The sequence below is a fragment of the Pseudomonas savastanoi genome, from assembly GCF_020917325.1.
In the GTDB taxonomy this organism is placed as follows: Bacteria; Pseudomonadota; Gammaproteobacteria; order Pseudomonadales; family Pseudomonadaceae; genus Aquipseudomonas; species Aquipseudomonas amygdali.
This window is the reverse complement of sequence record NZ_CP076652.1, coordinates 3,762,672-3,820,342: the sequence shown is the minus strand read 5'-3', so window position 1 is coordinate 3,820,342 and position 57,671 is coordinate 3,762,672. Positions and strand designations below refer to the sequence as shown.

Below are 57,671 nucleotides of genomic sequence, written 5' to 3'. Positions count from 1 at the left end.
GCGGAGCGTTGGAACGATGGTCAGTGGTGTCTGAGTCGGTTTTAGCCAAACTGCCCTGAAGCGCTTTTTTTTGACCGCGATGGCACTGACGACGCAGAGTGCGACGTTAGTGACGGCTGAGTCCTGGCGCTGATCCGGGGGTAGCCTGGCAGGACGCCAGGCTAGCCGCACCGGACCATGGATGGTCCGTTGCGGCGACCCCCGAATCAGTGTCAGGGCGAAGGAACCCGACGAAGTCGGGCCGGAAACAGGAGCGAGGGGGTTTACCTACTTTGGCCCCATCAAAGTAGGTCGCCGAGGGGCGAAAAGGTGACCTGAGCCGAACCTCAATCCACCTGAAATAACAGAACCGCGGTGTGACGCAGAGCGTCACGAACTGCATTCCTACGCGGAGCGTTGGAACGATGGTCAGTGGTGTCTGAGTCGGTTTTAGCCAAACTGCCCTGAAGCGCTTTTTTTTTACCGCGATGGCACTGACGACGCAGAGTGCGACGTTAGTGACGGCTGAGTCCTGGCGCTGATCCGGGGGTAGCCTGGCAGGACGCCAGGCTAGCCGCACCGGACCATGGATGGTCCGTTGCGGCGACCCCCGAATCAGTGTCAGGGCGAAGGAACCCGACGAAGTCGGGCCGGAAACAGGAGCGAGGGGATTTGCCTACTTTGGCCCCATCAAAGTAGGTCGCCGAGGGGCGAAAAGGTGACCTGAGTCGAACCTCAATCCACCTCAAGCCGCAGAACCGCCGTGTGACGCAGAGCGTCACGAACTGCATTCCCACGCGGAGCGTGAGGAACGAGAGGTGCCTCTGCCAAACGTGTAGTGACCCAAGTGCGCATGGGCCCGCAACGCTGTATTGACCGACGCCCGTTTTCGAACCTGCGGTACCCAGCCATTAATACCGGGGGCGTTGCAGGAACGGTCATTGAGACTCAGGTGACTGAGCCCGAACCTGATCGGCCGCCTCACCCAACAACCGCTCGATCTGCGCATGCTCCCAGCCACTGAGCAAACTGACCGGGTCGGTACGCAGCCAGCTTTCGAACGAGCCTTCCCGACCTAGCGGGCAGCAACATGCACGACAGCGAGTCGGGCTGCCATCGGTTATTTCCAGCGTCAGCAGCCAGCCATCGATGTCGACCTGTTGCAGCCCGGAGCCGGAGGGTGCACCGACAAGCTTCAGCGACCGTGTGCCCATCGCAGCATCCCGCATTTGCTGATACACCTCACGAGTCGTCAGAGCTTTCACAGGCTTCACCCAATTCCATTTTGCTGAGTAAAGCACGATTCCTGAATCATGCAGGATGAGATAACGGTCAGCTCAACGGTCTTTCAAGATGTCGACGCCGCGCCGAACAGGCTTTCGATCTCGGGCCGGGTCTGATTGATGGCGCCCAACTGACGGATCAACTCGGCCTGCCTGCTGCCACGTATGCCTGCGGTGGTCATGACTGCGTCGCGCACGTAGGTATAGACACCGCTGACGCCAAACGGAGTGATGTAACGCACGTGCTCGCTGATGCCTTGAGTGATGGCCTTGAAGTGCTCGCTGGCGTAATAGGTTCGACGGGCCCAGGCCGATTCGAACACCAGTTCCATCATGATGATGTTCAGGCGTGATTCCTCGACCTTGTGATCAACATCAGGCGCAGGCGGTGCCGGCTGGGCGTTGTCGTAGGGCTGCGCGAGGTGCAGGCGCAGTTTGAGTACGGCATCGGCAGCGGCCATTTCACTGGCGAGCTTTTCAATGGCCTTGCGGGCGGCGGGCAGGTCATCGCTGGCGAGATGGAAATGCAGGTGCATTTTGTCCAGCGTGGCTGTTTCATTGGGGATCGGATCGGGCAGTCGGTCCACCAGTGTGCTGGAGCCATCCGGCACGTCGTAAGCAATGGTTTGCTCAAACATGTTCTGCTCGTCGGAGAACAGCAGAGCGCTGGCATCCTTGAATTGTTGCTGACTTTCGGCGGATAGAAAGCCGATCTCCACACCGCCATCCAGCACGTAGCCCGGCAGTGGCGTGACGCCTTCGATCAGCGGCCACAAATGACCATCCTTTTCACGCGTCAAGTGATGCTGCACATACCAGCCAAGGCCCTCAAGCCTCGCGCACAGAGGGCCGTGAACATCGCGCCAGTAGGTGGCGAACAGGTCATGGGGAACGCCGTTCCTGCGCAACACCGTGGTATACGAATTTATAACGATGTTTTCATCGCGAGCGCCGTAGTTACCGGAAAATTCTGAGGTATGCATGAGTGCTCTCTGTCCTGAAGATGTTTCTCTCAGGCGCTTCGTCCGCGAGGTTAGTTCAAGGCAAATTACCGGCGGACACATTGGCTCGAAGCGATGCACGGCGAGACGAACAGATGCCCCCGGTAGGCGCCTGCCAGAGTACGTGCCGACACCACCGACCACATCAGTGCCAGCAGCGCGACGAGCCCGGTACCAAACACGTCGAAAAAGCTCAGGTGCAGGGTAGCGCCGAGTTTGAGCGTCGCCAGCGCATACACGCCGAGCGGGAAGGTAAATGCCCACCAGCCCAGATTGAATTCGATACCCTGCTTGAAGTAACGCGCGGTGATCAATACCGCCAGCGCCATCCACCACAGCCCCAGCCCCCAGAACAGCGTACCGACCATCACACCGATTCCAGCCACCACCGTGCCGAGCGACGCCAGGCCGTGGGCGGCAAAGATGGCCGGGGCCTCGTTGCCCATCACCAGCATGCCCAATGCGCCTGTGCCGATAGGGCCGAGTGCCAGCCAGCTCGACGCCGCCATGCTTTCATGAGGCAGTTTGTGCAATGCCAGACGCAACAGCAGAATCACCAGAATGCTCAATGCCACCGGTACCGAGTAGGCCCACAACACGTAGCTGGTGATCAGCACGGTGAACTGCGAATCAGCGGCTGCGAGGTGCGGGGTCAGCAGTCCGCCGCAGGCTGCTGCAACTTCTGCTGCCACCACGGGCAACAGCCAGACAGCGGTCATCTTCTCGATACTGTGTTCCTGACGGGTAAACATCATGAACGGAATCAGCACGCCACACGCCAGGGCCATTGCTACATCCAGCCACCACAATGCTTCGGCCAGCGGCACGATGGCAGTACCCCAGCGCGCCGGACCATACACCAGCAGGCCGCTGATGACAGTTGCCAGCCCCATGGGAATGGTGCCGAAGAACATCGATACGGTGGAGTGCCCGAACACCTGACGCGCCTCGTCGAAAAACAGCAGCCAGCGGCTGGCATACATGACGCTGAAGAGGGCGAACAGGCCTATGTTCAGGAACCATAACGCTTCACCCAGCGGGCGCAATGCAGCAATGTCCCCCGGCAGTTGCGCCAGCGCCAGTGACAAAATTCCGGTGCCCATGGTCACTGCGAACCAGTTGGGGGTGAACTGTCGAACGGCCTCCAGCGGGCTCGTCAGCGCTGCGAGAGGCGCGTTGCCCTTGTTGATAATAGCGAACCTGCTCATGGCCGTATCCTGCTGCTGAATGGGGAACAGGTTTCAGTCTACGCAGTCACAGAAAATCTTATAAACGGGTAATCTATCTTCTTGTTACCTGATTTTCAGGTAGGTTTGCCCGGCTACGGAGTTCAGTCTTGAGACTCAACCTGCGTCAATTACAGATTTTTTGCGCAATCACCCGCTGTGGCAGTACCACCAGCGCGGGTCATGCCTTGTCTTTGTCCCAGTCGGCTACCAGTGCGGCATTGAACGAGCTGGAAAGTGCGCTGGGCACCCGGCTGTTCGACCGGGTGGGCAAGCGGCTGGTCCTCAACGATAACGGCCAGACATTGCTGCCACGTGCCATGAAGATGCTGGAAAACGCCCAGCAGATCGAAGACAGCTTTCTATTGCCGGGCGCGACCTTGAATGCTCGCCTGCGAATCGGCAGTAGCAGCACCATTGGCAATTACGTCGTGCCGCAGATAGTCGGCGCACTGCGCAGTTCGACGCCTCTGCTGCGAGTCGATGTGGACATCGGCAACAGCACACTGATTGCTCGCAAGGTCGCGCAGTTTGAAATCGATATGGGCCTCATCGAGGCACCGTGCCATCTGCCAGAGCTGATCGCTGAGCCGTGGCTGGTCGATGAAATGGTCATTGTTGCCGGCAGCGCTCATCCGTTGGCGCGGCAACAGCAGGTTTCACTGGGGGAGCTGCAAAACGCTGAATGGCTGTTGCGTGAGCAGGGTTCGGGGACCCGGGAGGAGGTCGAGCACTTGTTGCTCAGGCATTTGCACGATCTGCAGGACATGCGCCAGGTAGGCAGTTCGGAAGCGATAATGCGCACCCTTGCTCAAGGCATTGGCATCAGTTGTCTGTCCCGGCGTATCGTCGCCGATCTGCTGCTGAGCGGGCAGTTGCGCACACTCGCCAGCCCCGCTGCCGCCGCTCAATCGTCGGTTCTTCATGACACTCACCGCGACAAGTTCGTCTCACCGAGCCTGGAGCGGTTCAGGGAGGCCTGTCGGCAGTCTGCCGATCAGGCAGGCACGTTGCGCCATGGTTTGAGCCACAACGCCAGCCCGAGCAGCAGCAAAGCGCCGTAAACACAGCTCAGGCCCAATTGCAGCCAGGTGTCGTGAAGCGGGTGCAGGAGCAGGGCGGCGAAGATCATCAGCAGGCTGGCCAGCAGCCAGTGACTGCGCCACGGCAAAACGCCGAGCAACGCCTGACGGCGCATCAGCAGCACGCCTGTGACCAGCGCGCCGCCCAGCGCCGCGATGGCGATACCGGTCAGTCCGAAGACAAAGGGCAGCGTCGCCAGCAGCAGCGCGTTACACAGACTGCCGATCAACTCGCAGTTGAGCGGCAGGCGAGTGTCACCGGCGGCGTAGGCGTAGCGCGCCAGCAAGGCGTTCCAGGCACCAAACATCAGCGGCACGGCAAACCAGGCCAGCAGCTCCGGTAGCGGACCCTCATGGCTCTGATTGGGCAGCAACAGGGTCACCAGCGCACCGGCCGCACCGATCAGCCCGGCTACGGCCGGCAGGGTCAGTAATGTGGCGCTGCCCAGCCCGCGTCTGAGTAGCGACAAACGCTGCTCGCCCGCGCTGCCGCTCATCAGCCCGAGCAGTACCTGGTTCAGGCTCATCAATGCAATAAGCGGCAGGTTGATCAGTTTACGCGCCAGATTGACCCAGGTTACCGCGCCTTCACCGAGCAACGACGCGACCATTCGCTCGAGCAAGGCAAGGCCCTGGCTGGCCAGGTTGCTGCTCAGCAGTGGACCGATGCGTTGCAGCAGTTCGCGCATGGCACCGGCTTCCGATTGCCACTGCCAGGGTCGCCATCCCGAACGATACAAGGCAGGCAACAACACGCCCGGCATCAGCACGCTGCCCAGTACGCACGCGCTGGCCAGCCCGGTCGACGTTGCGGCGTGGCTGAACGTGGCGAGGTAGATGACCGGCGGCAGGTTGAACAGCAGCGAGCCGAGCCCGGCCAGTACGAAGCGCGAACGGGCCTGCAAAGGTACGCAGAACAGCGCGTGAAGCATGAAGCCGGGTGCGCACCAGGCCAGCCAGCGCAGGCCGCTGGCTGCCTGTGCATAGCCGTCGGCGTCCAGCCCCGGACCGATAAGACGCACCAGAAACCCGGCACCGATCGCCAGCACTGCGCTCAATGCCACCCCGGTCAATAACAAACGCGGTGCCATGCCGCCCAGCCAGCGTTGTTGCCGGTCAGCCGGACGTTGCTGATAAAGGGGCAGGGCGGCAGCGCTGAGCAGCCCCGCGGCCAGTGACATGCGCAGCGCTTCGGGCAAAAACATCGAGACCAGAAAGGCATCGCTCTGACTGCCGGCACCCCAGGCTGCTACCAACAGCCATTCACGGGCAAAACCGGCTGCCAGGCCGGTGAGGGTGGCCAGTGTCAGCCAAAGTGTCGAGCCCAGCATCGCGCGCCCTGCCGATCAGTGAAACAGGGTGAACAGGCCTTTGCCGCCCACCTTGTAGTTGAGGCCGCGGGCGCGTTCACCCTTGACCTCGGCATTCGGCCCGCTGACGATCGCATAGGGCGCGACAGGTTTGGACACCACGCTGTTGCCGCCCACTACCGCGCCTTCGCCGATGTCTGCACCGAACGAGAGCAACGCGCGGCTGCAGATCCATGCGTAGTCACCGATAAACACCGGTCCGCCGACCGCCCAGAACTCGGGCTCGGCGAGGTCGTGCCCACCCGCGATAATCAGTACGTGTGAAGCGATGGTGACGTGATCGCCAATCACCAGCCCGCCACGGGCGTCAAGCTGGCAATGCCAGCCCACGGTGGTGTCGTTGCCGATGCGCAGGCTGTCGACACCCAGCACCTCGGTATTGCGCCACACAGTCGAACCCTTGCCGATTTTCGCACCGCCGATGCGTAACCACAGCAGACGCAAGGTATGGCTGGGGATCTTGCAGATCAGGATGTTGTAAGCCTGTTCCCAGGTCCGCAACATGCGGTCACGCAGGGTCGGCCAGTTGATTCCGTACAAAGGAATCAGCGCACCCAGGGTTTCGCTGGACAGCAGTTTGTAGAAGCGCCGCGCCAGCGGGTTTTCGATTCTTGGTTCGATATTCAAGTAGCAGATGAACGACAGGGTTCGATCCTTGATACGTGTTTCGAAGCACACTTCGTTGTCCAGCATCCACTGGTAGGCGGCTTCCAGCTCTTCGAGCGGCACCGCCATCTTGCGCGCGTAGTCGGGCAGTGCCTCTCTGAGATTATGAGAATGCATCATGCGGTGTTTCATGAGGAGGCTCCCGGCTCGGGTGAGGCGTCAGGGTGTTGAGGAGTCGTTTCGGCCCTGGCACGCAGGCGTCTGGTTTCGTGCAGGCTGATGCCGACAAATAGCCAGAACAAGGCAACCAGCACGCTGGTGAAACTGAAGTAGTGGTCAAACAGGCCGCTGAACAGTGCGGATAGAACACCCGTGGTGCAGCCCAGCGCAATGGCGTTTTCCCGAGTCAGCACTACCCGGTCGCTGCCTGGGCGAACTTCTTTCCACCAACTGATGGTCACGGCGATAAACAGCAACATGCCTGGCAGGCCGATCTTGTAGATGAAGTTCAGCCACAGGTTGGAAATGCCGAACTTTGTATAGCCCAGTACCGGTGGGTCGACCTTGAAGCCGATACCGAACGGGAAGGTGGCGACTGCGTCGGGAAAATTACTGTATTCCAGGAAGCGAATCGCGGTACTGGCGTCGTCGGAGGTGAACAACCCCATCAGTCGGTCCTGCAGCGGCGGGTAGAACGCCAGCAGGAAAATACCGGCGACCAGCCCGCCCATCAACAGCCGTCCCAGATGCGGAATGCGTCGCCTGGCCATCAACAGCATCACGGCGATCAGGCTCAGCAGCGCGCCGCGTGAGCCGGTCAGCAACAGACCGATGGCACCCAGTGCCGCCACCGTAAGGCCCAGCCTGCGCGCCGAGCCGGTGCGCGTCATGCCGAAGCAGAACGCCAGCGGCAGCAACATGGCCAGAGCACCGCCCGCCACGTTGGGGTGCATCCACGGCGAGCCCATGCGGCTGGCAAGCGAAAGCAGGCTCTCGCTCAAGATGTCTGCACCGCTGTAGCCCAGGCTACCGAGGATCGGGATGATGGCAGTTGCCGAGCCTTTGGTCACATACACCGTGATCGATAGCAATAACAGCAGCAAAGTCCCGCCGAGCAGCGCCATGACCGCCTTTTCCAGGGTCTTGAGGTCGGTCAGCAAGCGCGGTACCAGAAACAGGATAGACAGGTTGAACAGCCAGCGAACCCAGTTGATCGGGCCGTTGCCGTCGGCGACCACGGTCAACTGGCCGACCAGAAACGGGAACGCACTGAACAGCATCAATGCCACCAGCAGTTTTTCGGTGCTCAGCATTTTGGGCACCGTGTTGCGTTCCTGAAAGACTGCGTGCAGCAGGTAGCTGGCCCAGGTCAGCATGATCAGCGCTTCGGACACCGTAGTACGAACGCCAATCTGAATTGTAGAGTAGGGCAGGAAGGTCCCGATCAGGCAGAACAGCACGAGCCCGCGTACCGGGCGGCGAATGATGGTGGCCGCCGCCGCCAGACCGATTGCTGCCGCCACGACGAATTGTGCAGGCAGCATGCAGATCATCACACCGAATATCAGGCTGAACATCAGCCCCAGGGGTAAGGCCAGTGGCATCAGCGCAATTCCTCCAGCGTCGCGTGTACGCGTTCGCAAAAGGCTTTCAACTGATAGCGCTCTGTCCATTCCCTGGCAACTGCGGGATCTTCTTCGGGCGCATGCGACAACGTGCCCATCAGCCTGATCAGGTTGCCACTGTCGACAGGTGAAAAGCGCGGGCTGTCGGGTGGGGCGATTTCATCCAGCGAAGAGCCTGTGGCCACGGCAACCGGCGTGCCTGTGTTCAGTGCTTCGATCACCGGTAGCCCGAAGCCTTCGCTTCTGGACGGCTGCCAGAGTCGCTCGGCATTTTGGTAGACAGCATGCAGTTCGGCATCGCTGAGGCCGCTGAGCACGTGCAGGCCCGGTAACTGGCGCTGGGCTTCGGTCAGCGGATCGTCGCCACCGACCAGTACCAGTTCCGGGGTGTCGACAAATTGCATGCGTGCGGTCTGCCAGGCATCCACGAACCACTTGATGTTCTTGCGCGGTTCGCGTGTGCCCACGCACAGCCAGTAACGCAGGGGCAGTCGCAGTTGGCTGATATCAGCAGGTTCACCCTTGAAACCTTCTACCAGCAACGGCACCACGCGCAGCTTGCCTTTGACCCTGGGAAACAGGCGCGCGACTTCGTTGGCAGTGAATTGCGACGGCACCCAGATCTGGTCGGCCACTTTCAGCGACCAGGCAATCGACAGGTAGTCGGTCAGCCGGTAGATCCTGGCTTTCAGTCGCGAGCCGTGGCTGTTGTGTTCAGTGATCTGAAACAGATCGTGCAGTTGTAACACGTAGCGCATGTCAGCCGGTTTGCGCCCCAGCGGCAGGCCCATGTTGATGTTGGCGAAGTAGATCTGCACCCCGGCATCACGCAGGGCACCCGGCAGGAAAATGCCTTCGAAGCGCAAGCGATCCGGCAGGCGATGCACCGAGTCCAGCGGTGCGGCCCAGCGTGGGGTGTGCATCAAGCGGCGTACCGGATGATCGTAGGGTGCTACGCCGAACAGCTGCAATTGCACGTCCGGATGCTCACGAAACGCCTGTTCCAGCGCGAAATTCTGGCGACCGATGCCGCTGATGGGGTAACCGGCTGCCGCGCGGTAGTCGAGTCCTATACGCATGAGCGCGATCCTTGCTTGGGGAGCGAAAAGCGGGTGTAGATCACTTCCAGCTGGGCGGCCGAAACGGACCAGTCGTGCCGGGCACGCACATAAACGCGGCCGGCTTCGCCAATCTGGTCGAGCCGTAATGGTTTATCGGTGTATTCAACGATCAGCGTTGCCAGCCCGGACGCGTCTTCGCTGCCCAGGTAATGTTCGCCATTAGTGACCGACAACCCGGAAACGCCTTGCGCGGTGGTGACCACCGGCAGGCCGGCGGCCATGGCTTCCAGCGTCTTGAGCTTGGAGCCGCCGCCCTGGCGCAGGGGCGCGAAGAACATTGAGGCACTGGCCTGCAAGACGCGCAGGTCAGGTACGAAACCCAGCCATTCGATACGCGGGTCAGGCCAGCGTTCACGCCAGGCTTCAGGCAAACCGAAGCCGCCGATGGCAAAACGCACATCGGGTGCCTGAGCCCAGACCAGTGGCATGATTTCGTCCAGTGCCCACTCGATGGCATCTATATTGGGGCCGTATTCGTAGTTGCCGATGAACAGCAGGCGATGGCTGTTACGGTCCGCATGAACGCTGGCGTAGTAAGCGCAGTCGACACTGTTGACGACATAGGACGTGGCCCTGCCGCTCAAACGCGAAAGTACTTTGGCGTCGTCTTCGGTGACCGCGATCAACTCGCCGGTCTGGCGAAATACCCGGGTTTCCCAGCGCCGGTAGCGCCAGCGGTCGTACACGGCGAAGGCATTGGCCCAGCGTGGCAGACGGTCGTAACTGGCGGCGCCAAGGTCTGATTCAACATTATGTTCGGTCAGCACGAACGGTTTGCCCGAGCGCTTGAGTAGGCGTTCGAATGGCTGAAAGAAATAGGTGTGCTGCAACTGGATGATGTCCCAGTCCTCTTCAAGCAATTGCTCGAAGACTTTTTCCAGTTTCGGGGCGTAGCCGTTGACGCTGGCGAGCATCGGCGCAGGTGCAAACGCCACGGCCAGCAACGTGCGCAGGCTTAACAGCGGGCGTCGATCGATCACGATCAAGCGCTCCAGCCAGGGTTCCAGTGCCGAACGAGCGCTATCGTCCAGCGCGTTCTTGGACTGCACCAGCAGGGTGATGCGATGGCCGCGCGCTGCCAGATTGCGCAGCAAATGGTATTCCCGGGTTTTGCCGCCGCTGGTGGTAGGCCAGGGCAGGTAAGGGAGCGTCCATAGAATTCGCATACTCAGGGCTTCCATTCCAGAATTTGCAGAGTCGGCTTCAGCAGTAGGGTGACGCCCTGGCTGGCGGACAATGGGGTGCGGCTGCCACTCAGTGGGTCATGCACGACCGCGTCGGTGATGTTCGGGAAGTTCAACGAGGTGCCGGTCGCACTCCAGAACATCAGCAGATGAGTGCCATCTTCACGGGTCCACGGCACTGCGTACAGATCGTCCGGTACACGGCTCACTGCCGGCGGTTCGGCGGGTTGCAGTCGCGGGCCGGTGATCTTCAGAAAATTCTGCAGTGCGGTGTAGACCGGTTTGGGGCTGGCTTGCAGGTCAAGCAGGCCGTAACCCTGATCGCGGGCCGAGGCGCGCTCATCCAGATCGCTGAGATTGAACAGGAAGATGCGCTGGAAATCCATCGCACTCATCAGCGCCAGACGCCGCAGGGTATAGTCGGCCTGGCCTGAAGTGCCAATCAGATGTTGCATCTCGACCGGACCTGCATAGCTTGACCAGCCCCATTCAGTGGCCCACACCTGCTTGACGCCATTGCTGTGCAGCAACTGGTTCATGGCATTGGCGCGCACCAGAAAATCGCGGTCCGGTAGTGAATCGCCTTCGGGGTACTCGGAATATGGGTGGTATGCCGCCACGATATTCTGCTGGCCCAGGCCATTATCGAGCAGCGTCTGTAGCATGTAGCCAGAGGTACTGTGCATCTGACTGTAATAGGCCATGCCCGCAGTGACGATGGTCTTGTCCGGCAGGGCGGCGCGAATCGCGTTGGCAGTGGTGGTCAGCAGGCGTCCATAGGCGGTAGGGTCCTCCTTGGGCAGCCAGACAATGTTCGGCTCGTTCCAGACCTGCCAGTTGTTGACCTGCGGATAGCGCTGGGCCAGGGCGGTCATGCGTGCGGCAAATACGTTGAAATCCGTGGGCGGATACTGATCGCGGCTTTTCGCACCGGCCGACGCACTGCTGGCGAAAGGCGCCGAGCCCACCAGATAAGCCACCGTGTTGTAGTTGTGCGCCTTGATTGCAGCCATGGCGGCATCCAGCTCGGTCAGTGCGTAGTGATCCTTTTGCGGCTCGATCACCGGCCAGTGAATGGTCAGGCGCACCCAGTTGAGGCCCAGTTCGTCCAGGCGGCTCATCTGTTGTTGATAGATGTCAGGCGCAAAATACTGAAACTGCACATTGACGCCCAAAAAGTCCGCCCAGACCACCTCGCGAGGTGCCTTGAGGACCGTTGCCGCGTGGGCCGCGCCGCACATTGCTGCGCTGAGCAGTGCGCTCGCGACGATTTGCCGGAATCTGGATGGACGCTGCATGTCACTTCTCCTCGCACGCCTGGCGGAATACATCCCGAAAACGCTCTGCGGTGTGGCTCCAGACTCTGGCCTTGCCCATGTGCGAGGCATTTTCGGCCCATTGTTTGACCAGCTCCGGATCCGCGCAAGCTTGCGTCAGAGCCTTTGCCAGTCCGTCCACATCGCCTTGCGGATAGATCATGCCGTTGCCGTGCGAGACTTCTTCGGCAAACGAGCGTGCATCAGAAGTAATCACGCCCCTGCCACACGCCACCGCCCATGACAACGCGCCGCTGGTGCCGCGCAGCTTGCCGAGAATCTTCAGTTTGCTCGATTCGCGATAAGGCAGAACCATCACGTGATGAGCCTGGATTACCTGCGGGATCTGCTCGGCAGGCAGGTCCAGTTGCCAGTCGATCAGATCGACAAGGCCTAGCTGGCGGATGCGCAGGCGCAGTTGCTCCAGGTAGCTGCCGGACGGGCCGAAGGCCATTTCCGGCTCGCTGCCGCCTGCCAGGGTCAGGCGTACGGTCGACCGCAACGCAGGCTGTGCGGTGAAAACGCTGGCCAGCGCATCAAGCAGGTCTTCGATTCCCTTGCCGCGATAAATGAAGCCGAAATACAGCAGACGCAAGGGCTTCAAGGGTGGCAACGGGGCGGGAGCGATGGCGACGTTGCCGTGACTGATCACCGCCATCTGTGCGGTTTTCAGCCCCATGCGCTGACGCAGGCTCTGGCTGCCCGCCTGGGTCAGTGTCACCAGGCGGGTCATGTGCTGCGCCAATTGCCGTTCTTCACGCAGGCACAGCGGGTCGGCCAGCACCGTCGCCATTTCCGGCAGCGGTGAGCGCATGCCGCTGACAATCGATAAGGGCCAGGGCAGTTTCTCGCGCCGCCACACCAGTCGCTCGGGATCGTGCACTGTCGCGGTCAACGGCAGCTTCGGGAAGCGTCGACGCAAGGCTCGCAGGGCCTGAAACTCCGCCAGCCGTCCGCCGCCCAGTTCGGCATGGACCAGATCGATCTCGCTCCAGTCGGTTTCGGCAACACGCTGTTCTGCGGCACGTGGATCGTTGCCGACACCCAGCAGCGGTGTGCTGACCTGCAGGCCGATGCCTTCAAGCGCATGCCGCAGGTGCCCGGCATAATCGGCGATGCCGTTCTGCTCGGGTGGCAGCGGCGCTAGCAGGGCAATGCGCATCAGCCTCGGCTCCCGATCCGCTTGAGGAAGTTCAATACCTGCTCCGGCACCTCGAAACGACGGCGGTTGATAATGATGCCGTCGACTTTCTTGAATGCGGTATTGAGGTTATTCAAGGTGTCCTCAAGCATCGGCACGGTGGTGTCTTCGGCACGCACCACCAGCACGATCAGGTCAGCCTTGCGCAGCAGCACAAAGGCATCCTGATTGGCGGAAAGTGCCGAGGCGTTGATCAGCACGATTTCACCAGGACTGGCCGGGCCGCGGCCTTCGGTGCGGACCCGATGACCCTGCTCGGTCAGCAATGTGCTCAGCCGCTCGATCACGAACGACACGCCTGCGCCGAACTTGACCGAGGTGAAGCCGATGGTCAGGCCGCGCTCATCTACCTGATCGAGCGGCAAAATACCGTATACCCGGTGCAAATTGGAGGTGAAGGCTGCACTGCGCTCCTGAGCGCGCTCCAGGTCGGGCAGACTGGTCCAGACCGGGACGCCAAAGTTGCTCTCGATCTTGTCGCCGTCGTGGATGCGCTGGTCCAGCAGGTAGAAGAAGTACAGCGCCACGGCACCGACCACAATACTCAGCGGGAATGCCAGAAACAGCATCAGCAGGCTTTTCGGGAACACCCGGCTGGGGTTGAAGGTGGCGTCTTCGATGGTCGCGATATTGCTGATCTGGCTGTTGTCCAGCTCACGGTCAATACGCGATTTTTCCAGGCTGTCCTTGTACAGCGCATAGCTTTTCTCGGCCGCATCCAGTTCGTTCTGCAGGCGCGAAAGCTCCGGCTCCAGATTCAGTGCCTGCTGGCGGTCGCTTTCCAGCTGCGCGATCTGCGCATTTTGCTGAACGAGCTGGGTTTGCAGGCGCGCGTAGCTGGTCTGCTGATCGGCGTACACGTTCTGCATGCGGTTGTAGATGGGGTTGGGAGTGATGCTTTCAGAGCGCTGGACGGTGGCTTCCTGTTCCTTGAGCAGCTTCTTGAGGTTGTTGACCTCCTCATTGATCGCCCGGATTGGCGGCGCCTCTTCCTTGAACGAGCGGAGCATTTCCTGACGCTCCACTTCCTTGCCATTGATGCGGTTCTGCAAGTCCTGGCGATTGGGGTTCAACGCCAGTTCGCGACCTGCCGAGACTGTCTTGGGCTGCTCTGCCAACTGCTTTTTCAGCAGGTCCAGGCCGGCCTTGGTAGACGCAATGGAACGGGTTGTGTTGTTGCGCTCGGTACGCAGGTCGTTGAGCCCCTGCGAGGTATCCGCCAGGCGCTGGGAAATGCTCACTGCGCTCAACTGGTTCAGGTAATTCTGGATTTGCTTCTTGTACTCGATGATGTTCGCGCCGGTCGTTTTCACTTCCGATTCATAGAACGCGTACAGGCTGACCCGGCCCAGTGTCTTTGTGCGTTGCAACTGGTACTCGGTGATCCAGGTCCTGAGCACGGTCTGGGCGATGTCCGGGTCGTTCCAGGTAAATCTCAGCTCCATCACCGACGAGCCCGGTTCGTGGCTGACCTTGAAGTTTTTCTCCAGATCCTCGGCCAGGCGTTCGGCCTGCGAGCGATGCTCCACCAGACCGATAAATTGCAGAACGTTGCGTACGCCGTTGACGACTGCCCCGACGACTGCCTTGAGGCCGTTTTTCACCGACGCCAGAACGCCGGTTTCAGGCGGCACCATAGACAGCTCGGCGAGGTATTTTTCGGACACGGCACGCATGATCGGCCGCCCGCTGAGCATGCGCTCTTCGTCGAGCAGCGGATCACGCAGGCCGCTCGGTATAACGATAGCCTGACGGTCGGACAGCTCGATAGGCACAGTGCTGCTGTCACGGCCGGGCTTGACCAGCAGCAAAGCTGTGGACTCGTAGCGGTTGGGGAGCAGAAACGCGCCCAGAAGGATGATGACGAAGGTCGCCACCACGGTGATCCTGACTTCGCGCTTGAAAATGAACAGCAGGCGCAGCAGGTCGCGGAATGAGCGGATGTTGATCATGTCTGTTTCCCTGACAATTAATTGTTGTTGCGCAGCTCGTAGTTCATGCCCAGGCCGATCGACTTCGCGAAGGGAATCAGCTGGTTGAAATACAGGGATACGCCGTCAACCTTGTTGCCGACCGATGATTTGGGAACGAACACGATGTCGCCACGTTTGAGCAGCACCGGCGCTGTAGGGCCACCCGCACCGCCCGCCCAGAGAAACTTGCTGTAATCAAAGAAATAGGTCTTGTAGAGCCCGTTTTCTTCCTGACGCAGCAGCGCGACCTGACCGGCATCGGCATCCAGCGCCACACCGCCCGCGCCGACAATCGCCTGATCGAGATTGGTAGCAACGTTGACCGGCAACGTTACCGAGTTACGTACGGCGCCGCCGACAAACACGGTGTTGCCCGGTGACTGGGAAATGTTGATGGTCAGTGCCGTTTCGCGGTAGACATTCTGCAGCTTGCTTTCCAGCAGGTCATTCAACTGCTGGAGTGTCAGGCCCGCTGCTTTGACCGTGCCGATGTAAGGGTAGGAAAAGGTGCCGTCGTTGAGCACCTGAAACAGCGTCAGCTCGTAGATAGAGTTGGCGGTAAACGCCGAAATCGACGGAGCTTCGCCACTGTTGCGCACGATTCGCAAGGTATCGCCAGGACGGATTCTTTCCGGCGGCAGCGGTTTGCCCGCCAGTGCGCGACCTGCCGCCTGACCGGCTTCAATTTGCGCGCGGTCATCCGGCAAGCCCACCCTGGACGGGGTGTTGCATGCACTCAACAGCAATAAGCTTGCGATCAGCATCATGCTTTTCATTGGTCCTGAACTCCTGTCGAGCACAAATACGGCTCCCTTGCGGGTAATAAATTCATGTTGGCGGGTACTGCCTGTTCCGGTTGCTATCAATTGAAAACCGAGTGAATCAAGCGGCGTCTGCCGCTCGTGAATCAGCTCTTCACCGTCTTGTCGGGCACGCGTCCGTAAATGTCGGTAAAGCGCACGATGTCGTCTTCCCCCAGGTATTCACCGCTCTGCACCTCGATCATCACCAGGTCGATGACGCCCGGGTTGACCAGCCGGTGCGTGAACCCCGGTTTGATGAACGTCGACTCGTTGGTATCGAGCATGAATTCACGCTCGCCATTGGTGACGGTTGCCATGCCGCTGACCACGATCCAGTGTTCGCTGCGGTGATGGTGCATCTGCAACGAGAGTGACGCTTGCGGGCGAACGACAATGCGCTTGATCTTGAAACGCTTGCCTTCTTCGAGCACCGTGTAGGTGCCCCACGGGCGGGTGACGGTACGGTGCAGACGGTAGGCGTCATGGCCCTGGCGCTTGAGCTCCTGAGCGATGATCTTGACGTCCTGACTGCGGCGTCCGTCTGCGATCAGCAAGGCGTCGGGGGTGTCGATGATGATCAGGTTGTCGAGGCCGATAGCGCCCACCAGGCGTTTGGGCGAGTCGATGTAGCAATTGCTGACGTCATGCAGCACAGCTTCGCCATTGCAGTAATTGCCTTGAGCATCGACCGGAGACAGTTCACGCACCGCCTGCCAGGAACCGATATCACTCCAGCCGAGCTGGCAGGGCACCACGGCAACTTTTTCGGAACGCTCCATCAGTGCGTAGTCGATGGAAATGTCCGGGGTCAGAGCAAACGATTCGCTGTCCAGTTCGACCTGCAGTTCACGATTGCCTTCCTTGCGCGGGCTCGATTCCAGGCAGTTGCTGACCGCGTTCAGCACATTAGGCGCGTGGGTGCGCAGCTCGCGCAGCACGGCATCGGCACGCATGCAGAACATCCCGGCGTTCCAGAAATGCAGACCACCGTCCACATAGCCCTGGGCGGTAACTGCATTGGGTTTTTCGACAAAACGGGCGACCTGACAGGCGTCGGCACTGAGTGCCGGGCCTTTTTCGATGTAGCCAAAACCGGTTTCCGCTGCGGTCGGGACGATGCCGAAGGTCACCAGCCAGCCCTCGGAGGCCAGCTTCTGCGCGGCAGTCACTGCTCTGGAGAATTCCTCGACATTGGTAATCAGGTGATCGGCAGGCAATACCAGTAACTGCGCGTCATCGCCATACAGCTGGCTGACATGCAGCGCAGCGGCGGCGACCGCGGCTGCGGTGTTGCGCCCGAAGGGCTCGAGGATGAAATCCAGACGCGCATTGCCTTTGTTCAACTGGCGGTAGTCGTCCACTGTGCGGAAGTACACCTCCCGGTTGGTAACCGTCAGCAGGCGGTCGACTCCGGGCAGGCCGACCGCACGCAGGAAGGTCTTCTGCAGCAGGCTCTGGCCGTCGGGAAGGCGCATGAACGGCTTGGGCATGGCTTCTCGCGAGACTGGCCACAGGCGGGTGCCGGAGCCACCGGCGATGATGCAGGGAATGAGCGTACTCATCAGTAAGCCTCGCGAGTGAATAGCACTGCAGGCACAGTGCGCATAAGGATGTACAGGTCGAACCAGACAGACCAGTTTTCGATGTACTCGAGATCGAACTCGACGCGTTTTTCGATTTTTTCCACGGTGTCGGTTTCACCACGATAGCCGTTAATCTGCGCCAGCCCGGTGATCCCCGGTTTGACGCGGTGGCGCGACGTGTATTCTTTCACCGCCTGCTCGAACAAAATCCCTGCAGCCTTGGTGGCCGTTGCATGCGGGCGTGGCCCGACCATTGACATGCTGCCTGCCGCTACGTTGAACAGCTGTGGCAGTTCATCCAGGCTGGTCTTGCGAATGAAGCGCCCGACCCGCGTGATTCTGGCATCGCCACGGGTGGTCTGGCGCTCGGCTGTTGCATCGGCCTGGTGCTGATGCATGGAGCGGAACTTGAATACTTCGATCAGGCGATTGTTGTAGCCGTAGCGCTTCTGGCGGAAAAACACCGGGCCTGGGGAGTCGAGCTTGATCGCCAGTGCGACCAGCAGCATTACCGGTGACAACACCAGCAATGCGAGCGACGACAGAACGATATCTTCGGCGCGTTTGATGAATGGAGACCAGCCACTGAGCGGCAGATCCGATGCATTGAACATCGGCAGCCGGGCCACTTCGGTAATGCGGTTGTGGGTATGCCGGAAGGCAATCATGTCCGGCACCAGCAACACGTTGACCGGTAGTCTGCGCAGTTCGCGAATGATGTAATCCATGCGGTTTTCCGCCGTCCAGGGCAGGGCGACCAGCACTTGGGTCACTTTCTCTTCGCGAATCAGCCGTTCCAGGTCGCTGGTATTGCCCAGCAGGGGCAGGTTGGCCACGGTTTTGGGCATGCGACCGATCCGGTCGTCGATAAAACCTGTGACACCCGAACGGATGTCCTGATGTTCCAGCAGGTACTCGGCCAGGCGCAGGCCATTTTCCGTCGCGCCCAGAATCACGGCATGTTGCAGGAACACCCCCTTGCGCATCTGACGCTTGAACAGCATCAACAGCAGCAGACGAATGATGCCGAACAGCGCCAGGCTGGTCAGGTACCAGATCAGCGATTCTTCAGGGGAGAGATAGCCGAACAGCCCCATTGCCTGTTGCATGAACAGCAATAGCCCGAAGGCTGCGGTCCAGGCAACCGCCAGCGCGCCCATGCGCAGATCGTTGCTGAACAACGCTTCGGAATAGACGCCCATGGCCTGAAACACCAACACGCCGACAAAGCCGAAAAACAGCAGCATGGTCATATAACCCTGTTGTGTTTCCGGGCCGTCATGCTTGATAAGCAGCATGATTGCAAGGCCGGGCAGAATGCAGGCAATGCCATGGGCCAGGCGAATACCGAAAAGAAAGTATTCGACCAGACTGGTGCGGGTGAGCGAAAGACTGTCGACCGGCTGCAACCTCATAGAACTCCCTTACTCCCTGTATGCGTCTGGATCCTGCTGATCCTGGGCGTTTTGCGATGACGCGTTTGCAGCTTCAAATAGGCATCTGTTCACAGATAGTGTCCAAGCGTAGCCAGTTACGTGTCGGGGTCATGACGAATCCGGACTGTCTTTTGTGAATATCACTTTATATATGTCGTCCTGTTCCGAATTTTATTTAAGACTTTTCAACCATTTGTAGATGAAACTTCCCTCAAGTGAGGGGCCTGCTGTCAGTAAAGCTCATGAAACAAATAGCGTCAGTACAAAAGTGTGCCAACTCTGATGCAATCGTTGCTCCAGAGCTTCTGCTTCCGGGTTTTGCCCAGTATTGGCGGGGGTTGATCTGTTCTTGATGACGTGAAAAAAATTTCTGTGACGGGTGGGCCTTTTTGACATGTGCGGGGTCACAGTCATGCGTCGTGCGAAATGTATGCGGGCGCTGATTACAGAAAGAGCGTCGCTCGCAGGCTTCAATTCGTAGGGTTCGTCAGAGGAGGTGTCATGACACAACGCAGGGCAATGCTCATTCTTCACGGTAAACAGGCGCTCAACGAAGACGTACGTGATGCCGTTGCAGACAAGCGCAAGCAGGGCTGGGAGCTGGACGTGAGGCTCACCTGGGAAGCTGGCGATGCCCAACGCCTGGTTGGCGAAGCGCTGGCCGCCGGGCATCGGCATATCGTGGCGGGCGGTGGGGACGGTACCTTGCGAGATATCGCCGAGGCCCTGGCGCTGGCTGAAACACAAGCCAGCCTGACTATTTTGCCGCTGGGCACTGCCAACGATTTTGCCCGCGCAGCCGGGGTGCCTCTTGAGGTCTCCAAGGCTCTGCAACTGATGGACGTAGCACCGCGTGCCGTTGATCTGGGTGAAGTTGGTGGCAAGCTGTTCCTCAACATGGCTACCGGCGGTTTTGGCAGTCAGGTAACCGCCAACACATCCGAAGACCTGAAAAAGGTATTGGGCGGCGCGGCCTATCTGTTTACCGGTCTGACAAGGTTCAGCGAGCTGCATGCTGCCCACGGCGAACTCACCGGGCCGGATTTCCACTGGCGTGGAGACCTGCTGGCGCTGGGTATCGGCAATGGCCGGCAGGCAGGCGGTGGACACGAGCTGTGCCCGACCGCACTGGCCGATGACGGTCTGCTCGACATCAGTATCCTGCCAGCGCCTCAGGAAGTGGTCGGCACGCTGAGGAGTCTGCTGGAAGGCGGGCTGGGCATCGACAACATGTTCATTCGCGCGCGTTTGCCCTGGGTAGAGCTCAAGTCGGCTCAGGGTCTGGACATCAACCTAGATGGTGAGCCGTTGTCTGGCGAGGACCTGCGCTTCGAAGCGCGGCCGGGCGCGCTTCAGGTGCATTTGCCGGCGGATTCTCCGGTGCTGAGCCGTGCACCGATGCTCAATCGTCCAGACTGATAATCCGCTCGCGAACGCAAAACAGTACCAGCCCGGCGACGTCGAATATCTGTAGCCGCTTCATGACCTGGGAGCGGTGGGTCTCGATGGTCTTGATGCTCAGTCCCAGGCCGACGGCAATCTCACGCGTGGACTTGCCGCGCACGATCAGACGCAGGATTTCCAGCTGGCGAGCGGTCAGGTGATACCGCTCCTTGGCCGCCTGGGCCCTGTCCGAGCGTGTTCCGCGCAGGGCGCGCTCGATAACGGTATGAGCGATGGCCGGGCTCAGATAGCGTTCATTGTTGCGCAGCGCTTCCAGTGCCTGTTCCAGTTCGGTCGCGGTGGTGTCCTTGAGCAGATAGCCGCGAGCCCCGATGTCGAGCGCACGCATGATCATGTCCGGATCGGTGTGCATCGACAGGATCAAGACCTTGCAATGTGGCTGTACTTTAAATAGTTGCTCGAGCGCCTCAAGGCCGTCGACGCTCTTCATCCAGATATCGAGCAGGATGATATCGGGCTTGAGTCGCTGCGCCAGGCTCGACAACTGCGCGCCGTCCGCCCCTTCACCGAGAATGGCATAGCCCGGCATGTCTGCAACCAGCGCTCGCACGCCGGCTCTGATCAGGGAGTGGTCGTCGACCAGTAACAGATTGCAGGTCATTGTGGCTTCTTGTGTAGATGGGACCGCCGAGGCGTGCGTTCAGTCCCTGGTCAACCTTTAAGACGATTTGAAAGCAGTGAAGACAATGGACGGAAAACGCTGACGTGACAACATCACTTCACTGACATTGCGGTGTAATGCCCGACAGTCGAGCGTTATCGTTGGGTTGCATCCTTCGTCAGTGCCGATTGCGAGGAGGCGCTGGCCAGTTTTTCCAACAGCTCCAGCTGTTCGTTGTTGTCCATCGTCAACTCACCCGTTTGCGGATCGAGAAGCTCGACCTGCCAGGACATGAGCATCAGGCAGTTTTTAACGGTCAGCAGGGTTTCCTGTGAGAGTTCGTTGGCCTGGCCACCGCTTTTCAATAATTGACACAGCTGACGTGAAAACTCGGCAATGCACGGCACAGGCGCGGCTTCCGCCTCCTGGGCCAGAGTGCGCAGGGTGGTCAGAAGGCAGCCGGTGGCGTCCTCGTCGTTGGGGATCAACTCCAGGTGCGAAAGACATTCTTCCGACTTGTACAGAAGTGCCTGAGAGGTGCTCAGGAACTGGTCGTGCTTATGCTGCCAATCGTTGTTGCTCAGCATCCTTTGTCTCCACTGATCATGGATAGCGAACTTCCGCCCGCGGCGAATGGCTGACAGTTAATGTCGATTTCAAACAAAAGTATGTAGGGCATTTCTGAATGTTGCCAGCGCCGCTTGATTACAAGGTTTGAAAAGCGGACACGAACCTGACGCCATTCTTGTATTGAGAATGGCGTCACAATAGTGGCAATTAGATGTCGATCATATCAGGTTATCCCCGATTGACTTTTTGTGCTTCTTTGATTTTTACCTTGAGCGACTGGGTATGTTCAGGCTTTTCCAGGACGCGCCCATCGTCGTATTTGTCTGGCTGGAAAGCGACACCAGTAAACCATGATGGTAAAGTGACATCAATGCTGAGGATAGCCTTTCATCGCTATTAAGGTCCGGCTGGTTTCAGCCGATACAGGCTCAACAGACTCATCGTGACCATTGCTTCAGGAGCTAATAATGGCAGGCATTCTCGACACAGTAGATCAGCGCACACAACTGGTGGGCGAGAATCGCCTGGAAATCCTCATGTTTCGCCTTGCCGGTCGGCAATTGTTTGCGATCAACGTGTTCAAGGTCCAGGAAGTATTGCAGCTACCCAAGCTGACCCTCATGCCGCAACGCCACTCGTTCGTCTGCGGCGTGGTCAACCTGCGTGGCCAGACCCTGCCGGTGATCGATCTTTCCCAGGCCATCGGTATGCGGCCGCTGGTGCCGGGGCCTGGCAGCACGATCATCGTCACCGAGTACAATCGCTCGGTTCAGGCCTTCCTGGTCGGTGGTGTGGACCGCATCGTCAACATGAACTGGGATGCGATCATGCCGCCGCCGGCCAGCGCCGGTCGTCAGCATTACCTGACGGCCATCAGCAAGGTCGATGACCAGCTGGTAGAAATTATCGACGTCGAAAAAGTACTTGCCGAGATCGTGCCGTACAACGCCAAGGTGTCCCGCGAAAAGCTCGAAGACCCGGTACTGGAAAATGCCCGTGGTCGTGAAGTGTTGCTGGTCGACGACTCCAAGGTGGCGCTGGCGCAGTTGCGTGACACGCTGTCTCAATTGGGCCTCAAGCTGCACGTGGCCAGTGACGGTCTCAAGGCGCTGAACATGCTCAAGGGCTGGGCGGACGCGGGCGAAAACGTTCATGAAAAGCTGCTGATGGTGTTCACCGATGCCGAGATGCCGGAAATGGACGGTTATCGCCTGACCACCGAGATTCGCAACGACCCGCGTTTGCGCAGTCTGTACATCGTTCTGCACACCTCGTTGTCCGGCAGCTTCAACGAATCGATGGTCAAGAAGGTCGGTTGCGACAACTTCCTCTCCAAATTCCAGCCCGACAAGCTGGTCGAGGTAGTGCGCGAACGTCTTTTGATGATTGGCTGATACCTTGCGCGATTGTTGATCGCGGATGCCTGCCGCTCCGGCTTCGGATAAGCTTTGATGTCTTCGTCAAAGCTTATCCCGCCATCAAAGGAACCGGCTCTCATGTTGCGTCTCAGCTCTCTCTATCGTTTCCCTCTCAAATCCTGCAAGGCGGAGACGCTGCAACGCGCGTCTTTCGACCAGCTGGGGTTGGCGGGGGACCGACGCTGGATGCTGGTCGACGAAAGCAACGGTCGGTTCTTCACCCAGCGCGCCCTGTCGCACATGTCCCAACTGACGGTGTTGTGGAATGCCCGCGGCGGTGTAACCCTTTCGGCACCCGGTTTCGAGCCTCTGGACGTCGCGGTTCCGCTGGATATCGAGTCAAACCTGCGCGGTGTGACAGTCTGGCGTGATTCGTTGCAGGTGCCGGACGCTGGCGATGTGGCTGCCGAATGGGTCAGCCGGTTTATTGGCAAGCCCACCCGCATGGTCTATCTGCCGGTGGAGCGTGCGCGCTGGCTGCCCGGGGGCTATCAGACGATTAACGACCGGGTGAGTTTTGCCGATGGCTTCCCGTTGCTGCTGATTGGTCAGGGCTCGCTCGATGACCTGTCGTCGCGCCTGGGCAGGCCATTGGAAATGCTGCGCTTCAGGCCCAATCTGGTGGTTGAAGGGGCTGAGGCCTTTGCCGAGGATGGCTGGAAGCGTATCCGTATCGGCGACATCGAATTCCAGCTGCTCAAGCCTTGCGCGCGCTGCATTCTCACCACTATCGACCCGGCTACCGGCGAGCGCAGCGCGGATCGCGAGCCCTTCGCCACACTCAAGACCTATCGGGAGGTGGAGGGTAACGTGCTGTTTGGCCAGAACGTGGTCAACGAGGGGCTGGGCGAGCTTGAAGTGGGTATGCCGGTCGAAGTGCTGGAATAGGTGTTGCGTGGCGGCAGGAGTGCTCTGAGAAGCACTCCTGCCGACCGGTCACTGATCGTCGAAAAACCGCTCGTGCCAGTCAACCAGCGGCTGAGGCGAGTTGAGCTTCTGGCCGTAGATCACCGAATAGGACAACACGTTCTGTACGTACTGGCGGGTTTCATCGAACGGTATGCTCTCTACCCAGACATCGAAGGCCAGGTGATTGGCACCTTTCAGCCATTGGCGTACGCGGCCTGGCCCGGCGTTGTAGGCGGCTGAAGCAAGCACGCGGTTGCCGTTGAACTGGGCATGCACCGAACTCAGGTAGGCAGCGCCCAGCTGAATGTTGGTGTCCGGGTCCAGCACCTGCTGCGGCGATGCCAGCGGGATGCTGAACTTGCGGGCAGTTTCCTTGGCGGTGGCAGGCATCAACTGCATCAGCCCGCTGGCACCGACGCCCGAGCGAGCGTCATCCATGAAGGCGCTCTCCTGGCGCGTAATGGCGAATACCCAGCTTGAGTGCAGCCCACGCACCTTGGCTTCGCGTACCAGTGTGTCGCGATGGGCCATCGGGAAGCGGATGTCCAGATCATCCCAGTATTGCGCCTGGCTGATCGTGCGAATGGCTGGGAAATACCATTTCAGGTCGTAGGCCAGTTTGGCCTGGGCAACCATTTCGTCACGGTTGAACTGGCGGCTGACGTGATACCACTCGCGTCGTCCATCGACGATTTCGCCGCGATCATGAAACTCCAGCGCACGACGCACCCCGGGTGTATTGCGTACCTTGTTGATCAGCGCCTGGCTGAGCACCAGGGGCTTGTTGTTGAGCTGATAGGGGCTTTGTGTGCGATCGGCCGCCAGAAAACCGTAGAAGTCGCGCTCTTTGGCCACGTCCTTGTACAGAGCGGCAATCAGCGGGCTGTTGGGCTGCGCCAGTTCCAGAGAGCGGGCTTCCCAGTAACGCCAGCGATTGGTCGCAGCAAGGTCCTTGGGCAGTCGACGTGCCAGTTCGTAGGCATCTTCCCAGCGACCCAGCCGCAGCAGCAGACGCATACGCCACTCGGTAACCGTATTGTCGCGCAGCTCCGGGTCGTACCGGGTCATGACCTCCAAGGCGCGGTCGTCGTAGCGACGTGCCAGGGTCAGGCCGATTTCCTTGGCAATTTCCACCTGCTCTTCACGGGAGAAGTGCATGGTTGCCGCGTAGCCATCGAGCATCGACAGGGCTTTCTGCGGATCCTCCTTGGCCAGTCTGCGCAGGCCAAGGCCGACCACATCGGACATGGCTTCATCCACCGGCGCGAACTGCGCGGGGTTGTTGACCATTTCCGGCTTCTGGGCGACGGCCAGCAGCAGGCGTCCTTGCGGGGCCAGGGAGTTGAGACTGTTGACCAGGGTGTTGGCCAGGCTGTAATTGCGTGCCTGAGCGGCCAGTTTGGCCCGTTGCCAGCGTTTCTGCTCTGTCAATTGGCCTGCGGCTGCCCATTGCGCGAAAAAGCCGTCACAGGCGGCTGGCAGTGTCTTGCCGGTCATCCACAGTTTTTCTGCGCTGGCATAGCCTTCGGCACGCTTGTTGTTGCTCAACTGGTATTGGCCGTACAGGCAATCCAGTTCGACGAAATTCATTTTCGGGTCGTAGTACTTGACGAACGGTTGCCAGTCGCCGCGTTCCGCCAGCCAGCGCAACCAGCGCAACTTCATCCAGTTGGCCTGCGGCAGGTCTCCATGCTCGGCAAGAAACTTCTCGATTTCCGCGTTGCTGGCAGTCTTCAGGCGCGCCGTCAGCTCGTCGTATTCGAGGTAGGGCTCCAGCGGATAATCGGCCAGCGCGGTGCTGTACATCTGATACGGGCCTGAATCGCCCTTGGCCAGCGCACGCTTGGCTTCGTCGTAATACTTGCGTTGTTGGTTGAGGTCTACCGCATGAGCAGTCTGGATGGCGGTGGTGGAGAGGAGCAGGCACGATAAAAAGCTGAACAAACGACTGCGCATGAGACTTCCGAGCAGATGAGTCGTGAAAAGTATTGCTAGCTTAGCCTTTTGCCAGCTCATGGTGAAAGCATTGCCGACGAGCTTGTCTCATATGGAAATAATTGTCGGTTATGAAGGGTATGTGGAAGTTGTCACGGGTGCCACGATTCCCGACATCCGCCGGTTATCTCAGGTAGAATGCGCGCCCGGTTTTTGGAGAAGCTCATGACCCTGCTCAAATTCAGCGATGTGTCCCTTGCTTTCGGCGCCATGCCGTTATTGGACAAGGTGTCCTGGCAGATCGCCCGTGGTGAGCGGGTGTGCATCATCGGCCGTAACGGCACAGGCAAATCCAGCATGTTGAAGCTGGTAAAAGGCGTTCAGAAGCCTGATGACGGGGCTGTCTGGCGTGCGCCCGGCCTCAAGATCGGCGAATTGCCCCAGGAATTGCCGGTAGCCGACGGACGGACTGTCTTCGACGTGGTAGCCGAAGGTCTGGATGGCGTCGGTGCGTTGCTGGCCGAATACCACCATCTGGCGCAGAACTGCGTCACCGAGGAAGACCTGAACAAGCTGATGCATGTTCAGCAGGACCTCGAAGCCCGTGATGGCTGGCGCCTGCAGCAGTTGGTCGAGAGCACTCTCAGCCGCTTGCAGTTGCCTGCCGACAAGACCCTGGCCGAGTTGTCCGGTGGCTGGCGTCGCCGTGTTCTGCTGGCTCAGGCGCTGGTTTCCGAGCCGGATCTGCTGCTGCTCGACGAGCCGACCAACCACCTGGATATCGGCGCTATCGCCTGGCTTGAAGAAGCCCTCAAGGATTTCCAGGGTGCGGTGCTGTTCATCACGCACGACCGGGCATTCCTGCAAAACCTTGCGACCCGTATTCTTGAGCTGGACCGTGGTGGCTTGATCGACTGGGACGGCGACTACGCCAGTTTCCTGGTCCACAAGGAAGCCGCACTGGCAGCCGAAGAGACTGCCAACGCACTGTTCGACAAGCGTCTGGCCCAGGAAGAGGTCTGGATCCGGCAGGGCATCAAGGCTCGTCGTACCCGTAACGAAGGCCGCGTGCGTGCCCTGAAGGAGTTGCGTGTAGAGCGTAGCGAGCGCCGTGAACGTACCGGCAAGGCCAATATCCAGCTCGATACTGCCGAGAAATCCGGCAAGCAGGTCATGGTTCTCGACAACGTCAGCTTCGCCCATCCGGGTGGCCCGATGTTGATCAAGGATTTCTCCATGGTTCTGCAGCGCGAAGACCGTATCGGTCTGCTCGGCGCGAACGGCACCGGCAAGACCACATTGCTCAAGCTGATGCTCGACAACCTGCAGCCGACCGGTGGCAAGGTTGAAGTCGGTACGCGTCTCGATGTGGCCTATTTCGACCAGTTGCGTCACCAGCTCGACCTGGAAAAGACCGTGATCGACAACGTTGCCGAGGGGCGTGACTTCATCGACATCGATGGCCAGAGCCGTCATGTCCTGAGTTACCTGGGTGACTTCCTGTTCAGCCCGCAACGTGCCCGCACGCCAGTCAAGGCGCTGTCCGGTGGCGAGCGTGCCCGTCTGTTGCTGGCCAAATTGTTCAGCAAGCCTGCCAACCTGCTGGTGCTCGACGAACCGACCAACGACCTGGACGTCGAAACTCTGGAGCTGCTCGAAGAGGTTCTGCTGACCTTCAAGGGCACCGTATTGATGGTCAGCCACGACCGGGCATTCCTCGACAACGTCGTCACCAGCACGCTGGTGTTCGAAGGTGAAGGCAAGGTTCGCGAATACGTCGGTGGTTATCAGGACTGGCTGCGTCAGGGCGGTTCGCCGCGTCTTCTGGGTGTTGCCGACACCAAGTCGGGCAAGGCCGAACTGGCCAGCGCTGTGGTGCAGGCCGCACCGGTTGCCGCGCAGGACATGCCGGTCGCCAAGAAGAAGCTTAGCTACAAACTTCAGCGCGAGCTGGAGGCGCTGCCTGCACAGATCGATGAGGTTGAAGGCAAGATGGCCGTCCTGACTGCAGAAATGGCCGAGCCGGGCTTTTACCAGCGTTCTGCGGAACAGACTGCTGCCGTGCTGGCGCAGCTGGAAAACCTGCAGGCCGAGCTGGACAAGCTGCTGGAGCGCTGGGCCGAACTGGACGAGTGATCGCTGACGCGTTCGTGTGATGCAAAAAAGCCCGGGTAACCGGGCTTTTCGTTGTAGCAGGCCAGATTACTCGGGCTTTTTAAGGCTCACTGCCAGCACGTCACATGGTGCGCCGTGCAGGACGTCGTTGGCAGTGGAGCCAAGCAACAAGGCCAGGCCGTGGCGGCCATGGCTGCCGACGACGATCATGTCACAAGCCTTGCTCTTGGCGAGTTTGTGGATTTCCTGCCGTGGCTGACCAATCACTATGTGGTTTTCGCTGGTTTTCAGCTGCGGGTACTTGAGTTTGAGCTTTTCGAGCTTCTCCTGGGCCTGATCCATCTGTTGCTGTTGCAATTGCGAAAGGTCCATCGGGACGTCACCGCCGAACGCCATGGCGATTGGTTCGACGATGTGCACGACCGACAGTTTTGCTTCGCTGGCCTTGGCCAGCAAGCTGGCGCGACGGATGACCGGGTCACACTCATCGGTGAGGTCAATAGCAACCAGAATGTGTTCGTATGGCATGAGGGTGTCCTCCGGGAACATTGCGATGGTGGGAGTATGGCTCTTTCGTTCGCATCTGGGCAGACCCTTGTGCAAGCCATTGTTTTCAAAAATGTTGTGAGAAGTCCGAAATCGGCTTGGGGGCAAGAAATATGACGGTCTGGATAGTCCTGTCAATCATTGGTGTGATGCTGAGCCCGCTTGTGTGGTTGCGCCCGTCGCGTCATCAGAGCGGCAGGATGGCATTGCGCATGGAGGCGCGCCGTCTGGGCATGGGTATGCAGCTTGCCCCGCAAGAGTGGCCGCACTGGCTGACGAAAGAACCGCCAAGCCCGTGCGCACAGTACCATCGCCCGCGCCTGGGCTCGCATGCAGATGCCTGGGTTTACTGGCAGAGCGAGCCAGGCGTCTGGCGCAACCGCTGGCGTGAGGTCTGCGAAGATCCAAAAGTGCTGTCTTATCTGCAGACGTTGCCCGCAGATGCCTACAAGGTCGAAGCTGACGGGCAGATGGTTGCCGTGTACTGGGCGGAGCGGGGCGAGGCAGAAGTGTTGCAGCGTATTGATAAGCTGCTCAAGGAATTGGCCTGAGCCTGAATCAAAGGCATTAAATCGCAGGCATTAAAAAGCCCGATAACAACATCGGGCCGGGGTTGGCCAGGCAGGCCGATAATTCGTCGCGTGCCGACAGGCTTTCGCTGCCATGTCGGCCTTCGCTGTTGCGCACCCGCAAATCAGCTGCATTGCGAGCCTCTTGTGGCGCAGTGTTGCGACTCTAGCCCTTTTGCTCCATTTTGTCGCGATTCCTGCAAATATTTTTTGTACGTGCCCTCAGGCGGTGCGTCCGCACCTGGCTTTCCTGGCCTACAGCTGCCTCGTGTCACCCTCTGTAGATCAGGCTACAGCACCTGAGTGCGGCTACTATCACGCTGGCGAATGATGGCGGATCGCACACAGGCGTGGGCATTATGGAGTGCCTGCATATTCCTGCGAAAACGAATATTTTCGAGTGTTTTGTCGAATTGACAATCTCTCGGTTATGCCTGATGGTGTGCGTACCCAAATCAAACGGGCGTATGAAATGATCGTTTGGTCGTCAGAAGGCTCTGACAGAATCCTGGCTACCACGTCGCGGCGGGTAAACGTGTGATTTGGCGAGTTCATCGACGGCGACGTCGTAGCCCCGTCGGACATTAATGTCCGGCGGGTATTGTTCAGCTTCCATATTGTGGAGATCAGTTGATGATTTACGAAGGTAAAGCCATCACGGTTAAGGCTCTTGAAAGTGGCATCGTCGAATTGAATTTCGATCTCAAGGGTGAGTCCGTCAACAAATTCAACCGCCTCACCCTCAACGAATTGCGTCAGGCAGTCGATGCGATCAAGGCCGATGCCTCGGTCAAGGGCGTTATCGTCAGCAGTGGCAAGGACGTATTCATTGTCGGTGCCGACATCACCGAGTTCGTCGACAACTTCAAGTTGCCGGAAGCCGAACTGGTTGCGGGCAATCTGCAGGCCAACAGGATTTTCAGCGACTTCGAAGATCTGGGCGTGCCCACCGTTGTCGCTATCAACGGCATTGCGCTGGGCGGCGGTCTGGAAATGTGCCTGGCCGCAGACTATCGGGTCATCTCCAGCAGTGCGCGCATCGGTCTGCCCGAAGTCAAGCTGGGTCTATACCCGGGTTTCGGCGGTACTGTGCGTTTGCCGCGCATCATCGGTGCTGACAACGCAATCGAATGGATCGCGTCAGGCAAGGAAAACTCCGCAGAGGATGCTCTGAAGGTCGGTGCCGTTGATGCGGTAGTCGCCCCCGAGAAGCTTCAGGCCGCAGCGCTTGACCTGATTCAGCGCGCTATTTCCGGCGAGTTCGACTACAAGGCCAAGCGCCAGCCCAAGCTGGACAAGCTCAAGCTCAATGCCATCGAGCAGATGATGGCATTCGAAACCGCCAAAGGTTTTGTCGCAGGTCAGGCCGGACCGAACTATCCGGCACCGGTCGAGGCGATCAAGACCATCCAGAAAGCCGCCAATTTCGGTCGTGACAAGGCGCTGGAAGTCGAAGCCGCCGGTTTCGTGAAAATGGCCAAGACATCTGCTGCGCAGAGCCTTATCGGCCTGTTTCTGAACGATCAGGAACTGAAAAAGAAAGCCAAGGGCTACGACGCAGTCGCCAAGGACGTGAAACAGGCCGCCGTACTGGGCGCCGGGATCATGGGCGGCGGCATTGCCTATCAGTCGGCAGTCAAGGGCACGCCGATCCTGATGAAGGATATCCGCGAAGAAGCCATTCAACTGGGTCTGAACGAAGCCTCCAAACTGCTTGGTGGTCGCCTGGAAAAAGGCCGTCTGACTGCGGCGAAGATGGCCGAAGCGCTTAACGCGATTCGTCCTACGCTTTCCTACGGCGATTTCGGCAACGTCGACCTGGTGGTCGAAGCGGTTGTCGAAAACCCGAAGGTCAAGCAGGCGGTACTGGCGGAAGTCGAAGCCAACGTGGGTGAGCACACCATTCTGGCGTCCAACACTTCGACCATCTCGATCAGCTTGCTGGCCAAGGCCCTCAAGCGTCCGGAAAACTTCGTCGGCATGCACTTCTTCAACCCGGTGCACATGATGCCGCTGGTGGAAGTGATTCGTGGCGAGAAGTCCAGCGAAGAAGCGGTCGCCACGACCGTTGCCTACGCCAGGAAAATGGGCAAGAACCCGATTGTGGTCAACGACTGCCCGGGCTTTCTGGTCAACCGCGTGCTGTTTCCGTACTTCGGCGGTTTCGCCAGGCTGGTCAGCGCAGGCGTGGACTTCGTGCGCATCGACAAGGTCATGGAGAAATTCGGCTGGCCGATGGGGCCTGCCTACCTGATGGACGTTGTCGGTATCGACACCGGCCACCATGGCCGTGATGTCATGGCCGAAGGTTTCCCTGACCGGATGAAGGATGATCGCCGCTCTGCAGTTGATGCGCTGTACGAAGCCAATCGTCTGGGGCAGAAGAACGGCAAGGGTTTCTACGCCTACGAGACCGACAAGAAGGGCAAGCCCAAGAAGGTCAATGACCCGGCTGTGCTGGATGTGCTCAAGCCGATCGTCTACGAACAGCGTGAAGTGAGTGATGAAGACATCATCAACTGGATGATGATCCCGTTGTGCCTGGAAACGGTTCGCTGCCTGGAAGACGGCATCGTCGAAACCGCTGCCGAAGCCGACATGGGCCTGATCTACGGTATTGGTTTCCCTCCATTCCGTGGCGGTGCGCTGCGCTACATCGACTCCATCGGTGTTGCCGAATTCGTTGCCCTGGCTGACCAATACGCCGAGCTGGGTGCCCTGTATCAACCGACCGCGAAGCTGCGTGAAATGGCCAGTAAAGGCCAGAGCTTCTTCGGTCAAGCGTCTTCCGAGGAATGAACGAATGAGCCTTAATCCAAGAGACGTCGTGATTGTCGACTTCGGTCGTACCCCGATGGGTCGCTCCAAGGGCGGCATGCACCGCAACACCCGTGCTGAAGACATGTCCGCGCACTTGATCAGCAAATTGCTCGAGCGCAACAACAAGGTTGACCCGGCGGAAGTCGAGGACGTGATCTGGGGCTGTGTCAACCAGACCCTCGAACAGGGCTGGAACATTGCGCGCATGGCGTCGTTGCTGACCCAGATCCCGCACACTTCGGCTGCGCAGACGGTAAGCCGTCTGTGTGGTTCGTCCATGAGCGCGCTGCACACCGCTGCACAGGCGATCATGACCAACAACGGTGACGTGTTTGTCATTGGTGGCGTGGAGCACATGGGCCACGTCAGCATGATGCATGGCGTGGACCCGAACCCGCACATGTCCCTGCACGCTGCCAAAGCCTCCGGAATGATGGGCCTTACCGCCGAAATGCTCGGCAAAATGCATGGCATCACCCGCGAGCAGCAGGATGCCTTCGGCCTGCGTTCCCACCAGTTGGCCCACAAGGCGACGCTGGAAGGCAAGTTCAAGGATGAGATCATCCCGATGCAGGGTTATGACGAGAACGGCTTCCTCAAGGTCTTTGACTACGATGAGACCATTCGTCCGGACACCACCCTGGAAAGTCTCGCCGCGCTCAAGCCGGCGTTCAATCCAAAAGGCGGCACCGTGACTGCCGGTACGTCGTCGCAGATTACCGACGGTGCATCGTGCATGATCGTCATGTCGGCGCAGCGCGCCCAGGACCTCGGTATCCAGCCTCTGGCGGTGATTCGCTCGATGGCCGTGGCCGGTGTCGACCCCGCGATCATGGGCTATGGTCCGGTTCCGGCAACTCAGAAAGCGCTCAAGCGTGCAGGCCTGACGATCGCCGATATCGACTTCATCGAGCTCAACGAAGCCTTCGCTGCACAGGCCTTGCCGGTGTTGAAAGATTTGAAAGTGCTCGACAAGATGAACGAGAAGGTTAACCTTCACGGCGGCGCCATCGCTCTGGGGCATCCATTTGGGTGTTCCGGCGCGCGCATCTCCGGCACCTTGCTCAATGTCATGAAGCAAAATGGCGGCACCTTCGGCGTGTCTACCATGTGTATTGGTCTGGGGCAGGGCATCGCGACCGTTTTCGAACGCGTCTGATTCCTGTGTGTGATGCGAGCCGGGGCTTGGTGCCCCGGCTTTTGTTTTTTGAAAAAAAGGTTTCTTCAGCCAAATTTTTTGAACGTGTTACAAGAGGACCGCAGCATGCAACTGCAACCAGGGCTCTATCGCCATTACAAAGGCCCGCATTACCGGGTTTTCAGTGTTGCCAGGCATTCCGAAACCGAAGAGGAAGTCGTGTTCTATCAGGCTCTGTACGGCGATTTCGGGATGTGGGTGCGTCCCTTGAGCATGTTTCTGGAGTCGGTCGAGGTTGACGGCGAGCACGTCCCGCGCTTTGCTCTGGTTGAGGCTGAACCCAGCCTGTTTTCACGAACGTGAGAGGGAATTGCACAACAGGCTGTGCTTGACCTCACCTTGTAGCCACTATATATAGCGTGGCCTTTACAAGCTCCTCACTGTCTTTCATCTAGTTATTCAGGAATTTTCTGATCCATGGGCAAATCGCTGGTCATCGTGGAATCCCCGGCTAAGGCCAAGACCATCAACAAGTATTTGGGCAACCAGTACGTGGTGAAGTCGAGTATCGGCCATATCCGAGACCTGCCCACCAGCGGTTCGGCTAGTGCCGCCAAAGACCCTGCCGCCAAGCGTGGCAAGGCTGCTGCAGGCGAGGGCCCGGTACTGACGCCTAAAGAAAAGGCGCAGCGCCAGCTGGTCTCGCGCATGGGAGTCGATCCGGAACATGGCTGGAAGGCCAAGTACGAGATCCTTCCTGGCAAGGAAAAGGTCATTGAAGAGCTGCGCAAGCTGGCCAAGGATGCCGACACCATCTATCTCGCGACGGACTTGGACCGCGAAGGGGAAGCCATTGCCTGGCACCTGCGCGAAGCCATCGGCGGGGATGACAGCCGCTACAAGCGCGTGGTGTTCAACGAGATCACCAAGAAAGCCATTCAGGAAGCGTTTTCCAAGCCAGGCGAACTGGACATTGCCCGGGTCAACGCTCAGCAGGCGCGTCGTTTCCTTGACCGCGTCGTAGGCTACATGGTCTCGCCGTTGCTCTGGCAGAAAGTGGCCCGTGGTCTGTCTGCCGGTCGCGTGCAGTCGGTTGCGGTGAAGCTGGTGGTGGAGCGTGAGCGTGAAATTCGCGCGTTCAACCCTGAAGAATACTGGGAAATCCACGCCGATCTGGGCACCGCCAAGGGCGCCAATGTACGGTTCGAAGTGGCGCGCGAAAACGGCGAAGCGTTCAAGCCGCTGAACGAAACCCAAGCCATGGCGGCCCTTGAAAAGCTCAAGGCGTCCAGCTACAGCATCGTCAAGCGTGAAGACAAGCCGACCAGCAGCAAGCCATCGGCGCCGTTCATCACCTCGACCCTGCAGCAGGCGGCGAGCAACCGTTTGGGCTTCGGCGTCAAGAAAACCATGATGATGGCCCAGCGCTTGTATGAAGCGGGTTACATCACCTACATGCGTACCGACTCGACCAATCTGTCGGCCGACGCGGTAAGCATGGCGCGTGACTACATCGAAACCGAGTTCGGCAAGAAGTACCTGCCGGAGTCGCCCAATGTCTACAGCAGCAAGGAAGGCGCACAAGAGGCTCACGAAGCGATTCGACCTTCCGACGTCAACACCCACCCGACCAAGCTTGCCGGGATGGAGCGTGACGCCGAGCGCCTTTACGAGTTGATCTGGCGCCAGTTCGTGGCTTGCCAGATGCTGCCTGCACAATACCTGTCGACCACCGTCACGGTCGCCGCAAGCGACTTCGAGCTGCGTGCCAAGGGTCGCATTCTCAAGTTCGACGGTTATACCCGTGCGTTGCCACAGATGGCCAAGCCGGGCGATGACGACGTTCTGCCGGACATGGCGCAGGGCGAAGCGCTGAAGCTGAACAAGCTCGACCCCAGCCAGCACTTCACCAAGCCGCCAGCGCGTTATTCCGAAGCCAGTCTGGTCAAGGAAATGGAAAAGCGCGGTATCGGTCGCCCGTCGACCTACGCCGCGATCATTTCGACCATTCAGGACCGTGGCTACGTGGCGCTGCACAATCGCCGCTTCTACTCGGAAAAGATGGGCGACATCGTCACCGGACGTCTGTCCGAAAGCTTTTCCAACCTGATGGACTATGGCTTTACCGCCGGGATGGAGGAAAACCTCGACGACGTGGCTCAGGGTGAGCGCGACTGGAAAAACGTCCTGGACGAGTTCTACGGTGATTTCCGTAAAAAGCTCGACGTGGCCGAGGCCGCTGATGGCGGCATGCGTGCCAACCAGCCAGTAATGACCGATATCCCGTGCAAGGTGTGCGGCCGCCCGATGCAGATCCGTACCGCCTCGACGGGCGTGTTTCTGGGTTGCTCCGGCTACAGCCTGCCACCCAAGGAGCGCTGCAAGGCGACTGTCAATCTGACCCCCGGCGACGAGATTGCCGACGATGACGAGGGCGAGTCCGAGTCGCGGGTTCTGCGTGGCAAGCATCGCTGCCCGATCTGCAGCACGGCGATGGACGCGTATCTGCTCGACGAAAAGCACAAATTGCACATTTGCGGCAATAACCCCGATTGCACGGGTTACGAGATCGAGGAAGGCACTTACCGGATCAAAGGCTACGAAGGCCCGAGTCTGGAATGCGACAAGTGCGGCAGCGAGATGCAGCTCAAGACCGGTCGTTTCGGCAAGTTCTTCGGCTGTACCAATCCCGAGTGCAAGAACACTCGCAAATTGCTGAAAAGCGGCGACGCAGCACCGCCGAAAATGGACCCGGTGAAGATGCCGGAGCTCAAGTGCGACAAGGTCGACGATACCTACATTCTGCGTGACGGCGCTTCGGGCCTGTTCCTGGCTGCCAGCCAGTTCCCGAAAAACCGTGAAACCCGCGCCCCGCTGGTTATCGAAATCGCGCCGCACAAGGACGAAATCGATCCCAAGTACCACTTCCTTTGCGAAGCGCCGAAGAAGGATCCGGACGGTCGTCCAGCAGTGATCCGTTACAGTCGCAAGACCAAAGAGCAGTATGTCCAGACCGAAGTAGAGGGCAAGCCTACGGGCTGGCGTGCGTTCTACGACGGCAGCGCCTGGAAGGTTGAAGACAAGCGTTGATCGCAAGCGCCCGACGCAAACGGGTCGGGCGCTGTTTTCTATAGGTACGGCCTGCGGTGCCAGACTGTTCCGGCGCCAAAGGCTATGCTGTTCTCTATCCCATTGTTATGGAGAGTCTCGCCATGGCTCATGAGCTCTATACCCGTACCAACCAGAAGATCTATTTCGCAGGGCTTGCGCTCGAAGCGTTGGGGAAGGCGGAGAAGGGGCAGGCGGTCAACGCCCCTGCGTTGTTGCAGGCCGAGCGTGAGTCGGCTCTGTTTCATCTGTATGGCGCGCTGCTGGGCTTGTGCCACGAGATTGCAGGGTTCTACCGCCTGCCGCAGGCTGGCGCGCGTCGTGCGGAGGACTTGTTGACTCCGGAAGTGCTGAACGCCATCGCAATTCCCGAAATGGCCGAGCTGGTAGAGCTTGCCCAGAACCGCCAGACATGGCTGGCGCAGTTGCTGACGGCCTATAACGCGTTGTACGAGCCGCCACGGGCACCGAAAAAGCTCAAGGGTGATGTTACGCAGCCGATGATACAGGCAGTGAACCTGGACGCCGAGCCGGAGTCTGAACTGACACGTGAAGAGCTTGAAAATTGGCGTCAACAACTCAAAGGGTTGGCCATCCGTTTTCGTGAAGGCCTTAGCGAGTGCTGAAAACCAATGAAGTGCAGGCTGGCAGGCTGTTACAATGCCCGCCTCTTGCGGAGTAACTGTAATGCCTACCTCTTTCCTGGAAATTGTCGAACTGCCTGACGGACGTATTGAGCTGCGTCGTGCCGATGACGAGGGTTCTCTGGTTACACTTGATTTCTCTGCGGATGCCAAAGCGTTCATGCAAGGTCAGCATGTTGAAGTCGCCAAGGCCATGTTGAGTGTGGGTGTGCAGATGGCTGGCCGTCTGGCAGAGGGCGAAGTCGAGAAGGATGACGTACCCCACGTTCTGCACTGATCGACGACCGGGCTTTTAGCCCAGCCGGATGTTCAGGCTCTGTGCTTCCCCGATTTTTGCAGCACTGATCAATTGCTGGCGCGCCGCGCTGCCAAGTGGATTGATCCAGCTCACAACCGTATGGCTACGGCCAAGTCTGAGTGCTTCGCGAGTCAGCTCCAGCACACTTTGTGTGCCGCGCGGCTGCAGTAGCAGAATCCGTTCCCTGTTGAGTCCTGCATCGCGCAACCAGGCCTGGGTCAGGCTTGAGGGTGGCGCAATCAGCGTCAGCCAGCGTGCGTCGATTTCTTCGCTCAGTTCCCGAAGGATAGGGGCCAGAAGGCTCAGGCAGTTCCCGGCTGCACCGCGCAAAGACAGTTCACTGAACAGTTCTGGCTCGTTGCCCCAAGGTGTTTCGACTGCATCGGCAAGCAGCGGGGCGATGGGCTGAGCCAGAAACGCCTCGAACAGTGGCAATTGTGAATGCGGTGCTTGATGGAACTGCATAACGCCTCCTTAGCGGCGAATGACGCCGACGCTCAAACCTTCGATCACCAGTTCCTGATCCTTGAGATCGACCTCGATGGGGGCAAAATCAGGGTTTTCGGCCAGCAGCCAGACTTTGCTGCCTTCGCGCTTGAAACGCTTGACGGTGACTTCGTCGCCGATCCGGGCAACCACGATCTGGCCGTTGCGTGCTTCGCGAGTGGTGTGCACCGCCAACAGGTCGCCATCCAGAATCCCGACGTCCTTCATGCTCATGCCGTGAACGCGCAGCAGGTAGTTGGCGCTGGGGTGGAAGAAGGAAGGGTTGATGTTGCAGGACTCTTCGATATGTTGCTGAGCCAGAATCGGCGCACCAGCTGCAACGCGGCCAATGACCGGCAGGCTGCTGTCATCCGGCCGAGCTTCGAAGCCGGGAATGCGGATGCCGCGTGAGGCACCAGGGGTCATTTCGATGGCGCCTTTGCGAGCCAATGCCTTGAGGTGTTCTTCCGCTGCGTTGGGCGATTTGAAACCCAGCTCCTGGGCGATTTCCGCACGTGTAGGTGGAAAGCCGTTGTCTTCCAGGCAGCGTTTGATGAAACCCAGGATTTCAGCCTGGCGTGGCGTCAGTTTGATCATGATGGGCGCTCTGGCTTTTTATACAGTGACTGGGATTATATACAGTGAACGCGCGTTGGCAATCATCCTTTTTACTTTCGCCGCCAGGCGGTGCAGCGGATGGCTGCGGAGCCTTGCTTCAAAAAACGCTGCATAAGCTGTCTGTTGTCATTTAACATCCATTTTCGTGACTGTTCGGCCACAAAATGAACGGGTCCGCTTGACAAGCAGGGCGCCTGATACGTATGTTTCAAACGTTCGTTTGTTAGGCAGAGAGCCATGGCCCAGTCGGAAACCGTTGAACGCATTCTTGATGCTGCCGAGCAGTTGTTCGCAGAAAAAGGATTCGCTGAAACTTCCTTGCGTCTCATCACCAGCAAGGCTTCGGTCAATCTGGCTGCGGTGAACTATCACTTCGGTTCGAAGAAGGCGCTGATTCAGGCGGTGTTCTCACGCTTTCTCGGCCCGTTCTGCATCAGTCTCGATCGCGAGCTGGAGCGTCGTCAGGCAAAACCCGAACACAAGCCAAGCCTTGAAGAGCTGCTGGAGATCCTCGTCGAGCAGGCGCTTGTCGTGCAACCGCGAAGCGGTAATGACTTGTCGATCTTCATGCGTCTTTTAGGGCTCGCCTTCAGTCAGAGCCAGGGCCACCTGCGCCGTTATCTTGAAGATATGTACGGCAAGGTGTTCCGTCGCTACATGACGCTGGTCAACGAAGCCGCCCCCCGTATTCCGCCTATCGAGCTGTTCTGGCGCGTGCACTTCATGCTCGGTGCCGCTGCATTCAGCATGTCCGGCATCAAGGCCCTGCGCGCGATTGCCGAAACCGATTTTGGCGTCAATACCTCCATCGAGCAGGTCATGCGCCTGATGGTGCCATTTCTGGCCGCAGGCATGCGTGCTGACACCGGCGTCAGTGACCCGACAATGATCGCCGCTCAACTCAGGCCGCGCAGCAAGAGCAGCACCGGCACGCCTGCGGTCGCCAAGGCCTGACCCTCAAAGCCTTAATGTACCGGCGCATCGCATTGCGTCAGGCTTCAGGATCAAGCACCATGCCCGGATTGCAAATGGGCACTGGTGTGTAAGGGTTTTTTCTATGAGTTCTGGCCTGCAAGGCTCCCTGATGGTCGATGTCGCCGGCACCTGGCTGACCAGCGAAGACCGTCAGTTTCTGCGTCAGCCCGAAGTGGGCGGTTTGATTATCTTTGCCCGAAACATCGAGCATCCCCGTCAGGTTCGTGAACTGAGTGCGGCGATTCGCGCCGTTCGCCCGGACTTGCTGCTGGCAGTGGATCAGGAGGGCGGCAGGGTCCAGCGCCTGCGGCAGGGGTTCGTGCGTCTACCGCCGATGCGCGCCATTGCCGACAAGCCAGATGCCGTGCTGCTGGCCGAGCATTGCGGCTGGCTGATGGCTACCGAAGTGCTGGCTGTCGGTCTGGACCTGAGTTTTGCTCCGGTGCTGGATCTGGACTACCAGCGCAGCGCGGTCGTCGGGACGCGTTCGTTCGAGGGCGACCCGGAGCGTGCGGCGTTGCTGGCAGGGGCGTTTATTCGTGGCATGAACGCGGCCGGCATGGCTGCGACCGGCAAGCATTTCCCCGGCCACGGCTGGGCTGAAGCCGACTCTCACGTGGCTATCCCGAATGACGAGCGCAGCCTGGAACAGATTCGCGCCAGCGATCTGGTGCCGTTCGCACGCCTGAGCGGGCAGCTTGCCGCAGTGATGCCCGCTCATGTCATCTACCCGAAAGTCGATTCGCAGCCCGCCGGTTTCTCAAAGCGCTGGCTGCAGGACATCCTGCGCGACGAACTGAAATTTGACGGTGTTATTTTCAGTGATGATCTGTCGATGGCCGGTGCCCACGTGGTCGGTGATGCCGCCAGCCGTATCGAGGCTGCGCTGACGGCGGGTTGCGACATGGGGCTGGTATGCAACGACCGCGCTGCGGCAGAGCTGGCCCTCGGTGCGGCCCAGCGCTTGAAAGTCAGGCCTTCGCCGCGCATTGCGCGTATGCGCGGTCAGACATCAGCCAGTACCGATTATCGGCAACACCCGCGCTGGCAGGCCGCGCTTCAGGCCCTGCGCGCTGCTCAACTGATCGATTAAGGATTTGCGATGACTGTTTACGCGATTATTGGCGGTACTGGCCTGACCCAGCTGGAAGGCCTGAACATTCGGCAATCCTTGCCGATGAACACGCCTTATGGCGCACCTTCCGGCGAAATCCAGATCGGCGATTATGCCGGTCGCGAAGTGATGTTTCTGGCGCGGCATGGCCATCCGCATCGTTTGCCACCGCATCAGGTCAACTACCGGGCCAACATCTGGGCCTTGAAACAGGCCGGTGCCGAAGCGATTCTGGCGGTCAATGCGGTGGGTGGCATACATCCAGCGATGGGCACCGGGCACTTTTGCGTGCCGCATGATCTGGTCGACTACACCAGTGGTCGCCAGCACACATTCTTTGCCGATGATTTGGAAGAGGTCACGCACATTGACTTCAGCTATCCGTACAGCGAAGCGCTGCGGGCGCGGCTGGTTGCAGCATTGGCCGCTGAAGGGTGCGCGTTCTCTGATCGGGGTGTCTATGCGTGTACCCAGGGGCCGCGCCTGGAGACGGTCGCCGAAATCATCCGCCTTGAGCGCGATGGCTGCGACATTGTTGGCATGACCGGTATGCCCGAGGCCGCTCTGGCTCGTGAGCTGGAGCTTGAATACGCCTGCCTGGCGCTGGTAGTCAATCCGGCAGCGGGCAAGTCGACCACTGTCATAACCATGGCAGAAATCGAACAGGCCCTGCGCGATGGTATGGGCAAGGTAAAAGCCACGCTCGCCCGGGTTCTGTCAGCCTCCTGACTTACAGCATGCGCTTGAGGGTATTGTCCTTGCGCACAAGGTGATGCCAGAGCGCGGCGACTACGTGCAGGGCGATGACGTAATAGAAGATCGAGCCCAGCAGCTTGTGCACATCTTCGAACGTTTCGGCCCTGCGATCCGAGGTCGGCAGGGGCCAGGGTATCTGCAGGTCGGTGAGGGGAATGGGTAACGCACCTTTTTCCACCATCACCGTCAGCAGACCCAATAAAGGCTGAGCGAACAGGAACGCATACAGCGCGTAATGCGTAAGTGTCGCGGCTAAGCGCAACGCGCCTTCAAGCGGCGGCGTTATGCCGGGCGGACGATGCCGTCGACGCTCGGCGACGCGGAAAAACGCCATGGCCAGAATAACAATCCCCACCCAGAAATGGCTCTGCACGACCAGTGTGCGGTATTCAGAACCCTTGCCAAACTGACTGCGGCTCAGAATCAGGGTATACGCCAGCACAATCAGTAGGGCCATGACCCAGTGCAGCCATCTGGCTCGTGCGGTGTAGCGTTGAGAGGTCGGTGCATCCACGGTTGGATTCCTTGTCGCTTTTTTACAGGTCCGGTAAGCAGTTTAGGCAGTTGCCGGGATCCTGCGTTTCATTTGTACGCGTTTTTTTCAGCGTCAGATCAGTGCCATTGAATATGCCCCGACTGAATATGGCAAATACGCAGCACAGGCGACACGGGACGGAACCTGTGCCGATGGGTGGCTTCATATGACGTGAATATTCACCCGGGAGCGAGTCTTGACCAGTGCCAATCCGCCTGTCGGCCCAGCAACGCCAGTGTCCGCCAGTGTTTCATTGAATGTACTGACCATGAACATGCACATGGGCTTTGGCATTTTCAATCGCCGCTTCATTTTGCCGGAGTTGCGTGAGGCTGTGCGTACTGTATCGGCCGATATCGTGTTTCTTCAGGAAGTGCACGGCGAGCACCAGAGCCATGCGCGCAGCGTCAAGGACTGGCCGACGATTTCCCAGTACGAGTTCCTCGCCGACAGCATGTGGAACGACTTTGCCTATGGTCGTAATGCGGTGTACCCGGATGGCGATCACGGTAACGCGCTGTTGTCCAAGTACCCGATCATCCAGCACGAGAACCTCGACATTTCCATTCATGGCACCGAGCAGCGCGGTTTGCTGCACTGCATCCTGGAGGTGCCATACGCCGGTCGGGTGCATGCGGTGTGTGTTCACTTGGGCTTGCGTGAAAGCCATCGGCGTCAGCAGCTCAACCTGCTCGCCGAGCTGATGGAGCGTCTTCCCGAGGGTGAGCCGGTAATCGTTGCCGGTGATTTCAATGACTGGCGTCAGCGCGCCGATGCTTTGCTGGAGGGCACCGGGTTGCACGAGGTTTTTGTCGAGCGCTTCGGCGCGCCGGCCAAAAGTTTTCCGGCCCGCTGGCCTTTGCTCCGGCTTGACCGGATCTATGTCCGCAACGCGACTTCCCACAGGCCGAAAGTACTGTCCAGCCGCCCGTGGTCTCATCTTTCCGATCATGCACCGCTGGCGGTGGAGTTGACCTTATGAGCAATACGACAGGGCAGTGGTGTGATGGCAACTCGGTAGAGCTGCTGATCAACGGTGAAGACTTCTACGCCCGGGTGTTCGAGTGCATACGGGCCGCGCGCAAAGAGGTGTTGATCGAGACTTTCATCATCTTTGAAGACCGGATTGGCGAGGGCTTGCAACAGGCATTGCTCCAAGCTGCGGCCAACGGCGCGAAAGTGGTTGTCACGGTAGATGACTACGGGACATCGGACCTGAGTTCGGTGTTTGTCAAAACCATGATCGATGCCGGTATTCAGATTCAGCTGTTCGACCCGCGTCCGCGATTCATGGGTATGCGCACCAACCTGTTCCGCCGTCTGCACCGCAAGGTGGTCGTCATTGACGGCGAACTGGGCTTTATCGGCGGCATCAACTACAGCGTTGATCACATGACTGACACGGGGGTGACGGCCAAACAGGACTATGCCGTTCTGGTCCGTGGCCCGATTGTTGGCGATATCCACCAGAGCGCGCTGAATATGCTGAGCAAGGTCGTTCGTGACAAATTGCCGCCCATTGCACTGAAGCTGGACCGTGCCGGTGACGCCAGCATGCTGCTCGCCGAGCGCGACAATGACGAGCACAGTACCGATATCGAAGAGCAGTACCTTGAGGCGATTCGCGCTGCGAAGCAACGGATCACCCTGGCCAACGCGTATTTTTATCCCAGCTACCGCTTTCTGCGTGAGCTGCGCAATGCATCACGGCGGGGCGTCAAGGTCACCCTGATTTTGCAAGGTCAGCCCGACATGCCGTTCGTGCGGGTCTGCTCGCGGCTGACCTACACCTACCTGCTGCGCGACGGCGTGGTCATTCACGAGTACAAGCAACGTGCATTGCACGGCAAGGTCGCGCTGATCGATCAGGACTGGTCCACCGTGGGCTCCAGCAATCTCGACCCGCTGAGCTTGGCGCTGAACCTGGAGGCCAATCTGTTCATCCGTGATCGCGGGCTCAATGAGCATCTGCAAAACCATCTGATGGAGCTTGCCGCTGCGCACAGTAAGCAGATGAGCCTCAAGGGCGCGGCGCGTGGTCAGTGGTGGCGTGCGCCGATGATCGTTTTAAGCTTCTTTTTTCTGCGGCGTTTTCCGGCCATTGCCGGCTTGTTCCCGGTTCACGGTGTGCGCCTCAAGCCGTTACGGGCCGGTGACGTGGTGCCGGAAGCGAAAGTCATCGAACAGCAGCAGAACAACCACGACATGGACCAGGAGAAAACTTCATGACTCAGGCCGCAAGTGCAGCGCCGCGAAGTGCGCAGGGAGCCAAATGGAAATGGGCAAAGCGGATATTCAATCTGTTTTTCTTTATCGCCGTCCCGGTCCTGTTGTTTCTGCTGGTCAAGAACCTTGACTGGCAAGAGGTCAAGCAGGCGCTGTCGTCCTACAAGGCCAGCACTCTGGCCATTGCCGCCGTTGTGGCCTTTGCCAGTTACGCGACCTATTGCGGCTTTGATGTACTGGCGCGGTATTACACCCGCCACACATTGTCGATCAAGCAGATCGTGCCTGTGACCTTTGTCTGCTACGCATTCAACCTCAATCTCAGTTCATGGGTTGGCGGCATCGCCTTGCGTTACCGGTTGTATTCCCGGTTGGGGCTGGACGTGTCGACCATCACCCGGATTCTGAGCCTCAGCCTGATTACCAACTGGCTGGGTTACATGCTGCTGGCCGGTTTCGTGTTTTCGATGCGTTTTCTGGAGTTGCCAGAGGAATGGTCGATTGGCACCACGACCCTGCAATTGATCGGTTTCGGACTGTTGGCAGTGTGTTTTGCCTACCTGTTGGCCTGCCGCTTTTCCAAGAAGCGCTCATGGACCGTTCGTGATCAGGAATTCAATTTGCCGTCGATGAAGCAGGCCTTGATGCAGGCCAGCCTGGGGGCCCTGAACTGGTCACTGATGGCTGCGGTGATTTACACGCTGTTGCCCGACAAGGCGTTTTACCCGGCGATTCTCGGTGTGTTGCTGATCAGCAGCATCGCAGGTGTCATTACTCACATTCCAGCCGGGCTGGGCGTGCTTGAGACCGTATTCATTACTTTGCTGGCTCACCAGTTCTCCAAGGGCAGTCTGCTGGCCGCTCTGATCGGCTACCGCGCCATTTACTTCCTGCTGCCGCTGTTGATTGCATTGGTGGTGTATCTGGTGCTGGAAAAACGCGCGAAGAAAATGGGCGAGAAGAACCAGCAGCGAATGGGGCAGGAAGCGAAGACCTGAGGGCCGGGAATCTCAGCCCTCAATCATCAAACCCGACCTGCTCGTGGATCTCGTCGACTTTCAGCTCCAGCCGATACGCCACTGCAATGAATAGTGCCTGGCACAGGCACAGGGTGGCGCTCAGCGAGCGGAAGGCGAACGAGCTGCCTTCATTGACCAGCAACACCGAGTTAGCACGCTTGGCCAGCGGCGACAGATTGCTGTCGGTGATGATCAGCGTCTTGGCCTGATGATGCTGGGCGATGCGCAGGCAATGTTGGGTTTCCTTGCCGTAGGGCGTGAAGCTGATGGCAATCACCAGATCGTTGGCACGCACGCTGCGCATCTGCTCTCGATAGCTGCCCCCCAGGCCCGATATCAAGTGAATACGCTTGTTGGTGTGTTGCAGGTTGTAGACCAGATAATCCGCCACAGCAAATGAGCGGCGCACACCCACCACGTAGATATTGTCGGCGTTGACTACCAGATCTACAGCCTTTTCGAACTCATCGTCGTCCAGCTCTGCACTCAAACGCTCCAGCCCGGAGAGCGTTGCGCTCACGCATTCGCGTGCCAGATCGCCCGAGTGAGCCTTCTGTGACTTGTTGGCGATCATGCTGCGGATGCGTTGCTGGTAATTCTGCACCGGCGTGGTCTTGTGCGTATACGCCTCGCGAAACAACGCCTGCATCTCACTGAAGCCGCTGAACCCGAAACGCTGCGAAAAGCGCACGATGGCCGACGGGTGGACTTCGCATTCGCGGGCAATGTCACTTATCCGGTCAACCATGATCCGGTCGCTCTGCTGGCTCATATAGCTGGCGATGCGCTTGAGTTGACGCGGTAAACCGTCGTACTCATCAGTGATCAGCCTTAGCAGGCCTTCGGCATTGGTCGGCGGCATGTCGACGCTCGTCTCGGGCAGAGTGGGCTGATCGGCGCTGGTCATATTCAAATCCTTTCTACTTGTTCTTTCAGGGCACATGTTCTTTCAGGGCAATTTCTTACAGCGCAACGTCTTTCAGGGTAGCGCAGTTGTACGCCCGACGATGGGGGCTGCCTTTGGCGGGGACGACTATAGCTTACCCGCCTGTGCATTGTGCCAGCACTTGAATAGCGGTATGGAAAAAATATTCCACTAAAAATAATTATAGAATAAATATTGATTGATGAGGCTCGACGTTTTACGCTGCATTCACAAAGCAGCGTGTACACATGATGCAGGCGCTGCAGGCTGATAAAAATAACAGGAGCCACCATGGGCCAGACACGCTTTGCCACTGGGCGTCAGTTGGATCTGATCTGCCTCGGACGCCTGGGCGTCGATCTTTATGCGCAACAAGTAGGTGCGCGGCTGGAAGACGTTTCCAGTTTCGCCAAATACCTGGGCGGCTCATCGGCCAATATCGCATTCGGTACTGCCAGGCTGGGGCTCAGGTCGGCCATGCTGAGCAGGGTAGGTGATGACCATATGGGTCGCTTCCTGGTCGAGTCGCTGGCCCGCGAGGGCTGTGATGTCAGCGCTATCAAGCGCGATCCCGAGCGCCTGACCGCCATGGTGCTGCTGGGGCTGAAAGACCGTGAAACGTTCCCCCTGGTGTTCTACCGCGAAAATTGCGCCGACATGGCTTTGCGCGCCGAGGACATCGACGAACAGCAGATCGCGTCGAGCAAGGCGCTGCTGATCACCGGCACGCATTTTTCTACCGATCAAGTGTTCAAGGCCAGCAGCCAGGCGCTCGACTACGCCGAAAAGCACGACGTCAAACGCGTGCTGGATATTGATTATCGCCCGGTGCTCTGGGGCCTGGCGGCCAAGGCTGATGGCGAGACACGTTTTGTTGCCGATCAGAAGGTCAGTCAGCATGTGCAGCGCATCCTGCCGCGTTTTGACCTGATTGTCGGTACTGAAGAAGAATTTCAGATTGCCGGCGGCTCTACCGATTTGCTCACTGCCCTGCGTACCGTGCGCGAACTGACGGCCGCGACGCTTGTGGTCAAGCTCGGCCCGCAAGGTTGTACAGTGATTCACGGTGCGATTCCTGCGCGGCTTGAAGACGGCGCAATCTACCCCGGCGTGCGGGTTGAAGTGCTCAACGTGCTGGGCGCTGGCGATGCGTTCATGTCCGGTTTTCTCAGCGGCTGGCTCAAGGATGCCAGCGACGAGCGCTGCTGCCAGCTGGCCAATGCCTGTGGCGGGCTGGTGGTGTCGCGGCATGCCTGTGCGCCCGCGATGCCGACGCCTGCAGAACTCGACTACCTGTTCAACAGCCCACACCCCATTACCCGGCCTGATCAGGATGTCGCCCTGCAACGGCTGCATCAGGTCAGCGTGCCGCGCAAGCAGTGGCGGCAGTTGTTCATCTTCGCCTTCGATCATCGCGGTCAACTGGTCGAGCTGGCCCAGCAGGCCGGGCGTGATCTGAGCAGCATCAGCCAGCTCAAGCAACTGTTCGTGCAGGCGGTTGAGCGGGTCGAAGCCGGCCTGCGCCAGCGCGGCATCGACGCCGATGTCGGGCTGCTTGCCGACCAGCGCTTCGGTCAGGATTCGCTCAACGCTGCGACCGGTCGCGGCTGGTGGGTGGCGCGTCCGGTGGAAGTGCAGGGTTCAAGACCGCTGGCGTTCGAGCATGGCCGCTCCATCGGCAGCAATCTGCTCGCCTGGCCGCAAGAACAGATCATCAAGTGCCTGGTGCAATATCACCCCGATGACGAGCCCATGCTGCGCCTGGAGCAGGAAGCGCAGATCAAGGCGCTCTACGACGCGTCGAAAGTCAGTGGTCACGAACTGCTGCTGGAAATCATTCCGCCCAAGGATCACCCCTCGTCTCATCCCGACGTGATGGTTCGGTCGCTGAAGCGTTTGTACAACCTGGGCATCTACCCTGCGTGGTGGAAGATCGAGGCGCAGAGTGCGCAGGTCTGGCAGCAACTGGACGAATTGATCCAGCAGCGCGATCCGTATTGCCGTGGCGTGGTACTGCTCGGGCTCAATGCGCCTGTCGAAGACCTCGCTGCCGGTTTTGCCGAAGCACGACACAGCCGCGTCTGCCAGGGTTTTGCCGTGGGCCGGACCATATTCCGCGAGCCAAGCCGGGCCTGGATGGCCGGGGAAATAGACGATGCGGCGCTGGTCAGTCGGGTGCAGAGCACCTTCAACTGGTTGATCGAGTCCTGGCGCGAAAGCCGCGCCTGACTCTTTCTTGATCTGACGTCGCGATAACAACAAAAAAGGTGCAGCCATGCCCGTTTCCATTTCCACACCCAGGATCCGCATCGGCATCAACCCGATCTCCTGGAGCAACGATGACTTGCCGGCCCTCGGCGGAGAGACGCCTCTGAGCACCGCCTTGAGCGAAGGCAAAGCCATTGGTTACGAAGGCTTTGAGCTCAACGGCAAGTTTCCGAAAGATGCCAAGGGGGTCGGTGATGTGCTGCGGCCCTATGATCTGGCGCTGGTGTCCGGCTGGTATTCAAGCCGTCTGGCGCGGCGCTCGGTGGCCGAAGAAATCGAAGCCATTACCCCGCATGTGCAATTGCTCGCCGAGAATGGCGCGTCGGTGCTGGTGTACGGTGAAGTGGCTGACTCGATTCAGGGGCAGCGCATTCCGTTGGTTGAGCGCCCGCGTTTTCACAGCGATGCAGCCTGGCATGAATATGCCGAAAAACTCACCGAACTGGCGCGTTTCACTCTATCCCGAGGCGTGCGCCTGGCGTATCACCACCACATGGGCGCTTACGTCGAGTCGCCACAGGATATTGATCGGCTGATGACACTGACCGGCAAGGAAGTCGGGCTGCTGTTCGATTCGGGGCATTGTTACATGGGCGGCGGCGAGCCTTTGCAGGTGCTGAGCAAGCACATCGAGCGTGTCTGCCATGTGCATTTCAAGGATGTGCGCAAACCTGTGGTGCAACTGGCACGCAACAATCTCTGGAGCTTTCCGGACTGCATCATCAATGGCACGTTCACGGTGCCAGGTGATGGTGATATCGACTTTTCAGCGCTGCTCAAGGTGTTGTTGCAATCCAACTATAGCGGCTGGCTGGTGGTCGAGGCCGAACAGGACCCAGCGGTAGCGCCGAGTTATGTGTATGCCAAAAAGGGCTATGACACCCTGCGCCAACTGCTGGCCGATGCGCGATAAGGAGGATCTATCCATGAATCTGCTGACCAAAAGCAAACCCCAGGGCCGTGACATCGTGGCGCTGGCGCCCGGTTCGCTCGAGTACGTGAACTTTGCCGCCTACCGTCTGGAAGCCGGAGAGCGCCTGCCTCTCGGTGCCGAAGAAAACGAACTGTGCGTGGTCTTGCTGGCCGGGCACGCCAGCGTGAATGGCGAAGCACCGGGGCAGGGCGCTTTCAGTTGGGAAAACATCGGCGACCGGCAATCAGTTTTCGAGGAAAAATCGCCGTTTGCGGTCTACCTGCCACCGCATAGTCAGGCAGAGTTCGTTGCGCGTGGGCCGCTGCACCTGGCGGTATGCACGGCACCGGGCGATGCGCGCAAACAGCTTGCGGCACGGCTGATCATGCCGGGCAGCATGAAACGCAGCGTACGCGGCAAAGGGGCCAACACCCGTTACGTGTGCGACATCCTGCCGGACAGTGAACCGGCGCATTCGCTGCTGGTGGTCGAGGTGCGGACTCCTTCAGGGCATTCGTCCAGCTACCCGCCACACAAGCACGACCGGGACAATCTGCCCCACGAAAGCTTTCTCGAAGAGACCTATTACCACCAGGTCAACCCGCCGCAGGGTTTCGTTTTCCAGCGGGTTTACACCGATGACCGCAGTATCGATCAGGCCATGGCCGTGGAAAACAATGATCTGGTGACAGTGCCCAAAGGCTATCACCCAGTGTCCGTGCCCTACGGTTACGAATCGTATTACCTGAACGTGATGGCCGGTCCGACGCGCGCCTGGCAGTTCCATAACGACCCGCAGCACAGCTGGCTGCTGGATCTTTGATTTCCCCTTTTTACTCTGGAGGCATGAGATGAACGAGTCACCGGTGATCGGCCATTACATCAACGGACACCTGAATGACGGCGATGGTGAGCGTTACAGCGATGTCTTCAACCCGGCAATCGGCACTGTTCAAGCGCGCGTTGCGCTGGCCAGCGTGAAAACCGTGGATGAAGCGGTCGCTTCGGCCAAGGCTGCTTTTCCCGGCTGGGCCGATCAGTCCTCGCTGCGCCGGGCGCGGGTCATGTTCAAGTTCAAGGAATTGCTGGACCGGCACCACGACGAGCTGGCGCAGATCATCTGCCGCGAGCACGGCAAGGTGCTGTCTGATGCGCGTGGTGAAGTGGTGCGCGGTATCGAGATTGTCGAATTTGCCTGCGGTGCGCCCAGCCTGCTGAAAAGTGATTTCAGCGACAACATTGGCGGTGGTATCGATAACTGGAACCTGCGTCAGCCTCTGGGCGTCTGCGCCGGGGTCACGCCGTTCAACTTTCCGGTCATGGTGCCGCTGTGGATGATCCCCATGGCATTGGTGACCGGCAACTGTTTCATCCTCAAACCTTCCGAGCGCGACCCGTCTGCCAGTCTGCTGATGGCGCGCCTGCTCAAGGAAGCCGGTCTGCCTGATGGCGTATTCAATGTGGTGCAGGGTGACAAGGTGGCGGTCGATGCGTTGCTGCAACACCCTGACATCGAGGCCATTTCGTTCGTCGGTTCGACGCCGATTGCCGAGTACATTCACCAGCAGGGCACGGCCCACGGCAAGCGCGTGCAGGCGCTGGGTGGGGCCAAGAATCATATGATCGTGATGCCCGATGCGGACCTGGATCAAGCCGCTGATGCCTTGATCGGGGCGGCGTATGGTTCGGCGGGTGAGCGCTGCATGGCCATCTCCATTGCAGTGGTGGTGGGCGATGTCGGCCAGCAACTGATCGACAAGCTGCTGCCGCGCATCGACCAGCTCAAGGTCGGCAACGGCATGCAGGCCGATTCGGACATGGGGCCGCTGGTCACCGCCGTGCACAAGGCCAAGGTCGAGGGTTTCATCGATCAGGGCGTCAAAGAGGGCGCGAAGCTGATTGTCGATGGCCGCAACTTCAAGGTGCCGGGTGCCGAGCAGGGCTTTTTCGTCGGCGCGACGCTGTTCGACCACGTCACGCCGCATATGCAGATCTACAAGGAGGAAATCTTCGGCCCGGTGCTGGGCATCGTTCACGTCGCGGATTTCGCCAGCGCCGTCGAGCTGGTCAACGCACACGAATTCGGTAACGGTGTGTCGTGCTTTACCAGCGATGGTGGAGTGGCCCGTGCGTTTGCGCGGACCATCAAGGTCGGCATGGTCGGTATCAACGTGCCTATCCCGGTGCCCATGGCCTGGCATTCGTTTGGCGGCTGGAAACGTTCACTGTTTGGCGATCACCACGCGTACGGCGAAGAAGGCCTGCGCTTTTACAGTCGCTACAAGAGTGTCATGCAGCGCTGGCCGGACAGTATTGCCAAAGGCCCCGAGTTCAGTATGCCGACTGCCAAATAGCCTTCATCAATGGAATGTTGCGGAGAACAAGAACAATGAACCAACCTCTGCGTTTCGCCCTTAATCGAATGGTCGCGCCGCGCCTGTCTCTGGAAGGTTTCGTCGATCTGGCGGTGAAGCTGGGTGCCGATGCCATCGAGATTCGCAACGACCTCAAGGGTATCGAGATCGAGGACGGCACTGCACCCCAGGTCGTTCGTGACCTTTGCGCTGCCCGGGGGGTAAAGGTGCTGTCCATCAACGCCCTGTACCCATTCGATGTCTGGAATGAAGAGCGCGCAGCCCAGGCGACGAAGCTTGCGCAGTACGCTCGCGACTGCGGTGCGCGCGGTCTGGTGCTATGCCCGCTCAATGACCGTGCAGATCCGCGTAACGGCGCGCAGCGCGCTTCGGGGTTGCGCACCGCGTTGACTGCGTTGGCACCGATTCTTCGTGAGCACGGCATTCTCGGCTTCGTCGAACCGCTGGGCTTCGAGGAGTGCTCGTTGCGCCTCAAACGTCAGGCGGTGGACGCAATCAGGGCGGTGGGTGGGCTGGACGTTTATCGGCTGGTTCATGACACCTTTCACCACCACCTGGCCGGTGAGGTCGAGCTGTTTCCAGAGTTGACCGGGCTGGTGCATATCTCCGGTGTCGAGGATGCGCAGGCACCGCTCAACAGCATTCGCGATGGCCATCGCGTGCTGGTCGGCGAAGCTGACATTCTGGGTAATGCATCGCAGATCGAGCGTTTGCTGGACAGCGGCTATCAGGGCCATCTTTCCTTCGAACCGTTCGCCGAAAGCGTCCACGCGCTGACTGACATTCCTCAGGCGATAGCGGCGAGCATGACGCACTTGTCACGAGCCGTTTCGCAGCGTCACTGACTTGCGCCGTCAGGCCATCTCAAACCCTGGCCACCTCAAACAACAACAAGGTGCGAACATGAGTACAACCCGACTGACCATGGCCCAGGCCCTGGTGAAGTTTCTCGATAACCAGTACGTCGAAGTCGACGGCGTGCAGAGCAAATTCGTCGCTGGCATCTTCACCATTTTCGGGCATGGCAACGTGCTGGGTCTTGGGCAGGCGCTGGAACAGGACAGCGGCGACCTGATGGTTCATCAAGGCCGTAACGAGCAGGGCATGTGCCACGCCGCCATCGGTTTTGCCAAGCAGCACCTGCGGCGCAAGATCTACGCGTGCAGCTCTTCGGTCGGGCCAGGCGCGGCGAACATGATCACCGCCGCCGCAACCGCCTCGGCCAACCGCATTCCGTTGCTGCTGTTGCCGGGGGACGTCTATGCCAGCCGCCAGCCTGACCCGGTGCTGCAGCAGATCGAGCAGTTTCACGACCTGAGCATCAGCACCAACGATGCATTCAAGGCGGTGAGCAAATACTGGGACCGTATCAACCGTCCCGAGCAGTTGATGAGCGCAGCGCTCAATGCCATGCGCGTACTGACCGACCCGGCTGATACCGGTGCCGTCACGCTGGCGCTGCCTCAGGATGTGCAGGCCGAGGCCTACGATTACCCGGACAGCTTCCTGCAAAAACGTGTGCACCGTATCGACCGCCGCCCGCCCAGCAAGGCCATGCTTGACGATGCGTTGAAGCTGCTGGCCGGCAAGCGCAAACCGCTGCTGATCTGCGGTGGTGGCGTGCGTTATTCCAGCGCAGCCGACGCCTTGCAAGCCTTTGCCGAGCGCTTCGATATCCCGTTCGCCGAAACCCAGGCAGGCAAGAGTGCCATCGTTTCGGCGCACCCGCTGAACATGGGCGGCATCGGCGAGACCGGCACGGTGGCGGCCAATCAGCTGGCGAAAGAGGCGGACCTGATCATCGGCGTCGGCACCCGCTACAGCGATTTCACCACCGCGTCGAAATGGCTGTTCCAGAACCCGGATGTGCAATTTCTCAACCTCAATGTCGGCGCCTTCGATGTGCAGAAGCTGGATGGCGTGCAGGTCCTGGCCGATGCGCAGGTGGCATTGCAGGCACTGACTGAAAGCCTGCAAGCCAGCGGTTACCGTGCTGCCTGGGGCGATGCGCCGCAGACAGCCCGTGCGCAGCTGGATGCCGAGGTTGATCGCCTGTATGCGGTCGAGTACCAGAGCGAGGATTTCGTCCCGGAAATCAACGATCACCTGGACCCGGCCGTGCTACGCGAGTTCATCGAGCTGACCGGCTCGTGTCTGACCCAGAGCGGCGTACTGGGCATTCTTAACCAGAACCTGCCTGCCGATGCAGTGATCGTTGCGGCGGCGGGCAGTTTGCCGGGTGACCTGCAGCGTGCCTGGCGCAGTACCGGGGTCGACACCTATCACGTCGAATATGGCTATTCATGCATGGGCTATGAGGTCAATGCGGCACTGGGCGTCAAGCTCGCTGCGCCGCACCGCGAGGTCTTCGCGCTGGTCGGTGATGGCTCTTACATGATGCTCCATTCAGAGCTGGCGACCTCGATTCAGGAGCGGCGCAAGATCAACGTGGTGTTGCTGGACAACATGACTTTCGGCTGCATCAACAACCTGCAGATGGAACACGGCATGGACAGTTTCGGCACCGAGTTCCGTTTTCGCAATTCCGACACAGGCAAGCTCGACGGCGACTTTGTACCGGTGGATTTCGCCATGAGCGCTGCCGCCTATGGCTGCAAGACCTACAAGGTCAGCACCGCCGAACAACTGCGCCAGGCGCTTGTCGATGCGCAACGTCAAACGGTATCGACGCTGATCGACATCAAGGTCCTGCCCAAGACCATGATTCACAAATACCTGTCGTGGTGGCGTGTCGGCGTTGCCGAAGTATCAACGACCGGCACCACGGCCCAGGTTTACGAAAAACTCAACCGCGAACTGGCCAAGGCTCGTCAGTACTGATCACTTTTTATCGTTCAGCGCCCGTGACCCGTTCACGGCAACATCCAATAAAAAAAGGAACATGAAAATGGCATTGAAACTCGGTGTGATCGGTACAGGCGCAATCGGTCAGGATCATATCCGGCGTTGCAGCAAGACGCTGGTTGGCAGTCAGGTGGTAGCCGTCACCGACATCAACCTGGAGCAGGCAGCCAAAGTGGTGCGCGAGCTGGACATCGGTGCCGAAGTGTATGCCGACGGCCACGCGCTGATTGCCGCGCCCGACGTCGAAGCGGTGCTGGTCTGTTCCTGGGGCCCCAGCCATGAAGAGTACGTGCTGGCGGCCATTGCCGCAGGCAAGCCGGTGTTCTGCGAAAAGCCTTTGGCCGTAACCGCCGAAGGTTGCCGACACATCGTCGAGGCCGAGATCGCCAGCGGCAGGCGTCTGGTTCAAGTGGGTTTCATGCGCCCCTATGATCAGGGCTATCGCGCCCTGAAATCGGTGATCGACAGCGGCCGGATCGGCGAACCGCTGATGCTCCACTGCGCGCACCGCAACCCTCGGGTCGGCGAGAACTACAAGACCGACATGGCCATCACCGACACGCTGATTCATGAACTCAATGTGCTGCGCTGGTTGCTTAACGATGACTATGTGTCGGTGCAGGTGGTGTTCCCGCGCAAGACCAGCAAGGCCCTCGCGCACATGAAAGACCCGCAGATCGTGATGCTGGAAACGGCCAGAGGCACGCGCATCGACGTCGAAGTGTTCGTCAACTGCCAGTACGGCTACGACATCCAGTGTGAAGTGGTCGGCGAGAGCGGCATTGCCAAACTGCCCGAGCCTTCTCAGGTGCAGTTGCGCAGCGAAGCGAAATTGTCCAACGCGATCCTGATGGACTGGAAAGACCGGTTCATTGCTGCCTATGACGTCGAGTTGCAGGACTTCATCGATGGCGTCAACGCGGGCACGATTTACGGGCCTTCTGCCTGGGACGGTTATGCCGCTGCGGTGGCCGCCGATGCCTGTGTTCAGGCGCAGAACAGCGGAGCGGTCGTACCGATTGCCCTGGAGATGCGTCCCGCGTTTTATGACTGACAGAGGTGTCTGGAGTCGGGTTGTTTTTCAAACAATAAAAAGGAGGGCATCATGCGCATCGCACTGGATCCTTACATGTATCGCCACCTGTCGCTGGGTGCGATGGTCGATAAGACCGCGGAACTGGGCTACGACTATATAGAGCTTTCACCGCGCGAAGATTTCATGCCGTTCTACAATTACCCGCGCGTGGATCGTGCGCGGATCAGGGAGTTTCGCAAAGCCCTGAGCGATGCCGGTGTGAAACTCTCCTCGCTGCTGCCGCTGTACCACTGGGCCGCGCCGGATGAAGACTTGCGTATTGCAGCGGTGCGCAACTGGAAACGCGCCATTCAGGTGGCCGTGGAAATGGACTGCGACCTGATGAACACCGAGTTCAGTGGGCAATCCGATCATGCACTGGTGTGCGAAAACCAGTTCATGAAATCCATGGATGAACTGATGCCGCACTTCGAGCGAGAAGGCATCCGGCTCGATATCCAGGCCCATCCTTATGACTTCTGCGAACGCAACAACGAGTCAGTCGATATCATTCGCGGCCTGGACCGGGACTGGATCAATTACCTGTATGCCGCGCCACACACCTTTTTCTACGATGATGGCGTCGGGGACATTGCCTCCATGCTGCGGTACGCAGGTGACAAGCTCACCCACCTGATCATTGCCGATACCTATAATCACCGGGCTTCGTCCAACCTGCGCTACATCGTTAACCCGCCTGGCGTCACGGCAACGGTGCATCAGCATCTGGACATCGGGCAGGGCGAGGTGGACTGGGACGCGTTCTTCTCGACATTGCGGGACATCAATTTCGACGGTATTGCCACAGTGGCCGTATTTGCCTGGGAGGAGCGCGCAGATGAATCGAGCCGATTCATGCTGGAGCGGGTCAAAAGCGAGCTGCTTCGTTGAAACGGCGGCATCCAATACACGACCGAGGGCTGCGGCCATGAGGTTCATGGACTACAGGAGATATCCATGCGAGCAGGGCTGGTGGGCTACGGCAAAGGCGGGCGTTACTTTCATGCAACGCTGATTTCGAGTTTGCCCGGTGCCACATTTGCAGGCGTTGTCACCCGTTCACCCGAGCGAAAGCAGGAAGTGGCCAACGATCATCCCGGCGTGGCAACCTTCGACACGCTGGCTGAGCTGGTCGCTGCCGGGGTCGATGTCGTGGTGATTTCCACGCCCCTGGCTTCGCGCCGAGCGTTGATCCTTGAAGCGATAGAGCTGGGCGTCGGGGTGGTCAGCGACAAACCCTTTGCCAGCGACGCCGCCCAGGCGCGCGAGCTGGTGGAAGCGGCCGAACGGCGGGGCGTGCTGCTTAGCGTTTATCAGAATCGGCGCTGGGATTCCGACTTCCTCACCGTGCGCAAATTGATCGACAACAAGGCGCTGGGGCAGATCAGCCGGTTCGAGTCCAGTATCGAGCGCTATTCGCCACGCTCTGTCGGCAAGGCCAGCGGTGGTGGCATGCTGCGTGACCTGGGCAGTCATCTGGTGGATCAGGCACTGGTACTGTTCGGGCCGGTCGAGCGGGTGTACGCAGAATTGCAGTTCGCTACGCCGCAAGACGTACTGGACCACACGTTCTTCGTGTCCTTGAGTCATGCCAGCGGTGTGACTTCGCACCTGTCAGGCAGTTGTCTGCAAAATACCCCCAAGCCGCGTTTCAGGGTCAGTGGAACCAAGGGTTGTTACAGCGTCGAAGGGCTGGACGGTCAGGAGGAGGCTGCGTTTGCCGGCCTCACGCCACGGTCCGAGGGCGAGCGCTGGGGTGTCGAAGAGCATCGGCGCTGGGGCTGGTTCGAGCAGGGTGAGCACCGCGAGCGTGTGCCTTCGGAGCGCGGCTGCTGGCTTGAGTTCTACCGCCTGTTGCAGAGCGCCGTTGACGAGCAGGGCGGTAATCCGGTTGATCCTCATGATGCCATTGCATCGGCACAGGTCATGGATGCAGCCCGCTTGAGCGCCAGTGAAGGGCGGGTTGTGGTGCTGTAATCATCGTGTGCCACGCTGCATATAAAAGCCTGCCATCGGACAAGGCCCGACGCCTGACAAGCGTCGGGCTTTGTCGTATCTGCAGCCGAATAAAAATGAAATGGAATAAAATTCTAAAACCAGTTGAATTGGAAAATATTTTCCAATAGAGTCTTTTTCAGGTTACCGACTATCGAATCACTCGGGCTTTGAAGGTCTTTCAAGTCACGAGATGCACACCCAACAAAAACAAAACAAAAGATAGGTACTGTCGATGAAAACCCCTACCTCTGGCCTCACCGCCAAGCGTTCTGCCACCTCTTCATTCTGGATTCGGACCATGGAGCGATTTCTCACAATCGTTGCCCGTGGCATGTGCGTGCAACACAAGGACGCGCAACTGTTCTGCATTCCCGGAGCAACCGGGATCCGCCTGTCACGCTGATTCGCTGCATCCGAACAACAATAATCTGGAGACAGATCCTCATGAAGACCAAGATTGCTTTGACCTCATTGGCCATTGCGCTGATGTTGGGCAGCGGTGCAGCTTTGGCCGATATCAAGATCGGTGTGGCCATGTCGCAGTTCGATGACACCTGGCTGACCTACCTGCGTGACGACATGAATGCCAAGGCCAAAGC

The 57,671-nt window shown here is 59.2% G+C and carries 51 protein-coding genes (1 of these 51 only partly in view); 29 read left to right on the top strand and 22 right to left on the bottom strand.

Annotation, left to right across the window (positions count from 1 at the left end; genetic code table 11):
* Positions 1-917: 917 nt before the first annotated feature.
* The 3 genes from KP808_RS16005 to KP808_RS15995 all read right to left on the bottom strand — a co-directional run bounded on the left by KP808_RS16005 (position 918) and on the right by KP808_RS15995 (position 3,471).
* Positions 918-1,244 (bottom strand): DUF7693 family protein, encoded by a 327-nt coding sequence (locus KP808_RS16005; RefSeq protein ID WP_058401617.1) that lies wholly within the window; start codon positions 1,242-1,244, stop codon positions 918-920.
* A gap of 83 nt (positions 1,245-1,327) precedes the next feature.
* Positions 1,328-2,245 carry a hypothetical protein gene (locus KP808_RS16000; protein ID WP_058401575.1) on the bottom strand — a complete coding sequence of 306 codons (918 nt, stop codon included), beginning with the start codon at positions 2,243-2,245 and terminating at the stop codon, positions 1,328-1,330.
* Between the two features lie 65 nt (positions 2,246-2,310).
* Positions 2,311-3,471 carry a TDT family transporter gene (locus KP808_RS15995; RefSeq protein ID WP_058401576.1) on the bottom strand — a complete coding sequence of 387 codons (1,161 nt, stop codon included), beginning with the start codon at positions 3,469-3,471 and terminating at the stop codon, positions 2,311-2,313.
* A gap of 128 nt (positions 3,472-3,599) precedes the next feature.
* Here KP808_RS15995 and KP808_RS15990 point away from each other — a divergent pair, with 128 nt between their 5' ends.
* Positions 3,600-4,553, top strand: coding sequence for a LysR family transcriptional regulator (locus tag KP808_RS15990; protein WP_230016474.1), 954 nt, complete (start codon positions 3,600-3,602; stop codon positions 4,551-4,553).
* Here the strand turns inward: KP808_RS15990 and KP808_RS15985 are convergent.
* From KP808_RS15985 to KP808_RS15935, 11 genes are all read right to left on the bottom strand, one after another.
* Positions 4,487-5,902, bottom strand: a complete 1,416-nt coding sequence (locus KP808_RS15985) for a lipid II flippase MurJ (protein WP_058401577.1) — start codon at positions 5,900-5,902, stop codon at positions 4,487-4,489. The two genes, KP808_RS15990 and KP808_RS15985, sit on opposite strands and share 67 nt — an antisense overlap.
* Before the next feature lie 15 nt (positions 5,903-5,917).
* A complete protein-coding gene (locus KP808_RS15980; protein ID WP_005732638.1) occupies positions 5,918-6,739 on the bottom strand; it encodes an acyltransferase in 822 nt (273 codons plus the stop codon).
* Positions 6,736-8,151, bottom strand: a complete 1,416-nt coding sequence (locus KP808_RS15975; protein ID WP_058401578.1) for an O-antigen ligase family protein — start codon at positions 8,149-8,151, stop codon at positions 6,736-6,738. The genes KP808_RS15980 and KP808_RS15975 overlap by 4 nt, the downstream gene beginning before the upstream one ends.
* Complete coding sequence (locus KP808_RS15970; RefSeq protein WP_058401579.1) at positions 8,151-9,251, bottom strand: glycosyltransferase family 4 protein; 1,101 nt, start codon at positions 9,249-9,251, stop codon at positions 8,151-8,153. Before KP808_RS15970 ends, KP808_RS15975 begins: the two co-directional genes overlap by 1 nt.
* Positions 9,242-10,459 (bottom strand): glycosyltransferase family 4 protein, encoded by a 1,218-nt coding sequence (locus tag KP808_RS15965; RefSeq protein ID WP_058401580.1) that lies wholly within the window; start codon positions 10,457-10,459, stop codon positions 9,242-9,244. Before KP808_RS15965 ends, KP808_RS15970 begins: the two co-directional genes overlap by 10 nt.
* Before the next feature lie 2 nt (positions 10,460-10,461).
* Positions 10,462-11,775: a cellulase family glycosylhydrolase gene (locus tag KP808_RS15960; RefSeq protein ID WP_122258388.1), complete on the bottom strand. Its 1,314-nt coding sequence runs from the start codon at positions 11,773-11,775 to the stop codon at positions 10,462-10,464.
* A 1-nt stretch (position 11,776) separates the two neighbouring features.
* Entirely contained in the window at positions 11,777-12,955 is a 1,179-nt protein-coding gene (locus KP808_RS15955) for a glycosyltransferase (protein WP_058401582.1), read from the bottom strand.
* On the bottom strand, positions 12,955-14,946 hold the full coding sequence (locus tag KP808_RS15950; RefSeq protein WP_122281088.1) for a GumC family protein: 1,992 nt from the start codon (positions 14,944-14,946) through the stop codon (positions 12,955-12,957). The genes KP808_RS15955 and KP808_RS15950 overlap by 1 nt, the downstream gene beginning before the upstream one ends.
* Before the next feature lie 17 nt (positions 14,947-14,963).
* Positions 14,964-15,743, bottom strand: a complete 780-nt coding sequence (locus tag KP808_RS15945) for a polysaccharide biosynthesis/export family protein (protein ID WP_004656922.1) — start codon at positions 15,741-15,743, stop codon at positions 14,964-14,966.
* A 131-nt stretch (positions 15,744-15,874) separates the two neighbouring features.
* Positions 15,875-17,332, bottom strand: a complete 1,458-nt coding sequence (locus KP808_RS15940) for a mannose-1-phosphate guanylyltransferase/mannose-6-phosphate isomerase (protein WP_122281087.1) — start codon at positions 17,330-17,332, stop codon at positions 15,875-15,877.
* Positions 17,332-18,768: an undecaprenyl-phosphate glucose phosphotransferase gene (locus tag KP808_RS15935; RefSeq protein ID WP_054077753.1), complete on the bottom strand. Its 1,437-nt coding sequence runs from the start codon at positions 18,766-18,768 to the stop codon at positions 17,332-17,334. Before KP808_RS15935 ends, KP808_RS15940 begins: the two co-directional genes overlap by 1 nt.
* Before the next feature lie 522 nt (positions 18,769-19,290).
* Between KP808_RS15935 and yegS the strand changes: the two genes are divergently transcribed.
* Positions 19,291-20,208 (top strand): lipid kinase YegS, encoded by a 918-nt coding sequence (yegS, locus tag KP808_RS15930; protein ID WP_002554118.1) that lies wholly within the window; start codon positions 19,291-19,293, stop codon positions 20,206-20,208.
* Here the strand turns inward: yegS and KP808_RS15925 are convergent.
* Both KP808_RS15925 and KP808_RS15920 read right to left on the bottom strand, forming a co-directional pair.
* On the bottom strand, positions 20,192-20,854 hold the full coding sequence (locus tag KP808_RS15925; RefSeq protein WP_058409056.1) for a response regulator: 663 nt from the start codon (positions 20,852-20,854) through the stop codon (positions 20,192-20,194). The two genes, yegS and KP808_RS15925, sit on opposite strands and share 17 nt — an antisense overlap.
* A 155-nt stretch (positions 20,855-21,009) precedes the next feature.
* A complete protein-coding gene (locus tag KP808_RS15920) occupies positions 21,010-21,441 on the bottom strand; it encodes a hypothetical protein (RefSeq protein WP_058401586.1) in 432 nt (143 codons plus the stop codon).
* Positions 21,442-21,891: 450 nt separating this feature from the next.
* On the opposite strand from KP808_RS15920, the gene KP808_RS15915 reads away from it, so the two are divergent.
* Both KP808_RS15915 and KP808_RS15910 read left to right on the top strand, forming a co-directional pair.
* Complete coding sequence (locus KP808_RS15915) at positions 21,892-22,818, top strand: chemotaxis protein CheV (RefSeq protein ID WP_002554114.1); 927 nt, start codon at positions 21,892-21,894, stop codon at positions 22,816-22,818.
* A gap of 102 nt (positions 22,819-22,920) precedes the next feature.
* A complete protein-coding gene (locus KP808_RS15910) occupies positions 22,921-23,730 on the top strand; it encodes an MOSC domain-containing protein (RefSeq protein ID WP_057404139.1) in 810 nt (269 codons plus the stop codon).
* 48 nt (positions 23,731-23,778) lie between these two features.
* On the opposite strand, the gene KP808_RS15905 is transcribed toward KP808_RS15910, so the two are convergent.
* Complete coding sequence (locus KP808_RS15905; RefSeq protein ID WP_002554112.1) at positions 23,779-25,707, bottom strand: transglycosylase SLT domain-containing protein; 1,929 nt, start codon at positions 25,705-25,707, stop codon at positions 23,779-23,781.
* 204 nt (positions 25,708-25,911) lie between these two features.
* Between KP808_RS15905 and KP808_RS15900 the strand changes: the two genes are divergently transcribed.
* Positions 25,912-27,822 (top strand): ATP-binding cassette domain-containing protein, encoded by a 1,911-nt coding sequence (locus KP808_RS15900; RefSeq protein WP_002554111.1) that lies wholly within the window; start codon positions 25,912-25,914, stop codon positions 27,820-27,822.
* Between the two features lie 66 nt (positions 27,823-27,888).
* Here KP808_RS15900 and KP808_RS15895 read toward each other — a convergent pair whose 3' ends face one another.
* Positions 27,889-28,329, bottom strand: a complete 441-nt coding sequence (locus tag KP808_RS15895) for a universal stress protein (RefSeq protein ID WP_004665751.1) — start codon at positions 28,327-28,329, stop codon at positions 27,889-27,891.
* A gap of 131 nt (positions 28,330-28,460) precedes the next feature.
* Between KP808_RS15895 and KP808_RS15890 the strand changes: the two genes are divergently transcribed.
* The 7 genes from KP808_RS15890 (at position 28,461) to KP808_RS15860 (ending at position 36,903) form a co-directional block, all read left to right on the top strand.
* Complete coding sequence (locus KP808_RS15890; protein ID WP_122258393.1) at positions 28,461-28,898, top strand: hypothetical protein; 438 nt, start codon at positions 28,461-28,463, stop codon at positions 28,896-28,898.
* Between the two features lie 651 nt (positions 28,899-29,549).
* Positions 29,550-31,715, top strand: a complete 2,166-nt coding sequence (gene fadB / locus KP808_RS15885; protein WP_058401589.1) for a fatty acid oxidation complex subunit alpha FadB — start codon at positions 29,550-29,552, stop codon at positions 31,713-31,715.
* A gap of 4 nt (positions 31,716-31,719) precedes the next feature.
* Positions 31,720-32,895 carry an acetyl-CoA C-acyltransferase FadA gene (gene fadA, locus KP808_RS15880; RefSeq protein ID WP_004656895.1) on the top strand — a complete coding sequence of 392 codons (1,176 nt, stop codon included), beginning with the start codon at positions 31,720-31,722 and terminating at the stop codon, positions 32,893-32,895.
* A gap of 105 nt (positions 32,896-33,000) precedes the next feature.
* Complete coding sequence (locus tag KP808_RS15875) at positions 33,001-33,237, top strand: DUF1653 domain-containing protein (RefSeq protein ID WP_219169453.1); 237 nt, start codon at positions 33,001-33,003, stop codon at positions 33,235-33,237.
* Positions 33,238-33,351: 114 nt separating this feature from the next.
* On the top strand, positions 33,352-35,964 hold the full coding sequence (gene topA, locus KP808_RS15870; RefSeq protein WP_122281085.1) for a type I DNA topoisomerase: 2,613 nt from the start codon (positions 33,352-33,354) through the stop codon (positions 35,962-35,964).
* A gap of 122 nt (positions 35,965-36,086) precedes the next feature.
* The gene (locus KP808_RS15865) at positions 36,087-36,608 is read left to right on the top strand and encodes a DUF6586 family protein (RefSeq protein ID WP_058401591.1); all 522 of its coding nucleotides are present in this window, start codon (positions 36,087-36,089) and stop codon (positions 36,606-36,608) included.
* Between the two features lie 61 nt (positions 36,609-36,669).
* Positions 36,670-36,903, top strand: a complete 234-nt coding sequence (locus tag KP808_RS15860; RefSeq protein WP_002554102.1) for a hypothetical protein — start codon at positions 36,670-36,672, stop codon at positions 36,901-36,903.
* 15 nt (positions 36,904-36,918) lie between these two features.
* Here KP808_RS15860 and sulA read toward each other — a convergent pair whose 3' ends face one another.
* Both sulA and lexA read right to left on the bottom strand, forming a co-directional pair.
* Entirely contained in the window at positions 36,919-37,389 is a 471-nt protein-coding gene (gene sulA / locus KP808_RS15855; RefSeq protein WP_058401592.1) for an SOS-induced cell division inhibitor SulA, read from the bottom strand.
* Between the two features lie 9 nt (positions 37,390-37,398).
* A complete protein-coding gene (gene lexA, locus KP808_RS15850; protein ID WP_003315796.1) occupies positions 37,399-38,007 on the bottom strand; it encodes a transcriptional repressor LexA in 609 nt (202 codons plus the stop codon).
* 258 nt (positions 38,008-38,265) lie between these two features.
* Here lexA and psrA point away from each other — a divergent pair, with 258 nt between their 5' ends.
* From psrA to KP808_RS15835, 3 genes are all read left to right on the top strand, one after another.
* Complete coding sequence (psrA, locus tag KP808_RS15845) at positions 38,266-38,982, top strand: transcriptional regulator PsrA (protein ID WP_004665746.1); 717 nt, start codon at positions 38,266-38,268, stop codon at positions 38,980-38,982.
* A gap of 115 nt (positions 38,983-39,097) precedes the next feature.
* Positions 39,098-40,096: a beta-N-acetylhexosaminidase gene (gene nagZ, locus KP808_RS15840; protein ID WP_177342383.1), complete on the top strand. Its 999-nt coding sequence runs from the start codon at positions 39,098-39,100 to the stop codon at positions 40,094-40,096.
* A gap of 9 nt (positions 40,097-40,105) precedes the next feature.
* Positions 40,106-40,846, top strand: a complete 741-nt coding sequence (locus KP808_RS15835; protein WP_058401594.1) for an S-methyl-5'-thioinosine phosphorylase — start codon at positions 40,106-40,108, stop codon at positions 40,844-40,846.
* A 1-nt stretch (position 40,847) separates the two neighbouring features.
* On the opposite strand, the gene KP808_RS15830 is transcribed toward KP808_RS15835, so the two are convergent.
* Positions 40,848-41,387, bottom strand: coding sequence for a cytochrome b (locus KP808_RS15830; RefSeq protein ID WP_058401595.1), 540 nt, complete (start codon positions 41,385-41,387; stop codon positions 40,848-40,850).
* Between the two features lie 217 nt (positions 41,388-41,604).
* Between KP808_RS15830 and KP808_RS15825 the strand changes: the two genes are divergently transcribed.
* From KP808_RS15825 to KP808_RS15815, 3 genes are read left to right on the top strand one after another with little or no spacing between them, the layout of a single operon-like run.
* Entirely contained in the window at positions 41,605-42,390 is a 786-nt protein-coding gene (locus tag KP808_RS15825; protein WP_002554095.1) for an endonuclease/exonuclease/phosphatase family protein, read from the top strand.
* Positions 42,387-43,637: a cardiolipin synthase ClsB gene (gene clsB, locus KP808_RS15820; protein WP_230016473.1), complete on the top strand. Its 1,251-nt coding sequence runs from the start codon at positions 42,387-42,389 to the stop codon at positions 43,635-43,637. The genes KP808_RS15825 and clsB overlap by 4 nt, the downstream gene beginning before the upstream one ends.
* Positions 43,634-44,632, top strand: coding sequence for a lysylphosphatidylglycerol synthase domain-containing protein (locus KP808_RS15815; RefSeq protein ID WP_230016472.1), 999 nt, complete (start codon positions 43,634-43,636; stop codon positions 44,630-44,632). Before clsB ends, KP808_RS15815 begins: the two co-directional genes overlap by 4 nt.
* A gap of 19 nt (positions 44,633-44,651) precedes the next feature.
* Here KP808_RS15815 and KP808_RS15810 read toward each other — a convergent pair whose 3' ends face one another.
* Positions 44,652-45,560 (bottom strand): MurR/RpiR family transcriptional regulator, encoded by a 909-nt coding sequence (locus KP808_RS15810; RefSeq protein WP_010212666.1) that lies wholly within the window; start codon positions 45,558-45,560, stop codon positions 44,652-44,654.
* Between the two features lie 309 nt (positions 45,561-45,869).
* Between KP808_RS15810 and KP808_RS15805 the strand changes: the two genes are divergently transcribed.
* The 11 genes from KP808_RS15805 to KP808_RS15755 form a co-directional block, all read left to right on the top strand.
* The gene (locus KP808_RS15805) at positions 45,870-47,807 is read left to right on the top strand and encodes a bifunctional 5-dehydro-2-deoxygluconokinase/5-dehydro-2-deoxyphosphogluconate aldolase (protein WP_230016471.1); all 1,938 of its coding nucleotides are present in this window, start codon (positions 45,870-45,872) and stop codon (positions 47,805-47,807) included.
* 46 nt (positions 47,808-47,853) lie between these two features.
* Complete coding sequence (iolE, locus tag KP808_RS15800; protein WP_058401598.1) at positions 47,854-48,759, top strand: myo-inosose-2 dehydratase; 906 nt, start codon at positions 47,854-47,856, stop codon at positions 48,757-48,759.
* 13 nt (positions 48,760-48,772) lie between these two features.
* Positions 48,773-49,582, top strand: a complete 810-nt coding sequence (gene iolB / locus KP808_RS15795; protein WP_058401599.1) for a 5-deoxy-glucuronate isomerase — start codon at positions 48,773-48,775, stop codon at positions 49,580-49,582.
* A 28-nt stretch (positions 49,583-49,610) separates the two neighbouring features.
* A complete protein-coding gene (locus KP808_RS15790) occupies positions 49,611-51,113 on the top strand; it encodes a CoA-acylating methylmalonate-semialdehyde dehydrogenase (RefSeq protein WP_058409048.1) in 1,503 nt (500 codons plus the stop codon).
* Positions 51,114-51,148: 35 nt separating this feature from the next.
* Positions 51,149-51,979 carry a TIM barrel protein gene (locus tag KP808_RS15785; RefSeq protein WP_058401601.1) on the top strand — a complete coding sequence of 277 codons (831 nt, stop codon included), beginning with the start codon at positions 51,149-51,151 and terminating at the stop codon, positions 51,977-51,979.
* A 58-nt stretch (positions 51,980-52,037) separates the two neighbouring features.
* A complete protein-coding gene (iolD, locus tag KP808_RS15780; protein WP_122258397.1) occupies positions 52,038-53,975 on the top strand; it encodes a 3D-(3,5/4)-trihydroxycyclohexane-1,2-dione acylhydrolase (decyclizing) in 1,938 nt (645 codons plus the stop codon).
* Between the two features lie 67 nt (positions 53,976-54,042).
* A complete protein-coding gene (locus KP808_RS15775; protein WP_002554084.1) occupies positions 54,043-55,053 on the top strand; it encodes a Gfo/Idh/MocA family protein in 1,011 nt (336 codons plus the stop codon).
* Positions 55,054-55,104: 51 nt separating this feature from the next.
* Positions 55,105-55,965: a sugar phosphate isomerase/epimerase family protein gene (locus KP808_RS15770; protein ID WP_122258398.1), complete on the top strand. Its 861-nt coding sequence runs from the start codon at positions 55,105-55,107 to the stop codon at positions 55,963-55,965.
* 66 nt (positions 55,966-56,031) lie between these two features.
* The gene (locus tag KP808_RS15765) at positions 56,032-57,051 is read left to right on the top strand and encodes a Gfo/Idh/MocA family protein (RefSeq protein WP_058401605.1); all 1,020 of its coding nucleotides are present in this window, start codon (positions 56,032-56,034) and stop codon (positions 57,049-57,051) included.
* Between the two features lie 253 nt (positions 57,052-57,304).
* Positions 57,305-57,475 (top strand): hypothetical protein, encoded by a 171-nt coding sequence (locus tag KP808_RS15760; protein ID WP_154618444.1) that lies wholly within the window; start codon positions 57,305-57,307, stop codon positions 57,473-57,475.
* 41 nt (positions 57,476-57,516) lie between these two features.
* Positions 57,517-57,671 carry the start of a sugar ABC transporter substrate-binding protein gene (locus KP808_RS15755; RefSeq protein ID WP_058401606.1) on the top strand. 787 nt of this gene lie beyond the right edge of the window, so only the first 155 of its 942 coding nucleotides appear in the window; its start codon is at positions 57,517-57,519; its stop codon lies off the right edge, out of view.

Bases quoted from the DNA above. Each gene is read 5' to 3' on its own strand.
- iolB (WP_058401599.1), top strand. From the start codon at position 48,773: ATGAATCTGCTGACCAAAAGCAAACCCCAGGGCCGTGACATCGTGGCG.
- fadB (WP_058401589.1), top strand. From the start codon at position 29,550: ATGATTTACGAAGGTAAAGCCATCACGGTTAAGGCTCTTGAAAGTGGC.
- KP808_RS15785 (WP_058401601.1), top strand. From the start codon at position 51,149: ATGAACCAACCTCTGCGTTTCGCCCTTAATCGAATGGTCGCGCCGCGC.
- KP808_RS15915 (WP_002554114.1), top strand. From the start codon at position 21,892: ATGGCAGGCATTCTCGACACAGTAGATCAGCGCACACAACTGGTGGGC.
- KP808_RS15775 (WP_002554084.1), top strand. From the start codon at position 54,043: ATGGCATTGAAACTCGGTGTGATCGGTACAGGCGCAATCGGTCAGGAT.
- KP808_RS15970 (WP_058401579.1), bottom strand. From the start codon at position 9,251: ATGCGTATAGGACTCGACTACCGCGCGGCAGCCGGTTACCCCATCAGC.
- iolD (WP_122258397.1), top strand. From the start codon at position 52,038: ATGAGTACAACCCGACTGACCATGGCCCAGGCCCTGGTGAAGTTTCTC.
- topA (WP_122281085.1), top strand. From the start codon at position 33,352: ATGGGCAAATCGCTGGTCATCGTGGAATCCCCGGCTAAGGCCAAGACC.
- KP808_RS15965 (WP_058401580.1), bottom strand. From the start codon at position 10,459: ATGCGAATTCTATGGACGCTCCCTTACCTGCCCTGGCCTACCACCAGC.
- KP808_RS15945 (WP_004656922.1), bottom strand. From the start codon at position 15,743: ATGAAAAGCATGATGCTGATCGCAAGCTTATTGCTGTTGAGTGCATGC.
- KP808_RS15980 (WP_005732638.1), bottom strand. From the start codon at position 6,739: ATGAAACACCGCATGATGCATTCTCATAATCTCAGAGAGGCACTGCCC.
- KP808_RS15985 (WP_058401577.1), bottom strand. From the start codon at position 5,902: ATGCTGGGCTCGACACTTTGGCTGACACTGGCCACCCTCACCGGCCTG.
- KP808_RS15770 (WP_122258398.1), top strand. From the start codon at position 55,105: ATGCGCATCGCACTGGATCCTTACATGTATCGCCACCTGTCGCTGGGT.
- KP808_RS15860 (WP_002554102.1), top strand. From the start codon at position 36,670: ATGCCTACCTCTTTCCTGGAAATTGTCGAACTGCCTGACGGACGTATT.
- KP808_RS16000 (WP_058401575.1), bottom strand. From the start codon at position 2,245: ATGCATACCTCAGAATTTTCCGGTAACTACGGCGCTCGCGATGAAAAC.
- KP808_RS15925 (WP_058409056.1), bottom strand. From the start codon at position 20,854: ATGACCTGCAATCTGTTACTGGTCGACGACCACTCCCTGATCAGAGCC.
- KP808_RS15960 (WP_122258388.1), bottom strand. From the start codon at position 11,775: ATGCAGCGTCCATCCAGATTCCGGCAAATCGTCGCGAGCGCACTGCTC.
- KP808_RS15905 (WP_002554112.1), bottom strand. From the start codon at position 25,707: ATGCGCAGTCGTTTGTTCAGCTTTTTATCGTGCCTGCTCCTCTCCACC.
- KP808_RS15975 (WP_058401578.1), bottom strand. From the start codon at position 8,151: ATGCCACTGGCCTTACCCCTGGGGCTGATGTTCAGCCTGATATTCGGT.
- KP808_RS15815 (WP_230016472.1), top strand. From the start codon at position 43,634: ATGACTCAGGCCGCAAGTGCAGCGCCGCGAAGTGCGCAGGGAGCCAAA.
- fadA (WP_004656895.1), top strand. From the start codon at position 31,720: ATGAGCCTTAATCCAAGAGACGTCGTGATTGTCGACTTCGGTCGTACC.
- KP808_RS15890 (WP_122258393.1), top strand. From the start codon at position 28,461: ATGACGGTCTGGATAGTCCTGTCAATCATTGGTGTGATGCTGAGCCCG.
- KP808_RS15865 (WP_058401591.1), top strand. From the start codon at position 36,087: ATGGCTCATGAGCTCTATACCCGTACCAACCAGAAGATCTATTTCGCA.
- KP808_RS15895 (WP_004665751.1), bottom strand. From the start codon at position 28,329: ATGCCATACGAACACATTCTGGTTGCTATTGACCTCACCGATGAGTGT.
- KP808_RS15835 (WP_058401594.1), top strand. From the start codon at position 40,106: ATGACTGTTTACGCGATTATTGGCGGTACTGGCCTGACCCAGCTGGAA.
- KP808_RS15950 (WP_122281088.1), bottom strand. From the start codon at position 14,946: ATGATCAACATCCGCTCATTCCGCGACCTGCTGCGCCTGCTGTTCATT.
- clsB (WP_230016473.1), top strand. From the start codon at position 42,387: ATGAGCAATACGACAGGGCAGTGGTGTGATGGCAACTCGGTAGAGCTG.
- iolE (WP_058401598.1), top strand. From the start codon at position 47,854: ATGCCCGTTTCCATTTCCACACCCAGGATCCGCATCGGCATCAACCCG.
- KP808_RS15935 (WP_054077753.1), bottom strand. From the start codon at position 18,768: ATGAGGTTGCAGCCGGTCGACAGTCTTTCGCTCACCCGCACCAGTCTG.
- KP808_RS15810 (WP_010212666.1), bottom strand. From the start codon at position 45,560: ATGACCAGCGCCGATCAGCCCACTCTGCCCGAGACGAGCGTCGACATG.
- KP808_RS15900 (WP_002554111.1), top strand. From the start codon at position 25,912: ATGACCCTGCTCAAATTCAGCGATGTGTCCCTTGCTTTCGGCGCCATG.
- KP808_RS15955 (WP_058401582.1), bottom strand. From the start codon at position 12,955: ATGCGCATTGCCCTGCTAGCGCCGCTGCCACCCGAGCAGAACGGCATC.
- KP808_RS15940 (WP_122281087.1), bottom strand. From the start codon at position 17,332: ATGAGTACGCTCATTCCCTGCATCATCGCCGGTGGCTCCGGCACCCGC.
- yegS (WP_002554118.1), top strand. From the start codon at position 19,291: ATGACACAACGCAGGGCAATGCTCATTCTTCACGGTAAACAGGCGCTC.
- KP808_RS15910 (WP_057404139.1), top strand. From the start codon at position 22,921: ATGTTGCGTCTCAGCTCTCTCTATCGTTTCCCTCTCAAATCCTGCAAG.
- KP808_RS15920 (WP_058401586.1), bottom strand. From the start codon at position 21,441: ATGCTGAGCAACAACGATTGGCAGCATAAGCACGACCAGTTCCTGAGC.
- sulA (WP_058401592.1), bottom strand. From the start codon at position 37,389: ATGCAGTTCCATCAAGCACCGCATTCACAATTGCCACTGTTCGAGGCG.
- KP808_RS15995 (WP_058401576.1), bottom strand. From the start codon at position 3,471: ATGAGCAGGTTCGCTATTATCAACAAGGGCAACGCGCCTCTCGCAGCG.
- KP808_RS15765 (WP_058401605.1), top strand. From the start codon at position 56,032: ATGCGAGCAGGGCTGGTGGGCTACGGCAAAGGCGGGCGTTACTTTCAT.
- KP808_RS15875 (WP_219169453.1), top strand. From the start codon at position 33,001: ATGCAACTGCAACCAGGGCTCTATCGCCATTACAAAGGCCCGCATTAC.
- KP808_RS15760 (WP_154618444.1), top strand. From the start codon at position 57,305: ATGAAAACCCCTACCTCTGGCCTCACCGCCAAGCGTTCTGCCACCTCT.
- KP808_RS15805 (WP_230016471.1), top strand. From the start codon at position 45,870: ATGGGCCAGACACGCTTTGCCACTGGGCGTCAGTTGGATCTGATCTGC.
- lexA (WP_003315796.1), bottom strand. From the start codon at position 38,007: ATGATCAAACTGACGCCACGCCAGGCTGAAATCCTGGGTTTCATCAAA.
- psrA (WP_004665746.1), top strand. From the start codon at position 38,266: ATGGCCCAGTCGGAAACCGTTGAACGCATTCTTGATGCTGCCGAGCAG.
- KP808_RS15790 (WP_058409048.1), top strand. From the start codon at position 49,611: ATGAACGAGTCACCGGTGATCGGCCATTACATCAACGGACACCTGAAT.